Source organism: Stenotrophomonas sp. 71799_Sma (genome assembly GCF_056482505.1).
This window is the reverse complement of the sequence record NZ_CM151202.1, coordinates 4,725,730-4,781,373: the sequence shown is the minus strand read 5'-3', so window position 1 is coordinate 4,781,373 and position 55,644 is coordinate 4,725,730. Positions and strand designations below refer to the sequence as shown.

General features: G+C 67.6%; 55 protein-coding genes and 1 pseudogene (2 of these 56 cut by a window edge). 39 read left to right on the top strand and 17 right to left on the bottom strand.

Features of this window, described 5'->3' with window-relative positions; all coding sequences use genetic code 11:
- From ACZK4Z_RS22065 to xth, 4 genes are all read left to right on the top strand, one after another.
- A protein-coding gene (locus ACZK4Z_RS22065; protein WP_125893305.1) for a DcaP family trimeric outer membrane transporter crosses the window boundary here: on the top strand, positions 1-1,177 show its 3' portion. Its footprint begins 251 nt before the window's first position; only the last 1,177 of its 1,428 coding nucleotides appear in the window; its start codon lies beyond the left edge, outside the window; its stop codon occupies positions 1,175-1,177.
- Between the two features lie 131 nt (positions 1,178-1,308).
- Positions 1,309-2,973: an MFS transporter gene (locus ACZK4Z_RS22060; protein ID WP_049399160.1), complete on the top strand. Its 1,665-nt coding sequence runs from the start codon at positions 1,309-1,311 to the stop codon at positions 2,971-2,973.
- A 184-nt stretch (positions 2,974-3,157) separates the two neighbouring features.
- A complete protein-coding gene (locus tag ACZK4Z_RS22055; protein WP_125893307.1) occupies positions 3,158-4,567 on the top strand; it encodes a coniferyl aldehyde dehydrogenase in 1,410 nt (469 codons plus the stop codon).
- 118 nt (positions 4,568-4,685) lie between these two features.
- Complete coding sequence (xth, locus tag ACZK4Z_RS22050) at positions 4,686-5,453, top strand: exodeoxyribonuclease III (protein WP_125893309.1); 768 nt, start codon at positions 4,686-4,688, stop codon at positions 5,451-5,453.
- A 72-nt stretch (positions 5,454-5,525) separates the two neighbouring features.
- Here the strand turns inward: xth and ACZK4Z_RS22045 are convergent, their stop codons facing one another.
- Positions 5,526-5,777, bottom strand: coding sequence for a GlsB/YeaQ/YmgE family stress response membrane protein (locus tag ACZK4Z_RS22045; RefSeq protein ID WP_005411656.1), 252 nt, complete (start codon positions 5,775-5,777; stop codon positions 5,526-5,528).
- Positions 5,778-5,861: 84 nt separating this feature from the next.
- Here ACZK4Z_RS22045 and ACZK4Z_RS22040 point away from each other — a divergent pair, with 84 nt between their 5' ends.
- The 9 genes from ACZK4Z_RS22040 (at position 5,862) to ACZK4Z_RS22000 (ending at position 14,041) form a co-directional block, all read left to right on the top strand.
- On the top strand, positions 5,862-6,461 hold the full coding sequence (locus tag ACZK4Z_RS22040) for a 4'-phosphopantetheinyl transferase family protein (RefSeq protein WP_049399162.1): 600 nt from the start codon (positions 5,862-5,864) through the stop codon (positions 6,459-6,461).
- 39 nt (positions 6,462-6,500) lie between these two features.
- Positions 6,501-7,139, top strand: coding sequence for a 16S rRNA (guanine(527)-N(7))-methyltransferase RsmG (gene rsmG, locus ACZK4Z_RS22035; protein WP_012512505.1), 639 nt, complete (start codon positions 6,501-6,503; stop codon positions 7,137-7,139).
- Between the two features lie 112 nt (positions 7,140-7,251).
- Positions 7,252-8,049, top strand: coding sequence for a ParA family protein (locus ACZK4Z_RS22030; RefSeq protein WP_032128472.1), 798 nt, complete (start codon positions 7,252-7,254; stop codon positions 8,047-8,049).
- Positions 8,049-8,972, top strand: coding sequence for a ParB/RepB/Spo0J family partition protein (locus tag ACZK4Z_RS22025; RefSeq protein ID WP_008267278.1), 924 nt, complete (start codon positions 8,049-8,051; stop codon positions 8,970-8,972). Before ACZK4Z_RS22030 ends, ACZK4Z_RS22025 begins: the two co-directional genes overlap by 1 nt.
- Before the next feature lie 126 nt (positions 8,973-9,098).
- Positions 9,099-9,839 carry a suppressor of fused domain protein gene (locus ACZK4Z_RS22020; RefSeq protein WP_032128474.1) on the top strand — a complete coding sequence of 247 codons (741 nt, stop codon included), beginning with the start codon at positions 9,099-9,101 and terminating at the stop codon, positions 9,837-9,839.
- A gap of 46 nt (positions 9,840-9,885) precedes the next feature.
- Positions 9,886-10,851: an NAD-dependent epimerase/dehydratase family protein gene (locus ACZK4Z_RS22015; RefSeq protein WP_049424262.1), complete on the top strand. Its 966-nt coding sequence runs from the start codon at positions 9,886-9,888 to the stop codon at positions 10,849-10,851.
- 89 nt (positions 10,852-10,940) lie between these two features.
- Positions 10,941-11,663 (top strand): glycosyltransferase family 2 protein, encoded by a 723-nt coding sequence (locus ACZK4Z_RS22010; RefSeq protein ID WP_005420380.1) that lies wholly within the window; start codon positions 10,941-10,943, stop codon positions 11,661-11,663.
- Positions 11,663-12,010 (top strand): lipid-A-disaccharide synthase N-terminal domain-containing protein, encoded by a 348-nt coding sequence (locus ACZK4Z_RS22005; protein WP_005414908.1) that lies wholly within the window; start codon positions 11,663-11,665, stop codon positions 12,008-12,010. Before ACZK4Z_RS22010 ends, ACZK4Z_RS22005 begins: the two co-directional genes overlap by 1 nt.
- 258 nt (positions 12,011-12,268) lie before the next feature.
- A complete protein-coding gene (locus ACZK4Z_RS22000) occupies positions 12,269-14,041 on the top strand; it encodes a DUF885 domain-containing protein (protein ID WP_125893313.1) in 1,773 nt (590 codons plus the stop codon).
- A 133-nt stretch (positions 14,042-14,174) separates the two neighbouring features.
- Here ACZK4Z_RS22000 and ACZK4Z_RS21995 read toward each other — a convergent pair whose 3' ends face one another.
- From ACZK4Z_RS21995 to ACZK4Z_RS21970, 6 genes and pseudogenes are all read right to left on the bottom strand, one after another.
- Positions 14,175-17,384 carry an efflux RND transporter permease subunit gene (locus ACZK4Z_RS21995; protein ID WP_125893315.1) on the bottom strand — a complete coding sequence of 1,070 codons (3,210 nt, stop codon included), beginning with the start codon at positions 17,382-17,384 and terminating at the stop codon, positions 14,175-14,177.
- A 10-nt stretch (positions 17,385-17,394) separates the two neighbouring features.
- Positions 17,395-18,600: an efflux RND transporter periplasmic adaptor subunit gene (locus tag ACZK4Z_RS21990; protein ID WP_125893317.1), complete on the bottom strand. Its 1,206-nt coding sequence runs from the start codon at positions 18,598-18,600 to the stop codon at positions 17,395-17,397.
- On the bottom strand, positions 18,597-19,850 hold the full coding sequence (locus ACZK4Z_RS21985; RefSeq protein ID WP_125893319.1) for a TolC family protein: 1,254 nt from the start codon (positions 19,848-19,850) through the stop codon (positions 18,597-18,599). The genes ACZK4Z_RS21990 and ACZK4Z_RS21985 overlap by 4 nt, the downstream gene beginning before the upstream one ends.
- A gap of 56 nt (positions 19,851-19,906) precedes the next feature.
- A complete protein-coding gene (locus ACZK4Z_RS21980) occupies positions 19,907-20,242 on the bottom strand; it encodes a hypothetical protein (protein WP_006402574.1) in 336 nt (111 codons plus the stop codon).
- 332 nt (positions 20,243-20,574) lie between these two features.
- A pseudogene (locus tag ACZK4Z_RS21975) lies at positions 20,575-20,646 on the bottom strand (RidA family protein); the annotation flags it as partial.
- A 367-nt stretch (positions 20,647-21,013) separates the two neighbouring features.
- Entirely contained in the window at positions 21,014-21,403 is a 390-nt protein-coding gene (locus ACZK4Z_RS21970) for a RidA family protein (RefSeq protein WP_125893321.1), read from the bottom strand.
- A 107-nt stretch (positions 21,404-21,510) separates the two neighbouring features.
- Between ACZK4Z_RS21970 and ACZK4Z_RS21965 the strand changes: the two genes are divergently transcribed.
- Together ACZK4Z_RS21965 and dnaQ are read left to right on the top strand one after the other, a co-directional pair.
- Positions 21,511-22,404: a LysR family transcriptional regulator gene (locus tag ACZK4Z_RS21965; protein ID WP_125893323.1), complete on the top strand. Its 894-nt coding sequence runs from the start codon at positions 21,511-21,513 to the stop codon at positions 22,402-22,404.
- A 55-nt stretch (positions 22,405-22,459) separates the two neighbouring features.
- The gene (dnaQ, locus tag ACZK4Z_RS21960; RefSeq protein WP_049462269.1) at positions 22,460-22,969 is read left to right on the top strand and encodes a DNA polymerase III subunit epsilon; all 510 of its coding nucleotides are present in this window, start codon (positions 22,460-22,462) and stop codon (positions 22,967-22,969) included.
- Positions 22,970-22,982: 13 nt separating this feature from the next.
- Here the strand turns inward: dnaQ and ACZK4Z_RS21955 are convergent, their stop codons facing one another.
- Positions 22,983-24,197 (bottom strand): glycosyltransferase, encoded by a 1,215-nt coding sequence (locus ACZK4Z_RS21955; RefSeq protein ID WP_125893325.1) that lies wholly within the window; start codon positions 24,195-24,197, stop codon positions 22,983-22,985.
- Positions 24,198-24,475: 278 nt separating this feature from the next.
- On the opposite strand from ACZK4Z_RS21955, the gene rpmB reads away from it, so the two are divergent.
- The 7 genes from rpmB (at position 24,476) to ACZK4Z_RS21920 (ending at position 31,352) form a co-directional block, all read left to right on the top strand.
- Entirely contained in the window at positions 24,476-24,712 is a 237-nt protein-coding gene (gene rpmB / locus ACZK4Z_RS21950) for a 50S ribosomal protein L28 (RefSeq protein ID WP_005411638.1), read from the top strand.
- A 10-nt stretch (positions 24,713-24,722) separates the two neighbouring features.
- Entirely contained in the window at positions 24,723-24,890 is a 168-nt protein-coding gene (rpmG, locus tag ACZK4Z_RS21945) for a 50S ribosomal protein L33 (protein WP_170272460.1), read from the top strand.
- 221 nt (positions 24,891-25,111) lie between these two features.
- Positions 25,112-26,530, top strand: a complete 1,419-nt coding sequence (gene cls / locus ACZK4Z_RS21940; protein ID WP_478451570.1) for a cardiolipin synthase — start codon at positions 25,112-25,114, stop codon at positions 26,528-26,530.
- A gap of 45 nt (positions 26,531-26,575) precedes the next feature.
- A complete protein-coding gene (locus ACZK4Z_RS21935; protein ID WP_478451084.1) occupies positions 26,576-27,997 on the top strand; it encodes an FAD/NAD(P)-binding protein in 1,422 nt (473 codons plus the stop codon).
- A 9-nt stretch (positions 27,998-28,006) separates the two neighbouring features.
- Positions 28,007-30,199, top strand: a complete 2,193-nt coding sequence (uvrD, locus tag ACZK4Z_RS21930) for a DNA helicase II (RefSeq protein WP_459047215.1) — start codon at positions 28,007-28,009, stop codon at positions 30,197-30,199.
- A gap of 65 nt (positions 30,200-30,264) precedes the next feature.
- Positions 30,265-30,591, top strand: a complete 327-nt coding sequence (locus ACZK4Z_RS21925; RefSeq protein ID WP_164080031.1) for a low molecular weight protein tyrosine phosphatase family protein — start codon at positions 30,265-30,267, stop codon at positions 30,589-30,591.
- A 206-nt stretch (positions 30,592-30,797) separates the two neighbouring features.
- Entirely contained in the window at positions 30,798-31,352 is a 555-nt protein-coding gene (locus ACZK4Z_RS21920) for a hypothetical protein (RefSeq protein ID WP_478451083.1), read from the top strand.
- A gap of 84 nt (positions 31,353-31,436) precedes the next feature.
- On the opposite strand, the gene ACZK4Z_RS21915 is transcribed toward ACZK4Z_RS21920, so the two are convergent.
- Positions 31,437-31,583, bottom strand: a complete 147-nt coding sequence (locus ACZK4Z_RS21915) for a hypothetical protein (RefSeq protein ID WP_478451082.1) — start codon at positions 31,581-31,583, stop codon at positions 31,437-31,439.
- Between the two features lie 183 nt (positions 31,584-31,766).
- Here ACZK4Z_RS21915 and ACZK4Z_RS21910 point away from each other — a divergent pair, with 183 nt between their 5' ends.
- Complete coding sequence (locus ACZK4Z_RS21910) at positions 31,767-32,213, top strand: universal stress protein (protein WP_005411629.1); 447 nt, start codon at positions 31,767-31,769, stop codon at positions 32,211-32,213.
- 133 nt (positions 32,214-32,346) lie between these two features.
- On the opposite strand, the gene ACZK4Z_RS21905 is transcribed toward ACZK4Z_RS21910, so the two are convergent.
- Positions 32,347-32,631 carry a DUF2782 domain-containing protein gene (locus ACZK4Z_RS21905; RefSeq protein ID WP_125893331.1) on the bottom strand — a complete coding sequence of 95 codons (285 nt, stop codon included), beginning with the start codon at positions 32,629-32,631 and terminating at the stop codon, positions 32,347-32,349.
- A gap of 98 nt (positions 32,632-32,729) precedes the next feature.
- Between ACZK4Z_RS21905 and polA the strand changes: the two genes are divergently transcribed.
- Entirely contained in the window at positions 32,730-35,504 is a 2,775-nt protein-coding gene (gene polA, locus ACZK4Z_RS21900; protein ID WP_125893333.1) for a DNA polymerase I, read from the top strand.
- A gap of 330 nt (positions 35,505-35,834) precedes the next feature.
- Positions 35,835-36,314 carry a DUF421 domain-containing protein gene (locus ACZK4Z_RS21895; protein WP_125893335.1) on the top strand — a complete coding sequence of 160 codons (480 nt, stop codon included), beginning with the start codon at positions 35,835-35,837 and terminating at the stop codon, positions 36,312-36,314.
- Between the two features lie 49 nt (positions 36,315-36,363).
- Here the strand turns inward: ACZK4Z_RS21895 and ACZK4Z_RS21890 are convergent, their stop codons facing one another.
- From ACZK4Z_RS21890 to ACZK4Z_RS21860, 7 genes are all read right to left on the bottom strand, one after another.
- Positions 36,364-37,884 (bottom strand): hypothetical protein, encoded by a 1,521-nt coding sequence (locus ACZK4Z_RS21890; protein WP_125893337.1) that lies wholly within the window; start codon positions 37,882-37,884, stop codon positions 36,364-36,366.
- 96 nt (positions 37,885-37,980) lie between these two features.
- Positions 37,981-38,877: an oxygen-dependent coproporphyrinogen oxidase gene (gene hemF / locus ACZK4Z_RS21885; RefSeq protein WP_121504122.1), complete on the bottom strand. Its 897-nt coding sequence runs from the start codon at positions 38,875-38,877 to the stop codon at positions 37,981-37,983.
- A gap of 54 nt (positions 38,878-38,931) precedes the next feature.
- Positions 38,932-40,548 carry a hypothetical protein gene (locus ACZK4Z_RS21880; protein ID WP_125893339.1) on the bottom strand — a complete coding sequence of 539 codons (1,617 nt, stop codon included), beginning with the start codon at positions 40,546-40,548 and terminating at the stop codon, positions 38,932-38,934.
- 49 nt (positions 40,549-40,597) lie between these two features.
- A complete protein-coding gene (locus tag ACZK4Z_RS21875) occupies positions 40,598-41,707 on the bottom strand; it encodes a hypothetical protein (RefSeq protein WP_125893341.1) in 1,110 nt (369 codons plus the stop codon).
- Between the two features lie 35 nt (positions 41,708-41,742).
- On the bottom strand, positions 41,743-42,303 hold the full coding sequence (locus ACZK4Z_RS21870; protein ID WP_125893343.1) for a hypothetical protein: 561 nt from the start codon (positions 42,301-42,303) through the stop codon (positions 41,743-41,745).
- Between the two features lie 30 nt (positions 42,304-42,333).
- Positions 42,334-42,753 carry an NUDIX hydrolase gene (locus ACZK4Z_RS21865; RefSeq protein WP_125893345.1) on the bottom strand — a complete coding sequence of 140 codons (420 nt, stop codon included), beginning with the start codon at positions 42,751-42,753 and terminating at the stop codon, positions 42,334-42,336.
- Positions 42,750-45,119, bottom strand: coding sequence for a S9 family peptidase (locus ACZK4Z_RS21860; protein ID WP_125893347.1), 2,370 nt, complete (start codon positions 45,117-45,119; stop codon positions 42,750-42,752). Before ACZK4Z_RS21860 ends, ACZK4Z_RS21865 begins: the two co-directional genes overlap by 4 nt.
- A gap of 167 nt (positions 45,120-45,286) precedes the next feature.
- On the opposite strand from ACZK4Z_RS21860, the gene ACZK4Z_RS21855 reads away from it, so the two are divergent.
- The 14 genes from ACZK4Z_RS21855 to ACZK4Z_RS21790 all read left to right on the top strand — a co-directional run.
- Positions 45,287-45,616 (top strand): hypothetical protein, encoded by a 330-nt coding sequence (locus ACZK4Z_RS21855; protein WP_006402341.1) that lies wholly within the window; start codon positions 45,287-45,289, stop codon positions 45,614-45,616.
- Between the two features lie 37 nt (positions 45,617-45,653).
- Entirely contained in the window at positions 45,654-46,307 is a 654-nt protein-coding gene (locus ACZK4Z_RS21850) for an RNA polymerase sigma factor (RefSeq protein WP_100435462.1), read from the top strand.
- Complete coding sequence (locus tag ACZK4Z_RS21845) at positions 46,304-46,519, top strand: hypothetical protein (protein ID WP_125893349.1); 216 nt, start codon at positions 46,304-46,306, stop codon at positions 46,517-46,519. The genes ACZK4Z_RS21850 and ACZK4Z_RS21845 overlap by 4 nt, the downstream gene beginning before the upstream one ends.
- A gap of 213 nt (positions 46,520-46,732) precedes the next feature.
- Complete coding sequence (locus ACZK4Z_RS21840) at positions 46,733-48,130, top strand: cytochrome ubiquinol oxidase subunit I (RefSeq protein ID WP_121504130.1); 1,398 nt, start codon at positions 46,733-46,735, stop codon at positions 48,128-48,130.
- 1 nt (position 48,131) lies between these two features.
- On the top strand, positions 48,132-49,145 hold the full coding sequence (gene cydB / locus ACZK4Z_RS21835; protein WP_010482330.1) for a cytochrome d ubiquinol oxidase subunit II: 1,014 nt from the start codon (positions 48,132-48,134) through the stop codon (positions 49,143-49,145).
- Between the two features lie 217 nt (positions 49,146-49,362).
- Entirely contained in the window at positions 49,363-50,106 is a 744-nt protein-coding gene (locus ACZK4Z_RS21830; protein WP_478451080.1) for a beta-ketoacyl synthase chain length factor, read from the top strand.
- Complete coding sequence (locus ACZK4Z_RS21825) at positions 50,099-50,896, top strand: lysophospholipid acyltransferase family protein (protein WP_006402207.1); 798 nt, start codon at positions 50,099-50,101, stop codon at positions 50,894-50,896. Before ACZK4Z_RS21830 ends, ACZK4Z_RS21825 begins: the two co-directional genes overlap by 8 nt.
- On the top strand, positions 50,883-51,140 hold the full coding sequence (locus ACZK4Z_RS21820) for a phosphopantetheine-binding protein (RefSeq protein WP_005411610.1): 258 nt from the start codon (positions 50,883-50,885) through the stop codon (positions 51,138-51,140). The genes ACZK4Z_RS21825 and ACZK4Z_RS21820 overlap by 14 nt, the downstream gene beginning before the upstream one ends.
- A gap of 17 nt (positions 51,141-51,157) precedes the next feature.
- The gene (locus tag ACZK4Z_RS21815) at positions 51,158-51,415 is read left to right on the top strand and encodes an acyl carrier protein (RefSeq protein WP_006402206.1); all 258 of its coding nucleotides are present in this window, start codon (positions 51,158-51,160) and stop codon (positions 51,413-51,415) included.
- A gap of 22 nt (positions 51,416-51,437) precedes the next feature.
- Positions 51,438-51,989, top strand: coding sequence for a COG4648 family protein (locus tag ACZK4Z_RS21810; protein ID WP_012512473.1), 552 nt, complete (start codon positions 51,438-51,440; stop codon positions 51,987-51,989).
- Entirely contained in the window at positions 51,982-53,667 is a 1,686-nt protein-coding gene (locus ACZK4Z_RS21805; protein ID WP_478451079.1) for an ApeI family dehydratase, read from the top strand. The genes ACZK4Z_RS21810 and ACZK4Z_RS21805 overlap by 8 nt, the downstream gene beginning before the upstream one ends.
- A complete protein-coding gene (locus ACZK4Z_RS21800) occupies positions 53,657-54,427 on the top strand; it encodes a glycosyltransferase family 2 protein (protein WP_478445221.1) in 771 nt (256 codons plus the stop codon). The genes ACZK4Z_RS21805 and ACZK4Z_RS21800 overlap by 11 nt, the downstream gene beginning before the upstream one ends.
- Position 54,428: 1 nt before the next feature.
- Entirely contained in the window at positions 54,429-55,370 is a 942-nt protein-coding gene (locus ACZK4Z_RS21795) for an LpxL/LpxP family acyltransferase (RefSeq protein ID WP_049424200.1), read from the top strand.
- Positions 55,360-55,644: the beginning of an HAL/PAL/TAL family ammonia-lyase gene (locus ACZK4Z_RS21790; protein ID WP_478451078.1), read on the top strand. It continues 1,266 nt past the right edge of the window; 285 of the gene's 1,551 nt are visible here — the first part of the coding sequence; the start codon lies at positions 55,360-55,362; its stop codon lies off the right edge, out of view. Before ACZK4Z_RS21795 ends, ACZK4Z_RS21790 begins: the two co-directional genes overlap by 11 nt.

Genomic DNA, 55,644 nt, shown 5'->3' with positions numbered 1-55,644 from the left:
GGTGCCGGCCGGCAAGCAGCCGATCCAGGTCACCACCATCACCCCGGGCGCCGCACCGGGTACCACGGTCAAGATCGGCGGCTTCATCAAGGCCGATTTCCTCGCCACCCAGACCAGCGATGGCCAGCTGGCCGACGACGCCACCGGCCGCTCGCTGTACCTGCCGGGCCAGACCCCGGTGGAAGGCGCCGGCGGCAGCGGCAAGCGTTCGGGTACCGATTTCAACGCCCACGCCAAGTTCTCGCGCTTCAACCTGGGCATCGACAACGTGAGCGAATCGGGCAACAAGGCCGGTGCGTTCTTCGAGATGGACTTCTTCGGCAACTCGCTGGGCAACCAGACCGCGACCAATACCTACGGTGTGACCCTGCGCCACGCCTACATGTACTGGAACAACTGGATGGCCGGCCAGACCTGGTCCAACTTCATGGACGCGGCCGCACTGCCGGAAGCGGTCGACTTCGTCGGTCCCACCGACGGCGTGATCTTCGTGCGCCAGGCGCAGGTGCGCTACACCCAGGGTGGCTTCAGCGTCGCGCTGGAAAACCCGGAAACCACCACCCTCACCGGTACCCGCAACCCGGTCACCGGCGCCTGGACCAACGCCAGCGCCAACTCCGATCGTGGCAGCCTGCCTGATCTGACCATGCGCTATGGCTGGAAGGGCGACTGGGGCACCTTCGGTGTCGGCGGCATCATCCGCCAGCTGAAGGTCGACAACCAGGCCACCGGCGCCAAGGCCGACAAGGTGGCCGGCGGCCTGACCCTGGGCGGCAAGTGGGTGATGGGCGACAGCGATTCGCTGCACTACCAGCTGACCGGCGGCGAAGGCATCGCCCGCTACATCGGCCTGGGCATCACCGCCGATAGTGCCTACGACGTTGCCCGCGACGAGCTCAACCCGACCGGCGTGCTTGCCGGCTACGTGGGCTGGCGGCATGCGTTCTCGCCGAAGCTGCGCACCAACCTGATCTACGCGCGCAGCGACTACGACAACGACAGCATCCTCGGCCCGCTGGTGACCAAGAGCGTGCAGAGCATCCGCGGCAACATCTTCTATTCGCCGCTGCCCAAGGTCGATATCGGTGCAGAGCTGATGTATGGCCGTCGCGAAGTGGAGAACGGCAACAAGGGTGACATCACCCGATTGCAGTTCACCACGAAGTACAGCTTCTAAGAGCGTGCCGGCCAGCGGCCGGCACCTACCGAATTGTGTGCCGACCAACGGTCGGCACCTACCGAATTGTGTGCCGACCAACGGTCGGCACCCACCGATCCAGGTCGGCATCTACAGAGGGAAAACGTCCCATGTCCAGCACTGCATCAAGCCCGCACAATGCGGCGGGCACCCTGACCAAGGGCCACAAGAAAGTCATCTTCGCCTCGAGCCTCGGCACGGTCTTCGAGTGGTATGACTTCTTCCTGTACGGCTCACTCGCCGCCATCATCGCCAAGCAGTTCTTCAGTGGCGTCAATGAAACCACGGGCATGATCTTCGCCCTGCTGGCGTTCGCTGCCGGCTTCTTCGTGCGTCCGTTCGGTGCGGCCTTCTTTGGCAGCCTCGGCGACCGCATCGGCCGCAAGTACACCTTCCTGGTCACCATCCTGATCATGGGCATCTCGACCTTCCTGGTCGGTGTGTTGCCCAACTACGCCTCGATCGGTTTCGCCGCACCGGTGATCCTGATCATCCTGCGCCTGGCCCAGGGCCTGGCAATGGGCGGCGAGTACGGCGGTGCCGCCACCTACGTGGCCGAGCATGCGCCGGACGACAAGCGCGGCCTGTACACCAGCTTCATCCAGTGCACCGCCACGCTCGGCCTGTTCATGTCGCTGCTGATCATCCTGGCCTGCCGCTACTTCCTCGGCAACGAAGCCTTCGAAGCCTGGGGCTGGCGTATTCCGTTCCTGGTCTCGATCCTGCTGCTGGGCGTGTCCGTGTGGATCCGCCTGCAGCTGAGCGAATCGCCGCTGTTCCAGCAGATGAAGTCCGAGGGCAAGGGTTCCAAGACCCCGTTCCGTGACAGCCTGAAGGGCGGCAACCTGAAGCTGATGCTGCTGGTCCTGCTCGGCGCTGCGGCTGGCCAGGCGGTGGTCTGGTACGGCGGTCAGTTCTACGCGCTGTTCTTCCTCAGCAGCATGCTGAAGGTCGATGCCACCACCTCCTACCTGCTGATCGCGGCCGCGCTGGCACTGGGCGTGCCGTTCTTCATCTTCTTCGGCTGGCTGTCCGACCGTATCGGCCGCAAGAAGATCATCCTCGCGGGCTGCCTGCTGGCCGCCGTCACCTACATCCCGATCTTCAAGGGCCTGACCCACTTCGCCAACCCGGCCATCGAAGAAGCCCGCAGCAGCTCGCCGGCCCTGGTCGTGGCCGATCCGGCCACCTGCTCGTTCCAGTTCGATCCGGTCGGCCTGCGCAAGTTCACCAGCTCCTGCGACGTGGCTACCGCCGCGCTGACCAAGGCCGGTGTGCCGTACGACGTGCAGCCCGCCGCCGCCGGTTCGCTGGCGATGGTGAACGTGGGCAGCGCCAGCGTCACCTCGTATGAGGCCGCCGGCCTGACCAAGGAAGACGGCAAGGCCAAGGCCGATGCGTTCGGTGCGGAACTGAAGACCGCCCTGACCACCGCCGGCTACCCGGCCAAGGCCGATGGCGCACGCATCAACATCGCCGGCACGATCTTCATGCTGTGGCTGCTGGTGCTGTACGTGACCATGGTCTACGGCCCGATCGCCGCCTACCTGGTCGAACTGTTCCCGACCCGCATCCGCTACACCTCGATGTCGCTGCCGTACCACATCGGCAACGGCTGGTTCGGTGGCTTCCTGCCGGCGATCTCGTTCGCGCTGGTGGCCGGTACCGGCAACCTGTACTACGGCCTGTGGTACCCGATCATCATCGCGCTGATGTCGGTGGTGATCGGCGGCTTGTTCCTGCGCGAGACCAAGGACGTGGATATCACCAAGTAACCGGCGTGCCGACCAACGGTCGGCACCCACCGGGTTTCAGGGGCCGCGGTGCAGACCGCGGCCCTCTTTTTGGTAGTGCCGGCCGCTGGCCGGCAAATGCACGATGTCTGCCGGAGATCCATGGGGCTGCCGGCCAGCGGCCGGCACTACCTTTGCGTTGCACAGCACGCCGTATAGTCGGCCCATGACCACCACCGCCCCAGCCGACCTTCCCGCCGTCCTGCTCACCCTCCGCAGTGCGTGGCAGGCCCAGCGCCCCTCGCTCGACCAGCGCGAAGCCGACCTGCGCCGCCTGCGCGAGGCGCTGAAGCCGCGCCTGGACGAGATGGCCCAGGCCATCGCCGAGGACTTCGGCCATCGCGCCCACGTCGAATCGAAGCTGGCCGATGGCATGAGTGTGCTGTCGGCCATCGACCACCTGCGCCGTCACCTGCGCCGCTGGTCGAAGCCGCAGCGCGTCGGTGCCGGCTGGCGGCTGTGGCCGGCGCGCGCGCAGCTGCGGCCGACGCCGCTGGGCGTGGTCGGGGTGATCTCGCCCTGGAACTATCCGGTTACGCTGGCATTGGTGCCGCTGGTCACCGCCATTGCCGCCGGCAATCACGTGTTGCTCAAGCCCTCCGAACACACGCCGTGCACCAGCGCGTTCCTGGCCGATCTGCTGGCCAGCGTGTTCCCGCCCGATCGCGTGGCGGTGGTGCAGGGTGGGGCGGATGTGGCCGCGGCGGTGTCGTCGCTGCCGCTGGACCATCTGCTGTTCACCGGCTCGACGGCGGTTGGCCGCAAGGTGATGGCGGCCGCCGCCGAGCATCTGGTGCCGGTCACGCTGGAACTGGGCGGCAAGTCGCCGGCGATTGTCTGTCGCGATTTCCCGCTGGATAAAGCCGCAGCGCGGCTCGCCACCGGAAAATGGTTCAACGCCGGGCAGACCTGCATCGCGCCGGATTACGTGCTGATCGACACCGCGCGCCAGCGCGAGTTCGTGCAGGCGCTGCAGCAGCAGGTGCGCGAGCGCTACGGCGATTTCAGCAGCGCCGACGACTACACGCGCATCATCAACGAAGGCCAGTACCGGCGCCTGCAGGGTTATCTGGCGCAGGCGCGCGAACGCGGTGTGCCGGTGATTCCGCTGGCTCAGGTGGACGATGCGCGCGCTGATCGTGAGCGGCTGCTGGTGCCCACTGTGGTGCTGGACCCGCCGGACGACCTGGACCTGATGCGCGAGGAGATCTTCGGGCCGATCCTGCCGGTGCGGGCGTACCCGGATCTGGATGCGGCGCTGGCCGACGTGCTGTCGCGCGACCGGCCGCTGGCGCTGTATCCCTTCAGCCATGACACGGCGACGGTGGAGCGCATCCTCGGCCAGGTGGTGGCCGGTGGGGTGACGGTGAATGACACGCTGCTGCATTTCGCCGCCGATGGTCTGCCGTTTGGCGGGGTAGGGGCCAGCGGCATGGGCGCGTACCACGGCCGGGCCGGGTTCGATGCGATGAGCAAGCGGCTGCCGGTACTGTGGCAGTCGCGCTGGGCCGCCAGCGACCGGCTGCGGCCACCATATTCGAAGATTGCGGGGTTGTTGAAGTTCCTCTTGCGGTGATCGGGTTCCGGTAGTTGCCAACCTTGGTTGGCACACGGTGATTGCTGGCGCCAACCAAGGTTGGCGTCTACCGGGGTATAGGGGCGCCCATCAGGGCCCACCCGGGTAGAATGCCCCCATGAAGATCGCCTCGTGGAACGTCAATTCGCTCAATGTCCGCCTGCCGCACCTGGAGCAGTGGCTCAAGGAGTTCGGCCCGGACATCGTCGGTATCCAGGAAACCAAGCTGGAGGACCACAAGTTCCCCGATTCGGCGCTGATCGCCGCGGGCTACCGCAGCGTGTTCGCCGGCCAGAAGACCTACAACGGCGTGGCGCTGCTGTCGCGTGAGCCGGCGCAGGACGTGCAGATCGGCATTCCCGGCTTCGAGGACGAGCAGAAGCGCGTCATCGCCGGTACCTTCGGCGACCTGCGGGTGATCAACCTGTACGTGGTCAACGGCCAGGACATCGGCACCGACAAGTACGAGTACAAACTGCGCTGGCTGGAGGCGGTACATGCCTGGATCGCCGAAGAACTGCAGCGGCACCCGAAGCTGATCGTGATGGGCGATTTCAACATCGCCCCGGACGCGCGCGATGTGCACGACCCGGAGGTGTGGAACGAGAACCACATCCTGACCTCCACCTCCGAGCGCGGCGCGCTCAACAAGCTGCTGCAGCTGGGCCTGCACGATGGCTTCCGCCTGCACAACGACGAGACCGGTGTGTTCAGCTGGTGGGATTACCGTGCCGCGGGCTTCCGCCGCAACCTGGGCCTGCGCATCGACCTGACCCTGGTTTCCGACGCGCTGAAGGGCAGTGCGGTGGCCTCGGGCATCGACCGTGAGCCGCGTACCTGGGAGCGCCCGAGCGACCATGCGCCGGCGTGGGTGCAGTTGGGTTGAACGAACGGGGCCCGACGATTGCCGGGCCCGTTCTGAAACGTCTGCCGGCCAGCGGCCGGCACTACCCTCAGATCACCGTATGCTCTTGCGGGTGAACAGGTTGACGATTGCCAGCAGGATCACCGCACCGATCAGCGAGAACAGGAAGGTGCGGATGGTGATCGCTTCGTTGATGCCGCCGCCGAACAGCCAGCCGGAAATCAGCGCGCCGACGATGCCGACCACGATGTTGAGGATGATGCCCTGCTGGGCATCGCGCTTCATGATGATGCTGGCCAGCCAGCCTACGATGCCGCCGACGATCAGCCAGATGATGATGCCCATGATCGAACCTCCGGTGGGGAACTGTGACCAGTTGACGCGCACGGCCGTGAACCCGTCGTGGAATTGCGTGATGGGCGCGTGCGGATGAGCCTGCCAGCCACCCTCGACGGCCCGTGGCGCTTCGGTCCGGTGACGGTCTGGCGGCGCCCGCACGTGCCGGGCCACCGCGGCGAACCGCAGGCGCGGCAGGTGCTGGCGCAGGCGCTGGGCGCCGACCCGGACACGCTGCCGCTGGTCCGCGATGACAAGGGCCGGCCGGAGCTGAGCGGCGCGTTGGCCCACTACGGCACCGGCTGGAGCCACAGCGGCGAGGTGCTGCTGGTGGCGCTGGGCGAGGGCGTGCGGTTGGGCGTCGACCTGGAACTGCTGCGCCCGCGGCCGCGTCTTCTGGAAATCGTGCAGCGCTTCTTCCACCCCGAGGAAGTGGCCTGGCTGGAAAGCCTGGACGAGGCCGGGCGCGAGCACTGGTTCTTCCGCGTGTGGTGCGTCAAGGAGGCCATCCTGAAGGCGCACGGGCAGGGCATCTCGTTCGGCCTGCACCGCCTGCAGTTGGCACCGGGGGCCGATGGCGCCCTGCACCTGCGCTGGTGCGACCCGGAACTGGGCGAGGCCGCGCGCTGGCACCTGCACGAATGGCAGGCCACCGGCCAGTTCCGTGCGGCATTGGCCTGGTATCCACACTGAAGCGGGGAATCAGCGCGCAAAACCGGCGATAATGGCGGCATGAGCGAACACCCACTTCCCGCCAGCGTGGCTGCCACGCTGGAACAGGGCCTGGCCAGCATGGGCCTGGACGCCGCGCTGGCGCCGCCGCTGCTGCGTTACCTGGCCCTGCTGCACCGCTGGAACGGCACCTACAACCTCACCGCCATCCGCGATCCGCAGGAGATGGTCACCCGCCACCTGCTCGATTCACTGGCGATGCAGCCGTTCGTGGCCGATGGCAGCCTGGCCGACCTCGGCACCGGTCCCGGCTTGCCCGGCATCCCGCTGGCGATCGCCTGCCCGGGCCTGCAGGTCACCCTGGTGGAGAGCAACGGCAAGAAGGCGCGCTTCATGCGCGAGGCCGTGCGCCAGCTCGGTCTGGGCAATGCCCGCGTGGCCGAATCGCGCGCCGAGGCGCTGGACGAAGCTGGCCACTACGACCAGCTGACCGCGCGTGCGATGGACACCCTGGCCGGCATCGTCCGCGTCGGTGGCCATCTGTTGCGCCCCGGCGGCGTGCTGTTGGCCATGAAGGGCGTCTACCCGCATGAAGAGATCGCGGAGCTGCCGGCTGGCTGGCAGGTGCGCGAGGTGACCCCGTTGAGCGTGCCCGGCCTGGCCGGCGAACGCCACCTGGTCACTGTTACAGGTCCCTGATTCCCGTCGCCAGCCCCTTGTGGAACAAGAGGTTGGCGATCCACGATTTCCGCAAGGGCCCGGTTGTACGCATAATGACCGGTCCCAGCACACGTCGACGAGGCACACCCGCATGGCCCGCATCATCGCCATCGCCAACCAGAAGGGTGGCGTCGGCAAGACCACGACCGCCGTCAACCTGGCCGCTTCCCTGGCCAACGCACCCAAGCGCGTGCTGTTGGTCGACCTGGATTCGCAGGGCAACGCGACCATGGGCAGTGGCGTGGACAAGCGCGAGCTGGTCTCCTCCACCTACGATCTGCTGCTGGGCGAGTCCAGCGCCGCCGATGTGCGCGTGCAGACGGCCGAAGGCTACGACCTGCTGCCGGGCAACATCGACCTGACCGCGGCCGAGATCCAGCTGATGGCGCAGAGCGAGCGCGAGCAGCGCCTGAAGCGCGCGCTGGCACCGATCCGCGACGAGTACGACTACATCCTGATCGACTGCCCGCCAGCGCTGTCGCTGCTGACGCTCAACGCGCTGGCCGCCGCCGATTCGGTGATCGTACCGATGCAGTGCGAGTACTACGCACTGGAAGGCCTGAGCGCGCTGGTGGAAACCATCGAAGCGCTGCGTGCCAACCTCAACCCGGCGCTGGAGATCGAAGGCGTGCTGCGCACCATGTTCGACGTGCGCAACAACCTGGCCAACGCGGTCTCGGCCGAGCTCACCGAGCACTTCGGCGACCGCGTGTTCCGCACCATCGTGCCGCGCAACGTGCGCCTGGCCGAGGCGCCCAGCCATGGCCAGAGCATCGTCGGCTACGACCGCGCCTCGCGCGGTGGCGTGGCCTACCTGGGCCTGGCCGGCGAGATCATCCGCCGCAACAACGAACGCAACAAGGCCGCCAAGGCCGTGGAGACCGTCTGATGACCAGCAGCAAGCCGGCAGCCAAGAAGCGAGGCCTCGGCCGTGGCCTGGATGCCCTGCTCGGTCCCAAGGGGGCGGTCAGCCAGGTGCAGGCCACCACTGCGGTGATCGAGCCGCTGCCGGGTGAGGTGCTGCGCAAGCTGGCCGTCGGCCAGCTGCAGCCGGGCAAGTACCAGCCGCGCCGCGAGATGGACGAGGGCAAGCTCTCCGAGCTGGCTGATTCGATCAAGTCGCAGGGCGTGATCCAGCCGATCCTGGTGCGCCAGCTGCCGGCGGGCAACTACGAGATCGTCGCCGGTGAACGCCGCTGGCGCGCCTCGCAGCTGGCCGGCCTGGACGAAGTGCCGGTGGTGGTGCGCGAGCTGGAAGACCGCACCGTCATCGCGATGGCGCTGATCGAGAACATCCAGCGCGAAGACCTCAACCCGCTGGAAGAAGCCGAAGCGCTGCAGCGCCTGATCAGCGAATTCACCCTGACCCATGCCGAGGCCGCCGAGGCCGTCGGCCGCTCGCGCGCGGCGGTGTCCAACCTGCTGCGCCTGCTGGAGCTGCCGGTGGCGATCCGCCTGCTGCTGGAAACCCGTCGCCTGGAAATGGGCCACGCCCGCGCGCTGCTGACCCTGGCCCCCGAGCTGGCTGGCAAGCTGGCGCAGGAAGCGGCCGATGAAGGCTGGTCGGTGCGCGAGGTCGAGCGCCGTGCGCAGGCCTTCGCGGCCGGCAAGGTGCCGAGCAACCGCCCGGTGGCCACGCCGAAGGTGCAGCAGGCCGACATCGCCTCGCTGGAAACCGAGCTGTCCGAAGCCCTGGGGGCCAAGGTAGCGATCAACCATGGTCGCGGCGGCAAGGGCAAGCTGATCATCCACTACACCGACCTGGATACCCTGGACGGCGTGCTGGAAAAGCTGCGCACGCGCCAGGGCTGAGCCCGGCGCAGTGACAGCGGGCGCGGCCCGTTCCTGCCGTGTCCCGCGAATGACAGGGAACGTACCGCCGCGCGCGCCGTGGGATGTACTGCCTTCCGGCCCGTGGCCTCATCCAGGGAGCAGGACATGAGCAACGAATACGAGTACGAGGACGTCAGCCCGGACGGTACCCAGATACTGAGGCACCGGCGCGAAAAGGATTTTGTGCTCGCCATCGGCGAAGAGCAGCACATCGAAGCGATCAGCGGCCATATCGAGCGCCATCTCGGACCGATCGCCACGGTCCTGCACGAACTCATTTCCGACCTGGTGCACATTGACGTGCACGTGGTGCCGGCCAATGACCACTGCCCGTACCTGCGCCTGGTCACCTCCGGCATGAGCGACCTGCCGATGACCGTGCCCGCCGACGTGGACGCGGATGTGCCGCGCTACATGGAGCTGATGGTGACCCTGCCGGCCGACTGGCCGATGTCCCAGGACGCCTTCGAGGACGAGCGCAATTACTGGCCGGTGCGCCTGCTGAAGGGCATGGCGCGGCTGCCGCACGAGTACGACACGTGGCTGGGCTTCGGCCACACCATTCCCAACGGCCATCCCAGCGAGCCTTATGCGCCCGGAGCAGGCTTCGACGGTGCCATCGTGCTGATGCCGGTGACTGCTCCGGAGGACTTCGCCACGCTGGAGCTGGAGGATGGCAGGACCATCAGCTTCATGAGCCTGGTTCCGCTGTATCCGGAAGAGATGGACCTGAAGCTGAAGAAGGGCGCCGACGCCCTGCTCGACCGCTTCGATGCGAAGCAGATCAACGATGTGATCGAGCCGGGCCGGGTCAACGTCGCCAGGAAGCGTTTCGGTTTGTTCTGAGACCGGTAACATCAGGGGCCTGAATTTCTGCTTCCGGGCCCCTGCCATGACCATCCTGCTTACCGGCGCTGCCGGCTTCATCGGTGCCTACACCGCCCGCGCGCTGCTGGAGGCGGGCCAGCCGGTGGTCGGCCTGGACAACTTCAACGACTACTACGACCCGCAGATCAAGCGCGACCGCGTGGCCGCGCTGTGCCCGACGTTGGACCTGCGCACCCTGGACCTGACCGACCAGCAGGGCCTGGCTGCGCTGTTCGACGAGGTGAAGCCGACCGCGGTGATCCACCTGGCCGCACAGGCCGGCGTGCGCTATTCGCTGGAAAATCCGCAGGCCTACGTCGACAGCAACCTGGTCGGCTTCGTCAACATGCTCGAGCTGTGCCGCCACCGTGGCGTGCAGCATCTGGTGTATGCGTCGAGCAGCTCGGTCTACGGTGATTCGGCCACGCCGCCGTTCTCCGAGGACCAGCGCGTGGACCAGCCGCGCTCGCTGTATGCGGCCACCAAGGCGGCCAACGAGCTGATGGCCTACACCTACGCGCAGCTGTACGGCCTGCATGCCACCGGCCTGCGCTTCTTCACCGTGTATGGCCCGTGGGGCCGGCCGGACATGGCACCGTTGCTGTTCTCGCGCGCGGTGCTGGCCGGGCGGCCGATCGACGTGTTCAACGAAGGCCGCATGCAGCGCGACTTCACACATGTCTCCGACATCGTGTCCGGTATTCTCGGCGCGCTCGCGCATCCGGCCGATGGTCCGGTACCGCACCGGGTGTTCAACCTCGGCAACCATACGCCGGTCGAGCTGGAGCGCTTCATCAGCGTGATCGAGCAGGCCGCCGGTCGCCCCGCGCAGAAGGTCTACAAGCCGATGCAGCCGGGCGACATGGTGCGCACGATGGCCGATACCCGGCGCGCCCATGACGCATTCGGCTTCGACGCGGTGACCCCGATCGAAGCAGGGTTGCCCCCCGTCGTGCAGTGGTGCCGCGAGTATTTTGGCGACCGCGCCTGAGGAGGGATCCTCACACAGCCGGATTCATCTTCGGATAACCTCGGCTTCGGAGAATGCGCGGTCTTTGTCCCCCTTTGGCCGAGTGCCTTATGAGCCAACCCGAGCTTTCCGTTGTCGTCCCGGTGTTCAACGAACGCGACAATGTCGCCCCGCTGGTTGCCGAAATCACCGCCGCACTGCGTGGGCGGCTTCCGTTCGAGATCGTCTACATCGACGACCACTCGCGCGATGACACCCTGGCGGTGCTGCAGGGCCTGAAGGCGACCACCCCGGAACTGCGGGTGCTGCACCATGTGAACCAGAGCGGGCAGAGCACCGCCGTGCGCACCGGCGTCAAGCACGCACGTGCGCCGTGGATCGCGACCCTGGATGGCGACGGGCAGAATGATCCGGCCGACATTCCCAAGCTGCTGGCGGCGCGCGATGCCGCCGAGGCGCAGGTGAAGCTGTTCGCCGGCTGGCGCGTCAACCGCCAGGACAGCGGCAGCAAGCGCTGGGCCAGCAAGTGGGCCAATGCCATCCGTGCACGCATGCTGCGCGACGATACGCCCGATACCGGCTGCGGCATCAAGCTGTTCGAGCGCAGCGCGTTCCTCGACCTGCCGTATTTCGACCACATGCACCGCTACCTGCCGGCGCTGATGCAGCGCGCCGGCTGGAAGACCACCAGCGTGCCGGTCAACCACCGCCACCGTACCGCCGGTGTCTCCAAGTACAACAACCTCGGCCGCGCCCTGGTTGGCATCCGTGACCTGCGTGGCGTGGCCTGGCTGATCACCCGCAGCAAGCGCACCGCGGTGGAGGAGCGTTGATGGATCTGGAGCTGCACTGGCTCGACCAGCCGCTGACCTGGTTGTACTGGACCGGCCTGCATGTGACCGGCTGGAAGCTGATCGGCTATACCGGCGCGCTGATGTTCGGGGGCCGCTGGCTGGTCCAGTTCATCGCCTCCAAGCGTGCGGGCAAGCCGGTGATCCCACGCCTGTTCTGGTACATGAGCGTGGTCGGCAGCCTGATGACGCTGAGCTACTTCCTGTTCTCGGCCAAGCAGGACTCGGTAGGCGTGCTGCAGAACCTGTTCCCGGCATTCACCGCGCTGTACAGCCTGCAGCTGGACATCAAGCACCGGGGCTGGAAGCGGGACAAGGCCAGCCACTAAGGTCTTCGGGGCCTCATCCGGTAGCTGCCGACCTTGGTCGGCGCTGGGTTTGGGGGCCAACCAAGGTTGGCCGCTACCGGAGCCCCGGTCTGCCACGCTACGGTAGATGCCGACCTTGGTCGGCGCTGGGTTTGGGGCGCCAACCAAGGTTGGCCGCTACGGGGGCCCCGGCCTGCTGCGCAGGCAGGACCTTCGTCCCATGCCACGGGCCGTGGGCGGTGCCATCATCGGGGTCTGCCTTCCCGGGAACCTGTGCTCGTGAAAACCCGTCTTGCCGTTGCCCTGCTGATCGCCCTGTCCACCCCCGCCGTAGCCCTGGCCGCACCGCCCGCCGCCGCCGCGCCGGCCAGCGTGGCTACCGAATCGCCCGCCGATGCCGCCTTCCGCGCGCTGTACGAGAAGGAATGGAAGTGGCGCCAGGAGGGCGGCGGCGAGGCCAGCGAGGACGAGGACGCGCCAGCCAACGCCACCCGCATGCCCGACGTCGGCCCGGCCGCGCAGCAGGCGCGCCTGAAGGTATGGGATGAAACCCTCGCTGCGCTGAAGAAGATCGACCCGAAGACCCTGTCGCCCGACAACCAGATCAACTACGCGATCTACCGCGATCAGGTGTTCAACCTGGCCGAAGAAGTGCGCCTGCGTGGCTACGAGATGCCGTTCAACGCCGACTCCTCGTTCTGGTCCAACCTGTCCTTCATGGCCCGGCGCGAGATGAAGACCGTGCAGGACTACCAGAGCTACATCGCACGCCTGAACGATGTACCGCGTTACTTCGGCCAGCAGACCGAAAACATGCGCGCCGGCCTGAAGCGAGGTTTCAGCGTGCCGCGCGCGGTGCTCGATGGCCGCGAAGTGTCCATCGCCACCGTCGCCGAGCTGATGGATCCCACTGAGTCGCCGCTGTACGCGCCGTTCAAGAAGCTGCCCAACAGCATCCCGGCCGCCGAACAGGCCAGGCTGCAGGCGCAGGCGCGGGAAGCGATCAGTGGCAAGGTAGTGCCGGCGTTCCAGCAGCTGCGCACCTTCTTCGTCAGCGAGTACGTGCCGCAGGCGCGTACCACGCTGGCCGCCGAAGCGATGCCGGGCGGCAAGGCGTACTACAAGCAGCAGATCCACGAATACACCACGCTGGACCTGTCGCCGGACGAGATCCACCGCATCGGTCTGGATGAAGTCGCACGCATCCAGAAGGAAATGAACGACATCATCAAGCAGGTGAAGTTCAAGGGCAGCTTCGCCGAGTTCCTGACCTTCCTGCGCACCGATCCGCAGTTCTATGCGAAGACGCCGGAAGAGCTGCTGTCGCGCGCCGCATGGATCTCCAAGCGGGCCGACGGTCAGCTCGGCAAGTACATGACGCTGCCGCGCGCGCGCTTCACCATCGTGCCGGTGCCGCCGGACATCGCGCCGTTCTGGACCGCCGGCCGCGGTGGCATGGGCACCTACTGGCTCAACACCTACAACCTGCCGTCGCGCCCGCTGTACAACCTGCCGGCGCTGACCCTGCATGAATCCGATCCGGGCCACGCGCTGCAGGGTGCCATTGCCGCCGAGCAGAAGAACCTGCCCGAGTTCCGCCGCAACGCCTACATCTCCGCCTACGGCGAAGGCTGGGCGCTGTACTGCGAGAAGCTGGGCGTGGAAATGGGCATCTACGAAACCCCGTATGAGGACTTCGGCCGCCTGACCTACGAAATGTGGCGCGCCACGCGCCTGGTGATCGACACCGGTGTGCACAGCAAGGGCTGGAGCCGCGAGCAGGCCTTGGCCTACCTGCGTGACCACACCGCGCTGAGCGAGCATGAAGTGACCACCGAAGTGGACCGCTACATTTCCTGGCCGGGCCAGGCCCTGAGCTACAAGCTGGGGGAGATCGCCATCGTGCGCCTGCGTGCGCAGGCCGAGAAGGAGCTGGGCGACAAGTTCGACATCAAGGGCTTCCACGACACCCTGCTCAAGCAGGGCTCGGTGCCTCTGCCGGTGCTGGAACAGCAGATCCAGGCGTACATCGCCGAACGAAAGAAGGCCTGACCGTTCCAAGGTAGTGCCGGCCGCTGGCCGGCAACCCGCATGCACCGCAATTGTTCGACATTGCCGGCCAGCGGCCGGCACTACCCCTGATTGGAAAACGGGGTCGGATCGCAGGATCCGACCCCGTGGTCTTTCAGCCCACCGCCCTTGGCTTGGCCACCCGCGCTGCAAAGGTCGGCAGCACCAGCAGGGTCAGCACGGTGGCGGTGATCAGGCCACCGATCACCACTGTCGCCAGCGGCTTCTGCACTTCCGCACCGGAACCGCTGGCGATCGCCATCGGAATGAAGCCGACGATCGCCACCAGCGCCGTGGTCAGCACCGCGCGGATGCGGCTGGAGGCGCCGTTGATCGCCGCCTGCAGCGGCAGGTCACCGGCATCCAGGCGCTCGCGGATCGCCTGCATCAGCACCAGGCCGTTCAAGGTGGCCACGCCGGACACGGCGATGAAACCAACCGCCGCCGACACCGAAAACGGCATGCCACGCAGCAGCAGCGCGAGAATGCCGCCGACCAGCGCCAACGGCACGCAGCTGAACACCAGAATGGCTTCCTTGCCGCTGCGCAGCGCCATGAACAGCAGGCTGCCGATCAGCAGGAACACCACCGGCACCACCGTCGCCAGCCGCTTCTCGGCACGCTGCAGGTTCTCGAACTGGCCGCCCCAGGTCAGATACGCACCCGGCGGCAGTGCCACGTCGGCCACCGCTGCCTGCGCTTCGCCGACGAAGCCGCCCAGGTCGCGGCCACGCACGTTGGCCTGCACCACCACGCGGCGGCTGCCGTTGTTGCGGCTGATTTGGTTGGGCCCTTCGCTGACCGTGATGCGCGCGACCGACGACAGCGGAATCACCAGGCCTGCAGGCGTGGCGATCGGCAACGAGGCCAGCTGGTCCGGATCATTGCGCGAGGCATCGTCCAGGCGCACCACCACGTTGAAGCGGCGATCACCTTCGAAGATCTTGCCGGCGGCGGTACCACCGATGCCGGTGGACAGCGCGTCACTCACGTCCGCGGCAGTCAGGCCGTACTGCGCCGCCGCCACGTGGTCGATGGCCACATTGAGCGTGGGCAGGCCGGAGATCTGTTCCACCCGCACGTCGGCCGCACCGTTCACCGCACGCAGCTTCAACGCCACCTGGTCGGCCACCTTCTGCAGCTGGCTGAAGTCATCGCCGAAGATCATCACCGCCAGGTCGGTACGCACGCCGGAAATCAGCTCGTTGAAGCGCAGCTCGATCGGCTGGCTGAATTCGAAGCTGTTGCCCAGCTGCTGCCCGGCCAGCTTTTCGAAGCGTGCTACCAGTGCATCCTTGCCCAGTTTCGGATCCGGCCAGTCCTTGCGTGGCTTGAGCACGATCACGCTGTCGGAGATGTTGGTCGGCATCGGGTCGATCGCCGCCTCTGCGGTACCGGTGCGCGAGAACACGGTTTCCACTTCCGGCTGTTTGGCAATCGCCTTTTCCAGTGCCAGCTGCATCGCCAGCGACTGCTCCAGTGAGGTCGACGGCACGCGCAGGGCCTGCATCGCCACGTTGCCTTCGTCCAGCGTCGGCATGAACTCGCGGCCCAGCAGCGAGAACGAACCGATACCCACCACCACCATCATCACCGCACCGGCCAGCACCGTGCGCGGATGCGCCACGGCTTTGCGCACCACTGGTTCGATGCGCGCACGCAGCACGCGGATCAGCTTGGTTTCGTGCTCGCCATCGTCAGCATGTGCATCGCCGTCCTTCACCTTCGGCTCGCGTACCAGCAGTGCGGCCATCGCCGGCACGAAGGTGAAGGAGAAGATGAAGGCACCGATCAGGGCCAGCATGAACGTGGCCGCCATCGGGTGGAACGTCTTGCCCTCCACGCCTTCCAGGGTAAGGATCGGCGCGAACACCAGCAGGATGATCAGCTGCCCGAAGGCCGCCGGGCGTGCCATTTTGCGCGCCGAATCGGCGGCCACGCGCAGGCGTTCCATCGCGGTCAACGCACGGCCCAGTTCGGCGCGGCGCTGGCCCAGCATCAGCAGGGTCGACTCGACCACGATCACCGCACCGTCCACCAGGATGCCGAAGTCCAGCGCACCCAGGCTCATCAGGTTGCCGCTGATGCCGAAGCGGTTCATGCCGATCACTGCGAAGAGGAACGACAGCGGAATGACCAGCGCGGTGATCGTTGCCGCACGCAGGTTGCCCAGCAGCAGGAACAGCACCACCACCACCAGCAACGCGCCCTCGGTGAGGTTCTTGGCCACGGTCTTGATGGTGGAATTGACCAGCACGCTGCGGTCCAGCACCGGTGCCGCCACGATGTCGGCCGGCAGCGATTTGTTCACCTGTTCCAGGCGCGCCGCAGCTGCCTGCGCCACGGTGCGGCTGTTGCCGCCGGCGATCATCAGCGCGGTACCCAGCACGGCTTCATGGCCGTTGCGGCTGGCCGCACCCAGGCGCGGTGCGCGGCTCAGGTCGACGTCGGCCACATCGGCCACGCGTACCACCACGCCATTGCGGGTGGCTACCGGGGCCTGTGCGAGATCGTCGGTGGTCAGCGCCAGGCCGTCAGCACGTACCACCAGGCCCTCGCCGGCACGCTGCACGAAACCGGCACCGGCCTGTACGTTGGAACGCTGCAGGGCAGTGACCAGGTCGGCCAGGCCGAGGCCGTGCGCGGCCAGCTTGGCACTGTCCGGATGCACGCCGTATTCCTTGACGTAGCCGCCGACCGTATCGACGCCGGCCAGCCCCGGGCTGGAACGCATCTGCGGCGCGATGATCCAGTCCTGCACGGTGCGCAGGTAGGTGGCACGTTCTTCCGGCGTGCGAAGCAGGTTGCCTTCTGGCGTGCGGTAGACCTCGCCGGCCTGCCAACCCGCTTCACCGGGCTTGGCCAGCTTGGCCGGATCGAACGCCGTGAAGTCCACCGTCCACATCAGCACCTCGCCGAGGCCGGTGGTGACCGGCGACAGCATCGGCGACGCGCCATCGGGCAGGTCTTCCGATGCCTCGCGCATGCGTTCGGCCACCTGCTGGCGGGCGAAGTAGATGTCGGTCGCATCGGTGAAGATCGCGGTGACCTGCGAGAAGCCATTGCGCGACAGCGAACGCGTGGTGGTCAGGCCGGGAATGCCGGCCAGCGCGGTTTCCAGCGGATAGGTCACCTGCCGCTCGATCTGCTCCGGGGTCAGTGCCGGTGCCACCGTGTTGATCTGCACCTGGCGGTTGGTGATGTCCGGCACCGCGTCGATCGGCAGCTTGCCCAGCTGGAACAGGCCCACGGCAGCGATCAGCGCCGCCATGAACACCACCAGCCAGCGGTGGCGCACCGCTGTTTCAATGATCAGCTTGAACATGGTCGCCTCCTCAGTGGCCGTGCTCGGCTTCGCCCTTGGCCAGTTCGGCCTTGAGCAGGAAGGCGTTGGCACCGACGATGCGCTCGTTGCCGGTCAGCCCACCGAGGATCTCGATACGGTCACCAGCACGACGGCCAGCCAGCACCGGCTGCGCCTTGAAGCCGCCTTCGACGGCGACGAACACCGCACTGCTGCCATCGACGTTCTGCACCGCATCGGCGGGCACGCTGAGCGAGCCATCCTGGCCTTCGGTGACGACCACCGCCGATACCGGCGAACCGGCGGGCGGCAGCGCGGCATCCACCGGCGTGGCACGGATCACCGCGACGCCGCCCTGCTGGCGGACATCGGCGGCCGACCCGGTGACGGTGGCGGTGAAGCTGCCACCCGGCACGCTCACTTCCAGCTTCATGCCCGGCGTGACCTGCGCGGCCAGCGCCGGCGGTGCGGTGAACACCAGCTCGTTCATCGTCGGGTCGGCGACGTCGGCCACCGCGCTGCCGGCGGCGACCACGCCACCCGGGGTGACCTGCACGTTGCCGACGATGCCGGCTACCGGGCTGGTGATGCGCACGCGACCGCTGCTGTCCGGCGAACCGTTGGCGGCGGCCTGGGCCTGCGCGGCGGCCGCCTGGGCCTGTGCCGCCAGCGAACGCGCGCGCGAGGTTTCCAGCTCCTGGCGGGCGACTACGCCCTGGTCGACCAGCGCCTTGTCGCGGCCATAGGCCAGGCGCGCGGCTTCTGCTTCGGCCGAGGCGGCCAGCGCATTGGCGCGGAACACCGCGGCCTCGCCACTGACCACGATGGCCAGTGCCTGGTTCTGCTTCACCGCCGTGCCCGGCGCGACCAGCACGCGCTCGACGCGGCCGGTCACCGTGGAGGCAACCGAAGCGCGGGCGCCCACGGTGGGCTCGACCCTGCCGGACAGCCGGGTCGAGCCACCGCCACCGCGACTGATCGCGACCACTTCGATACCGGAGGCCTTGATCTGTTCCTGGGTCAGCTGCACCACGCCTTCATCGGCGTCGGCGGGGGCTTTGGCGGTTTCCGCCTTGGCCTCCTTGCTGTCGGCGGCATGGCCGTGGCCATCGTCGGTGCCGGCCTTGGCCGCAGCGGGGTCTTCATTGGCAGGCGTCTGTGCGTTGCCAGCGCAGCCGGCCAGCAGCATGGTCAGCAGCACGCCGCCGATCAGCGGGAAAGTACGGGAGAGAGTCATTTGGCCTCCACAAAAGGTGCGCGCCCCTCAAGGCGGGCAAGATCGATTTCCGCGCCGACGCGCGACAGGCGCGCATCCACGGCGGTGCCGCGGGCGGCGATGAGGGCGCTGCGCGTGCTGCGCAGTTCCAGCTGCGAGATACGTCCGGCGTCGAAGCCGACGCGGGCCAGGCGATACGCCTCTTCGGCGGCGACCACGCTTTCATCGGCGGCGCGGGTCCGGCTTCCGGCGGCTTTCAGTCCGGCTACGGCGGAGAGACGTGCCGCCTCGCTGTCGCGGCGCTGCTGGTCCAGGCGGGCCTCGGCCGCGCGCTGGTCGGCATTGGCGGCGCGGATGCCCCCGCGGTTGCGGTCGAACAGCGGGATGCTGAGGCTGACCCCGAGGTTGTAGGCACGCTCGCCGCCTTCGCGGAAGCGGGTCTGTGCGGCGGTGACACTGAGGTCGGGCAGGGCGCGCTTGCGCTCCACGTCGACCAGCTTGCCGGCCGCATCGGCTTCGGCTTCGGCGATGCGCACCGCCAGTGCCACGTCGGTGGCGCCACGCGGCAGCGGCGGGGCCCGGTCGAGCAGGCTGTCGTCAATCGAATGCACCGGCGCATCCAGCAGCGCGGCACCGGCCAGGCGGGCCAGCGCGGCGTCGCGGAAGGCCTGTGCCTCATCCAGCGCAGCGCTGGCGTTGGCCACTTCGCTCTGCGCCTGCACCGCACGCAGCTGCGGCTCGCGGCCCTGCTTGACCATCGCGTTGACGGCGTTGGCGTCGTCGCGGGTGAGGGTCAGTGCCTCTTCGGCCAGGCTGTAGCGGCGCAGTGCACTTTCCGCCTGTGCATAGACCACCGCCAACTGGCTGGCCACATCGCTGCGGCTTTGGGCGCCACGCAGGTTGGCCGCCTGTGCCTCGGCGCGGGCGGCACGGACACGCGCGCCACGCTGGCCCCAGACCTCCAGCGGCTGGGACAAGGTGAGCACGGTATCGGCCTTGCCCATGCCGCCATAGGAGCCGGTGCCCCAGGCGTTTTCGGCGGAGTAGGAGAGGGAAGGATTGGGCAACGCACGGGCCTGGTCGGCACGCGCATCGGCGGCCTCGGCCAGTGCCGTACCCACACGGGTACCGGGCAGCTGGTCCAGGCGTTCAAGCAGGGTGTCGTAGGAGGGGGCGGCTTGCGCCATCACCGATGCCGCCGGGGCCAGGCCCAGCAACACGGCGACGACCAGCCCGGCCGCGCGCGGCGACCGAGGTGTCAGGATCGACATAGGGGGATTCCGGTTGTGAGTGAAACGGGAGCCCGCGATTGCGGGACGCGCTCAACTCACGCCCGGGGGGGACGCGTCAATTCATCCTGGGCGACCGCATAGGTCGCCACGTCGCCGGCATTCATCCAGCGCGCCGGCAGCGGCGTACCGAAAGCGGCGAAATCGTTCGCCGGCAGGCTCAGCGTGGAGTGGTGGCAGTGGTTATGCGTGCAGGCACCCGTGTGCTTGCTGTCGCTGTCACCGCCTGCGTCGTCCGCGAGGGATTCGACATGGGCGCTGCTGGCATGCGGTTCCACCGCACACACCAGTGCGTCGGCCACCGGCACGACCACGAATGCCGCCATCAGCAGCATCATCAGGTACGTACGCAGTTGGCGGGTGATCCGGCGCATGGAGGGGAGGCTAGCAAGCGGTTTTCGCCGGATACAATATCAATGGCCACCTCGGGAATTCGTCGGAACCTCCCGTTCAGGTGGGCCGGGCACGCCAGCTCTGGCAGGTGCCGACCTCCTGCCCTGGTGGGTGTCGACCTTGGTCGACACGCTTTTCGACCTCCGACACATTGCCGGCCAGCGGCCGGCACTACCGGTCTGCAGGCAGCTTCGCGATCAACTTGATCTCGAACTGGAACCATACAGCCAGGTCACGCCGACTGCCCTGGTAGGTGTCGACCTTGGTCGACACGCTTTTCGACCCCCGACACATTGCCGGCCAGCGGCCGGCATTACCGGTCTGCAGGCAGCTTCGCGATCACCTTGATCTCGAACTGGAACCCATACAGCCAGGTCACGCTGACTGCCCTGGTAGGTGTCGACCTTGGTCGACACGCTTTTCGAACCCGACACGTTGTTGCCGGCCAGCGGCCGGCACTACCGGTCTGCAGGCAGCTTCGCGATCACCTTGATCTCGAACTGGAACCCGTACAGCCAGGTCACGCCGACTGCCCTGGTAGGTGTCGACCTTGGTCGACACGCTTTTCGGCCCCCGACACGTTGCCGGCCAGCGGCCGGCACTACCGGTCTGCAGGCAGCTTCGCGATCAACTTGATCTCGAACTGGAACCATACAGCCAGGTCACGCCGACTGCCCTGGTAGGTGTCGACCTTGGTCGACACGCTTTTCGACCTCCGACACATTGCCGGCCAGCGGCCGGCACTACCCGTATCACGGCAGCTTCGCGATCACCTTGATCTCGAACTGGAATCCGTACAGCCAGGTCACGCCGATGCCGGTCAGGGTCGGGTGCGGCGCCTCGCCCCAGTACTCGGGCACGATCGCCCAGGCCTTCTCGAAGTTCTTCTCGGGGTCGACCAGGAACACGGTCACGTCGACCACGTCATCGAAGCTGCAGCCGGCGGCAGCCAGCACCGCGTTGAGATTCTCGAAGGCGCGGCGCACCTGGGCTTCGAAATCCGGCTCGGGTGAGCCGTCCTCGCGGCTGCCGACCTGGCCGGAAACGAACAGGAAGCCGTTGGATCGGATCGCTGGCGAGTAGCGGTTGCGCTCGTACAGGGTCTGGCGGCAGGCGGGGAAAACGACATCACGCTGTGACATGGGAAGATCCCGTGGGAGAGAACGCCATCCTCCGCGCCAGCGCTGTCTGGATAAACCGCGATGATCGGCCTAGATTGATTGCTAATTCCAAACAATCATGACCTGCCATGGACCGTTTCGAGGCGATGCGGGCCTTTGCCCGGGTAGTGGAGACCGGCAGCTTTACCCGCGCTGCGCACACCCTGCAGGTCAGCCGCACCACGGTCACCCAGCTGGTGCAGCAGCTGGAGGCGCACCTGCGGCTGCGGTTGCTCAACCGCACCACGCGCCGGGTCAGCGTCACCGCCGATGGCGCGGCCTATTACCCGCGCATCGCCCGCCTGCTGGCCGAGCTGGAAGAGGTGGAGGGCGGGCTGGGCGATGCGGCCACCCAGCCGCGCGGGCGCCTGCGGGTGGACGTGCCCGGACCCTACGCGCGGCTGCGGCTGGTGCCGGCGCTGCCGGATTTCCAGGCGCGCTACCCGGAGATCCAGCTGGACATCGGCGTGAGTGACCGCGAGGTGGACGTCATCGCCGACAACGTCGATTGCGTGATCCGTGGTGGCACTCCAGCCGACCCGGCGCTGGTGGCGCGGCCGCTTGCTGCGCTGCCGATCGGCTTCCATGCCAGCCCCGGCTATGTGCAGCGCTTCGGCGTGCCGACCGACCCGCGCGCGCTGGAAGGGCCCGATCACCACATGGTCGGTTTCCTCAGCCCGCGCAGTGGCCGCGCCCGCGTGTTCCGCGCCCATCGCGGCGATGAGCGCGTCGAGGTGCAGGGCCGCTACACGGTCGGCTTCGACGACGGCAACGCCTATCTGGCCGCTGCGTTGGCGGGGCTGGGCGTGGTCGCGCTGCCCAGCTACATGGCCGAGCCGCATCTGGCGCGCGGCGAGCTGCTGCCGGTGCTGCAGGACTGGCAGCTGCCGCCCATGCCGATGCATGTGATGTTCCCGCCGAACCGGCACATGAGCCAGCGGCTGCGGGTGTTCATTGATTGGGTGGTGGAAGCGTTGGGGTGAGTGCATCGGTCGCGTGCGAAAATCCGGCTGCACGTACTGGAGAACGCACACCCTGATGAGCCGCATCGTCGCACTGGATACCGAAACCACCGGCATCTCCCACCGCCTGGGGCACCGGGTGATCGAAATCGGTGCCGTCGAACTGATCGATGGCCAGCTCACCGGCCGCCAGTTCCACACCTACCTGCAGCCGCAGCGCAAGGTGGACTGGGGCGCGCAGCGCGTGCACGGCATCAGCGACGCGATGCTGGTGGGCAAGCCACTGTTCTCCAGCAAGGCCGCCGAGCTGCTGGAGTTCCTGCGTGGCAGCGAGATGGTCGCGCACAACGCCACCTTCGACGTGGGTTTCCTGGACAACGAGCTGCGCCTGGCTGGCATCCCCGGCACGCTGGCCCAGCATTGCCGCATTACCTGCAGCTTGAAGCTGGCGCGCGGGCGCTGGCCGGGTCAGGGCAACAAGCTGGATGATGTGCTGCAGCGCCTGCGCATTCCCAGCCAGCGCGGCCTGCACGGCGCGTTGAAGGATGCCCATCTACTGGCCCAGGTGATTCCGCATCTGCGCTGAGGCCTGGTCGCCGTTACATCGGCCGCAACCAGCGCTCGATCATTGCCACGCCACATGCCACCCCGTCCTCACTGCTCATCGCCACGCCCAAGGCCGCCGCGCGTGCGCGTGTTGCTTCGGTTGCAGCGAAGGTGATGGCTGCTGCCAGCGCTGCTGCATCCAGTCGCTTCGGTGACAACGGTGCCGGTGCTACGCCCAACCGATACAGGCGATCGGCCCAGAAGAACTGATCTGCGGCGAACGGCATCACCAGTGAAGGAATGCCGGCGCGGCAGGCCGAATGCGTGGTGCCGCTGCCACCGTGGTGGATGGCGAATGCGCAACGCGGGAACAGCGCTTCGTGTGGGGTCGGGCCCAGGACGAAGACAGAATCGGGCAAGCGCATCGCTGGCAGTCCCACCCAGCCGGGAAACAGCAGGACACGGCGCGGTGCCAACGCCTGCAGCAGGGCCGGCAACACGCGTTCGCGATCAAAGCCGGTCATGCTGCCGAAGCCCAGATAGACCGGCGGCGGTCCGGCGTCGAGGAAGGCCTGCAGATCGGCCGGCGGCGTCCAGGGCGCATCAGGAAACCGCCATTGGCCACAGACGATGTGGTCGGCCGGCCAGTCCGTCGGTGGCGGCAGCAGCTGCGGCGAGATGCCATAGAGCATCGGCAGGCCGGACCACAGCGAGCGGCGCGGCGATTGCCCCAGCTGCTTGCGGACCTCGTTGATCGGCTGGCGGAACTGGCGCCAGATCAGGCCGTTGACCAGCCCATAGCTGGCCCGGTTCAACCAGCCCGGCGAGCGTCCCGGCGGCAGGAACGGGGAGCGGAAGGCACGCGTCGGGGTCAGCGGAATCATGCCGGTCCCGATCACCGGCAGACCCCGGCGTTCGCCCACATTCATGCCGACAAAGGCCGCCAGCCCACCTGTCAGAATCGCGTCGCAACCCTCGGCCGCCGCGTCCGCCTGCCGCATCCAGCCAGTGACATGCTGCAGCGCCATCCGTGCCAGTCCGCTACTGGCGGCGGCAACACCGTTGCCACGCGAGACCAGCGCGACCACTTCGTCATGGATGTCACCTTCCAGGGACGCATGGGGGACATTCAGCGCCTGCGCGCTGCCCAGCGTGCCGCCATCGGCCAGCAGTGTCACCTCGTGGCCTGCGCCAATCAGCCCATGGCAGAGCATGGCCAGCGGACGCGTATCGCCTTCGGTTCCGTAGGTCAGGGCCAGCAGCCGCATGGAAAGCTCCGCAGTGAACCGGGCCAGTATGCCGGTTGGTGGGCTCCCGGCCCTCCCGGTTCAGTCCCGGCCTGTGGGTAACTTGCGCAAGTGCTTGAACCCGTGCATAATGCGCGGCTCGCTGTGTCCGGTTTTCTACCGGGCGGCGCCTCCGGGAGCACGTCCCCGGCCGCCCAACGCCAGCGTAACCCTTTGATTCTCTTGACGTGTGGTGGGCAACCATCGAGGCCGCCGTCTCCCGGGCTACGGGCTGACACAACTTACTATCGAGGTGCGCAATGTCCCGCGTATGCCAGGTTTCCGGCAAGCGAGTGCAGACGGGTAACAACGTCTCGCACGCCAACAACAAGACCCGTCGTCGTTTCCTGCCGAATCTGCACGAGCGCCGCTTCTGGGTTGCCAGCGAAAACCGCTGGGTGAAGCTTCGTGTTTCCGCGCATGCACTGCGCACCATCGACAAGAACGGCATCGATTCCGTTCTGGCTGAGCTGCGTGCGCGCGGCGAAAAGGTCTGAGGAGTAGACGATCATGGCAGGCAAGCGCGATAAGGTCCGTATGATTTCGACCGCTGGTACCGGTCACTTCTACACGACCGACAAGAACAAGAAGAACACCCCGGGGAAGATGGAATTCTCCAAGTACGATCCGGTCGTGCGCAAGCACGTCCCGTACAAGGAAGGCAAGATCAAGTAATCCGCAAGGATTGCTGATCCCCGCGAAGAAACCCGCCCTTGTGGCGGGTTTTTTCATGCCTGGCATCCAGAGGGTGGGTGCCGACCGTTGGTCGGCACATTCCCTCCACCCCCGGTAGGTGCCAACCTTGGTTGGCACACGGCTTCAAAGCAGTCGAGCGCGGCTCGACTCTACACACCCCGCTGGGCAGAATGGCCCATCACCTCCCGACGGGCGACGCGATGCTGTTCGAGTGGTTGCTGGGTTCCTACCTGCTGCTGATCGACTGGCTGATCCGGCTGGTCGCGCTGTGCTGGATCCCCACCCGCACCACGCCGGGGGCGGCGCGCAGCTGGCTGCTGCTGGTCGGCTTCGTGCCGCTGCTGGGCCTGCCGCTGTACCTGCTGTTCGGCCACCCGTGGCTGTCGCGCGAGCGCATCCGCCGCCAGGCCGAGGCCTCGCAGGTCATCCGCGAGGAACAGGCGCTGCAGCATCGCCTGCGCTGGACCCCGCAGCCAGACACCGCCTGCGCCGAGATCGTGCCGCTGGTGCAGCGCCAGGGCGACTTCATGCCGGTGCACGGCAACGCGGTGGACCTGTTGACCGACTACGACGAATCGCTGCACACGCTGATCGCCGACATCGACCAGGCTGAAGACCGTGTGCACCTGCTGTACTACCTGATGTTCGATGACGCGGTGGGCGAGGCGGTGGTCGAGGCACTGCAGCGAGCAGCGGCGCGTGGCGTGCAATGCCGCGTGCTGCTCGACGCGGTGGGCGCCAAGCGCGGCCTGCGCGCCTATCGCAAGCGCCTGCAGGCGCGCGACATCGAAGTGCGCGCGATGCTGCCCGGTGGCCTGCGCTGGCGCCGCAGCGGGCGCATGGACCTGCGCAACCACCGCAAGATCGCGGTGATCGACAACGAAGTGGCCTATGTCGGTTCGCAGAACCTGGCGGGCCCGCAGTTCGTGCCGGGCCACCCGAACCGCGAGCTGGTGGCGCGCGTGCGCGGCCCGGCGGTGGCGCATCTGGAAGCCGTATTCGCCAGCGACTGGTACATGGAGACCGGCCAGCGCCTGGATGTGATCACCGATGTGCCCGAATGCGGCGACGACATCGCCACCCAGCTGCTGCCCAGCGGCCCGGCCTACCCGTACAGCAACGCGCGCGACGCGGTTGCGGCGCTGATCCACCTCGCACGGCGCCGGCTGGTGATGGTCACCCCGTACTTCGTGCCTGACGAAGCCACGCTCAGCGCCTTGCGCATTGCGGCGTTGTCCGGCGTGCAGGTGCAGCTGATCCTGTCTGCCAGCAACAACCAGCGGCTGACGTCGTGGGCGCAGGAGGCCTACTACGATGAGCTGCTGCGCTGTGGCGTGCGCATCGCGCTGTACGAGCCGCAGTTCCTGCACGCCAAGCACATGAGCGTGGATGAGGACATCGCCGTGCTCGGCTCGATCAACATGGATATCCGCTCGTTCGCGCTGAATGCCGAGATCGGCCTGATCTGCTACGACCGTGCGCTGGTGCAGCAGCTGTGTGCGATCGAGGACGGCTACCTGCGTCAAGCGCGGCAGCTGGACCTGCAGCAATGGCGCAGCCGCCCCACGTGGCGGCGCAGCCGCGAAGGCATCGCACGGCTGGCCGATGCGTTGATGTAAGGCAATGCCGGCCGCCCGCTTCGGCAATCCGGCCTGTCATCGCCGATGGCCTACAATCGGCACATGACTGATTCACCGCGTAATGGCGAACTGGACCTGGCAATCATCGGTGGTGGTGCGGCCGGGGTGCTGGTGGCGATCCAGGTACTGCGCCAGGCCAAGGCGCCGCTGGCGCTGGCCATTTTCGAACCCGCCTCGCAGCTGGCGCAGGGCATCGCCTATGCCACGCCGTGGCCGGAGCATCTGCTGAACGTGCCGGCGGCGAAGATGAGTGCGTTTGCCGACCAGCCCGGCGATTTCCTCGACTACCTGATGGCCGCCAACGCCTACCCGGGCGAGGCGCGCGAGGTGCTGGGCGAGCGTTACGTGTGCCGCCACTACTTCGCGGCCTACCTGCAGCAGCGCCTGCAGGACGCTGCCGCAGCCAGCCCGGCGCAGCTGCAGGTGATCGCGCAGCCGGTACTGGGCCTGCAGCCGGATGACCACGGCTACCAGCTGACGCTCGGCGATGGCCACACGCTGCACGCCGCGCAGGCGGTGCTCGCCACCGGCAACAGCATGCGCCCGCTGCCGGTGGCCGGTGCCGAGGCGCTGCCTGCCGATGATGTGATCGAGGCCTGGGACTACGACGGCGTACGCACCCTGGCCGGCGAACAGGCTGTAGCCATTGTCGGCTCCGGCCTGAGCATGGCCGACACCGTGCTGGCGCTGGTCGCCGCCGGCCACACCGGACCGCTGCACGTGATCTCGCGCCATGGCCTGCTGCCGTTGCCGCACGCGCATGGTGGCCTGCCCACGTTCGATCCGGCCACGCTGCTGCCGATGAACCTGCGCCAGCGCCTGCGCGCGTTGCGCGGGTTCGCACGCCAGTCACAGGCCGACGGCCTGCCGTGGCAGGGCGTGATGGACCGCATCCGTCCGCACGGGCAGGCGCTGTGGTGCAGCCTCGAAGAGGCCGACCAGCGCCGCTTCCTGCGCCATGTGGTGCGCTACTGGGACGTGCATCGCCACCGCATCGCCGAAGAAGTGGATGCGCAGTTGCAGGCGCTGCAGGACAGCGGCCAGCTGCGTATCCACCGGTCCCGCCTGCAACGCGTCTGGCGCGACGGCAATGCGCTGCAGCTGTCCGGCCGCGATGCCTCGGGCAATGAACAGCAGTGGATGATCGGCGGGGTGATCAACGCCACCGGCGTGGAGACCCGCGCCAGCGCACTGCGCAATCCGTTGCTGCAGCAGCTGCAGGCTGATGGGCTGGCACGCCCCGGCCCGCATGGACTGGGGTTGGACAGCACGGTGCCGGGCGATCGCCTGTGTGCCGCCGGTGGTCAGCCGCAGGCACGGCTGGGCGTGCTCGGCAGCCTGCGCATCGGCAGCCTGTGGGAAAGCCTGGCGGTGCCTGAACTGCGTCAGCAGGCGCAGGCACTGGCAACCCAGGTGGTCGCAGGAGCCGCGACGGCGATGCCGTAAAATGGGGGCATGGATGTCTCCCACCTGCTTGATGGCCTGAACCCGGCCCAGCGCGAAGCCGTCTCCGCTCCCCCCGGCCACCACTTGGTGCTGGCCGGTGCCGGTTCCGGCAAGACCCGCGTACTCACCCACCGCATCGCCTGGCTGCATGAAGTCGATGGCGTGCCGACCCACGGCATTTTCGCGGTGACCTTCACCAACAAGGCGGCCGGCGAAATGCGCCACCGCATCGACGCACAGCTGCCCAATGGCAGCCGTGGCATGTGGATCGGCACCTTCCACGGCCTGGCCAACCGCCTGCTGCGCCTGCACTGGCAGGACGCGAAGCTGCCCGAAGGCTTCCAGGTCATGGATTCGGACGACCAGCTGCGGCTGGTCAAGCGCGTGGTGCAGGCGCTGGAACTGGATGACGGCAAGTACCCGGCCAAACAGATCGCGTGGTGGATCAACGCGCAGAAGGACGAAGGCCGCCGCCCGCAGCACATCCAGCCCGAACCGCACGACGCGTGGCTGGAAACCATGCGCCAGGCCTACATCGAGTACCAGGCGCGTTGCGACCGCGCTGGCCTGGTCGACTTCGCCGAGCTGCTGCTGCGCGCGCATGAGCTGCTGCGCGACAACCCGGCGCTGCTGTCGCACTACCGCGCGCGCTTCCGCGAGATCCTGGTAGACGAGTTCCAGGACACCAATGCCATCCAGTACGCCTTCGTGCGCGTGCTGGCCGGCGATTCCGGCCACGTGTTCGTGGTCGGTGACGATGACCAGGCCATCTACGGCTGGCGCGGTGCCAAGGTCGAGAACGTGCAGGGCTTCCTGCGCGATTTCCCGGGCGCGCAGACCATCCGCCTGGAACAGAACTACCGCTCCACCGCCAACATCCTCGGTGCCGCCAACGCGGTGATCGCGCACAACCCCGACCGCATCGGCAAGCAGCTGTGGACCGACAGCGGCGACGGCGAGCCGATCGACCTGTACGCGGCGTACAACGAGATGGACGAAGCGCGCTACATCGTCGAGCGTGCCCGCCAGTGGGTGCGCGATGGTGGCAGCTACACCGAAGTGGCCGTGCTCTACCGCAGCAACGCGCAGTCGCGCGCGCTGGAAGAAGCACTGCTGAGCGAACAGGTGCCGTACCGCGTGTATGGCGGCATGCGCTTCTTCGAGCGCGCCGAAATCAAGGACGCGCTGGCCTACCTGCGCCTGCTGTCCAACCGCAACGATGACGCCGCCTTCGAGCGCGCGGTCAACACGCCGACGCGTGGCATCGGCGACCGCACGCTGGACGAAGTGCGCCGCGAGGCGCGCGCACAGGGTATTTCGCTGTGGGAAGCGACCATGCTGGTCACCCAGGGCAGCGCGCTGGCTGCACGTGCGCGCAATGCGCTGGCCGGCTTCCTGGTGCTGGTCAACGAGCTGCAGGCGCAGACCCTGCACATGACCCTGGCCGAGCGCGTGGACCACGTGCTGGCCCGCTCGCAGCTGCGCGAGCACTGGAGCAAGGAAAGCCGCAATGCGCTGGACTCGGAATCGCGCACCGACAACCTCGACGAACTGGTCTCGGTGGCCTCTCGTTTCGTGCGCCGCGCCGACGACATCGAGGAAGTGGGCGAGGACATGGACGAGCTGGTCGCATTCCTGGCCTATGCCGCGCTGGAGGCCGGTGAGGGCCAGGCGCAGGCGGGCGAGGACGGCGTGCAGCTGATGACCCTGCACTCGGCCAAGGGCCTGGAGTTCCCGCTGGTGTTCCTGGCCGGCCTGGAAGAAGGCCTGTTCCCCAGCGCACGTTCGCTGGAGGAAAGCGGGCGGCTGGAGGAAGAGCGTCGCCTGGCCTACGTCGGCATCACCCGCGCGCGCCAGAAGCTGGTGCTGAGCTACGCCGAATCTCGCCGCATCCATGGCCAGGACAACTACAGCCTGCCGTCGCGCTTCCTGCGCGAGATTCCGCGCGAGCTGCTGCACGAAGTGCGCCCGAAGGTGCAGGTCTCGCGGCCGGCCTCGATGGGCGCCAGCCGGGTGATGGGCCATGCCTCGATCGAGGCACCGCCAGTCAAGCTCGGCGCGCTGGTCACCCATCCCAAGTTCGGCGAAGGCATGGTGACCGACTACGAAGGCAGCGGCGCCCACGCCCGCGTGCAGGTCGAGTTTGCCGATGCCGGCAGCAAGTGGCTGGTGATGGCGTATGCCAACCTGACGGTGATCTGATCACTGTCGAGGGGTCGGATCCCTTTTCCGTTGGAAAAGGAGTCCGACCCCGATACGCTGCGGGCATGACCCGCAACGTGCTCTTCCTCTGCAGCCAGAACCGCCTGCGCAGCCCCACCGCCGAGCAGGTATTTGCCGATTGGCCGGGCATCGAGACCGCCTCAGCCGGGTTGCTGGCCGACGCCGAGGAAGTGCTCAGCCCAGAGCTGCTGCAGTGGGCGGACCTGGTGTTCGTGATGGAGAAGGCGCACCGCAACCGGTTGTCCAGCCGCTACAAGGCATGGCTGGACGGCAAGCGGGTGATCTGTCTGGATATCCCCGACGACTACGACTACATGGACCCGGTGCTGGTGGAGCTGCTCAAGCGCAAGGTGGCGCCGTTCCTGCGTTGACGGGCTGTTGTAGAGCCGAGCCCATGCTCGGCTGCTTCTGGTGGGAAAGGCAGTCGAGCACGGCTCGACTCTACAAAGGCAGTCGAGCAAGCTATGCCGGTCGTCCTGACCGGCACCCTTCGGGCCGTCGCAAGCGACGTTGGCAGCGGCTCCTGCCGCTACCTTCGACTCTACAATGGGGCCTGACATCTTCCAGGAACGCCCCGATGACCGAACCCACGCTGCACGTCACCGTGAAGTTGAACGCCAAGCTGCAGCCCGAGCATCGCCACGAACTGTTCGAGGATCCGCTCGATGCGCTGCTGCAGGCGGCCCAGGTGGGCGAGCTGACCGGCGGCGGCACCGCGATGTCCGACCTCGGCGAGGTCGAATACGGCGATATCGAAGTGGCGCTGGTCGATGCGGCCGGCGTGCCGAAGCTGATCGACCTGCTGGAGCAGCTGGGCGCGCCGAAGGGTTCGCAACTGCAGGGTGCGGGCGACGCTGATCGAGGCTTCGGCGTGACCGAGGGCCTGGGCATCTACCTGGATGGCCTGACCCTGCCGGACGAGGTCTACGAGCAGTGCGATTCCAACCACGTGTTCGAGCAGTTGTCCGAGCGCATCGATGGCCTGGGCGAGATCTGCAGCTGGTGGCAGGGCCCGACCGAGACCGCGCTGTACATGTACGGCGAATCGTTCGAAGCGATGCGTGATGCGATTGCCGAATTCGTGGCCAGTTATCCGCTGTGCCAGAACGCACGCGTGGTGCAGATCGCCTGAGGGCAGAAAATGTAGAGCCGAGCCATGCTCGGCTGCTTCTGGCGGGAAAAACAGCCGAGCATGGCTCGGCTCTACAGAAGAGCGTTATCGGCCGGCTGACTGCCGGGCGTTGTCACGCAGCGCCATGTCCTTGCCCAGATGATAGTCGCCGCAGAACAGCACGAAGGCGGCGCTGAGGCTCCACAGGATGATCCTGAGGGGGCTTCGTGATGTCGGCTTGCTGTCCTGCATGCGGGTTCTCCCAAGGCGGCGGCGCGCCGCCCACCCAGCTTGCGCTGCAGTGTCCGGGTACGCAAGCCGGCGGTGCGCACACGCCGCTGCGCCGCGCCGGATTGATCCTGCTCAAGGCGCGCCCTGCACATCCGGTGTGCAATGGTGTTGTTCCCATCTGGCAGACCGCCACGGAGCCCCACCATGTACAAGCGCATCCTGATTGCCACCGACGGATCCGAGCTAGCCGACAAGGGCCTGGCCAAGGGTCTGGAGCTGGCCAAGGACCTCAATGCCGAGGTCGATATCGTCACTGTTTCCGAGCCGTGGGCCGTCGGCATGTACGACGCCATGGGCTGGAGCGTGGGCTACATGAACAGCCCTGAATACAAGGCCGACCGCGAGGAAGGTGCGCAGAAGGTGCTGCAGCCGGCGCTGGCCAAGGCCGCCGAGCAGGGCATTACCGCCAACCCGGTGCACGTGCTGGACCGCTATGCGGCTGACGGCATCATCGAGACCGCCGGCGAGCGCAACAGCGACCTGATCGTGATGACCTCGCATGGCCGCCGTGGCGTGACCCGTGTGCTGCTGGGCAGCCAGACCGCCGAAGTGCTGGCACGCAGCACGCTGCCGGTGCTGGTCATCCGCTGATACAAGCGTTCCCGGGGAGGGGACCCGACGCCGGCCGCAGGATGCGCGCCGGCGTCATCTTTTGTGGGCCGGCAGGGGCCCATCCACGCATGGCGTGGATCTACTGAAGCGCAGGGATCCGACCCCGGTCACATCACCAGCTGTACAGCTTCCAGTACACCGGCGACACGCCGTCCTTGTCGTTGTCGAAACGGCCATCGCCGTTCTTGTCGTACATATAGAACGGGGCACCGCGCGACGGGGTCACCTTGACCATGCGCAGCTGGCCGGACACGCGGTATTCCTCGATGACATCGCCGTTGTCCATGGTGCGCTTGGACACATCCGCGCCCTTGACGTCCACCGGGGGAGCGCCGGCACCACCCATGCTGGCGCAGCCAGCAAGCAGGAGCACGGAAGCCAGCATCAGGGTCTTCATCGGCGGGGGCCTTTGCCTGGAAAGAGCCTTGATTATGCCCCATCGCCGCGGCTGTGCCGTGTCGTCGCAGTGCAGGCACGGGCGCGTAGAATCGACCCATGAGCAGATTAGTCCTGATCGACGGGTCCAGTTACCTGTACCGCGCGTTCCACGCGCTGCCGCCCCTGTCCAATGCACAGGGCGAACCCACCGGCGCGCTGTTCGGCGTGGTCAACATGCTGCGCTCGACGCTGAAGGAGCGCCCGGCCTACGTGGCGTTCGTGGTCGATGCGCCCGGCAAGACCTTCCGCGATGACCTGTACGAGCAGTACAAGGCCAACCGCCCGCCGATGCCCGACGAGCTGCGCAGCCAGGTTGAACCGATGTGCCGCATCGTTGAAGCGCTGGGCATCAGCATCCTGCGCATTCCCGGCGTGGAAGCCGACGATGTGATCGGCACGCTGGCCCTGCAGGGCGTGGCGCAGGACCTGAAGGTGACCATCTCCACCGGCGACAAGGACTTTGCCCAGCTGGTGCGCCCGGGCATCGAGCTGGTCAACACCATGACCGGCAGCCGCATGGATTCCGATGCCGCAGTGATGGAGAAGTTCGGCGTGCGCGCCGATCAGATCATCGACCTGCTGGCGTTGATGGGCGACACCGTCGACAACGTGCCGGGCGTGGAGAAATGCGGGCCGAAGACCGCCGCCAAGTGGCTGGCCGAGTACCAGCACCTGGACGGGGTGATGGCCGCCGCGCCGACCATGAAGGGCAAGATCGGCGAGAACCTGCGCGCCGCGCTGGAGCGCCTGCCGCTGAACCGCGAGCTGGTGACCATCCGCACCGACGTAGAGCTGGACGCCAGCCCGACCACGCTGGCCCTGCGCGAGCAGGACGTGCCGGAGCTGACCGAGCTGTATGCGCGCTACGGCTTCACCCAGGCGCTGAAGGAGCTGGGTGCACCGCTGCCGGCGCCGACGGCCGCCAGCGAAGCAACGCCGAGCCTGCGTGGCACCGCCGCCGGCTTCGCCCGTGGCAGCGCCGAGGCACCGGCCGCCGGCACGCTGGATCCGGCGCTGGCCGCACCGGGTGAATACGAGACCGTGCTGACCGCCGAGCAGCTGCAGGCCTGGGTCGAGCGCCTGCAGCAGGCGGACCTGATCAGTTTCGATACCGAAACCGATGCGCTGGACGCGATGCGTGCGCGCCTGGTGGGCATCAGCCTGGCGGTCGAGCCGGGCAAGGCCGCCTATATTCCGGTCGGCCACGATTACCCGGGCGCGCCGGCGCAGCTGCCGATGCAGCAGGTGCTGGACGCACTGCGCCCGGTGCTGCAGGACCCGGCGAAGAAGAAGCTGGGCCAGCATGGCAAGTACGACCTGCATGTGCTGCGCCGCCACGGCGTGGAGGTGCAGGGCTACCACGACGACACCATGCTCGAGAGCTTCGTGCTCAACTCCACCGCCACCCGCCACGACATGGATTCGCTGGCCCTGCGTTACCTGGGCTACAGCACAATCAAGTTCGAGGACGTGGCCGGCAAGGGCGCCAAGCAGATTCCGTTCTCGCAGGTGGGCATCGACGAAGCCAGCCGCTATGCGGCCGAGGACGCCGACATCACCCTGCGCCTGCACCGCGCGCTGCAGCCGCAGCTGCTGGCCGAGCCGGCGCTGGACAGCGTGTACCGCGACATCGAGATGCCACTGGTACCGGTGCTGACCACGATCGAAGCCAATGGCGTGCGGATCGACACCGATGAACTGCGCCGGCAGAGCCAGGACCTGTCCTCGCGCATGCTGGCCGCGCAGCAGAAGGCCACCGAGCTGGCCGGCCGTAGCTTCAACCTGGATTCGCCCAAGCAGCTGCAGGCGGTGCTGTTCGATGAGCTGAAGCTGCCGGCGGTGGTGAAGACCCCGAAGGGCCAGCCCAGCACCAATGAAGAGGCGCTGGAGGCGATCGCCGACCAGCACGAACTGCCGCGAGTGATCCTGGACTACCGGGGCCTGGCCAAGCTGCGCAGCACCTACACCGACAAGCTGCCGGAGATGGTCAACCCGGACACCGGCCGGGTGCATACCAGCTACCACCAGTCCGGTGCCGCCACCGGCCGCCTGTCCTCGTCAGACCCGAACCTGCAGAACATCCCGATCCGCACCGAGGATGGCCGCCGCATCCGCCGTGCGTTCATCGCCCCGGAGGGCTTCCAGCTGCTGGCGGCCGACTATTCGCAGATCGAGCTGCGGATCATGGCCCACCTGTCCGAGGACCCGGGCCTGGTGCGTGCCTTCGAGCAGGGCGCCGACGTGCACCGCGCCACCGCCGCCGAGGTGTTCGGGCGCACGCTGGAGGAAGTGACCCCGAACGAACGCCGCGCGGCCAAGGCGATCAACTTCGGCCTGATGTACGGCATGAGCGCCTTCGGCCTGGCGCGCAACCTGGGCATCGACCGTGGCCAGGCGCAGGACTACGTGGCGCTGTACTTCAGCCGCTACCCGGGCGTGCGTGATTTCATGGAGCGGATGCGCCAGCAGGCCCGCGACCAGGGCTATGTGGAAACCCTGTTCGGCCGCCGCCTGTACCTGAACGACATTCATGCACGTAACCAGGGCCTGCGCGCCGGTGCCGAGCGCGCCGCGATCAACGCGCCGATGCAGGGCACCGCCGCCGACATCATCAAGCGCGCGATGGTGGACGTGGACCAGTGGCTGCGTGACAGCGGCGCACCGGCACGGATGATCCTGCAGGTGCACGATGAACTGGTGTTCGAAACCGAAAGCAGTTTCGTCGAGGAGTTGCGTTTGCAGGTGGTCGAGCGCATGTCGCAAGCGGCCAAACTGCGGGTGCCGCTGGTGGTCGATACCGGCATCGGCAACAACTGGGACGAAGCACACTGAGGGTGTTTCAGGCCGAAAACGACGTGAATTCGTTCATTCGTCAGAGGTTTCTGACTCGATCATGAATGTTGCCCTGATGGAGGTTCATTAAATTGGGCCCCTTCACGAACCGTTAGTGTTCGGAGTGCTTCTATAACTCTCGACAGGCGCAACGCCTGTTGTGGATCTCTCCCATCCCCTGGAGCAGATCTCGGAACGGGGACTCCTCCCCAAGTGCCCGTTCCCCGGCCCCGTTGACCTCCCCCTGGTCAGCGGGGCTTTTTATTTGTGCCGTTGCCAGATGACGTGGCCTGCGCCACGCTGGGCCACCGCTCCGCAGGGGAACCCGCAATGCCCGATCTGTTCTCACTGGCGATGCCGTGGTGGGAGTTCATCCTGCGCGCGGTGGTGGTCTACGTCGTGGTGCTGGGCATGGTCCGGCTGAGCGGCAAGCGCCCGCTGGGGCAGATCACCCCGTTCGACGTACTGCTGGTGGTGCTGCTGGGCAATGCGGTGCAGAACGCGCTGCTCGGCACCGACACCTCGCTGGGCGGTGGCTTGTTGCTGGCCGCAACCCTGATCCTGCTCAACTACGGGGTGGGCTGGGTCAGTACCCGCAGCCGTCGCATCGAGCGCCTGGTGGAAGGAGAACCGGTAGTGATCGCGCGTGATGGGCGCCTGTTCGACGCCGTTCTGCGCCGTGAGCAGGTCACCCGTGCCGATTTCGAGGCCGCGATGCGCCAGCAGGGCTGCCTGGGCGTGGAGGATGTCGAGCTGGCCCTGCTGGAGATCAACGGGCACATCACCATCATCCCCAGGAAGAGCACCTGACGTGTAGCGTCGAGCAAGCTCGACGCTACGGGTACCCCTTCCCGCGCCCTCAGAGCGCGGCTTCGGCCTTCAGTGACGGCCAGTTGCGGGTGGCGTCCACATCGCAGGCCACATGCGTGCCCTCGCCATCCTTCGCGCAGAGCGCCGCCATGGCCTGCGGGATCTTCGGGTCGGCGGTATGCGAATACACCGCTGCCAATGCCAGGCACCCTTCGCGGACACCGGCGCCGCACAGCGTCTCGAAATAGGGCAGCGACGCGGCCCATTTCTCGGCCTCGAACAGGGCTTCGCCGGCAACCTTGCAGCCCAGCAGCTTGCCCTCGGTGCAGCAGGCCTTGGCGCCGTCCTTGCGTGCCAGGGTGGGGCAATCCAGTGGCAGCGGGATCTCCACGAACGCCACCGGCGGCGTGCAGCTGGCATTGCCTGCGGCGGGCTTGCGCTCGTAGTAGGCGAAGCGGTTGCCGCCGTCGACGCTGGCGAGGTTTCCGTTCTTCAGCGGTTGCAGCACGAAGTCGCTGCCGACATCGGGACGGATGAGGATGCGGCCGTCCTGCAGGCGCGCGCGCAGGCGCTGGTCGCGGCCCTCGGCCTCAACCAGGCCGCCATCGAGGAAGCGCAGCTGCGAGAGCACACCGTACTCGGCTTCATAGCTCCCACACGGCAGCGCAGTGGCCGGCACCGGAGCCAGTGAAGCGACCGGCGCAGCGGCCAGGCTGGCAAGCGCCTTGGCGCGGCCGCAGGCCACGCCGTCCGCGCGCTGCGCGCACGACAGCTGCAGCGCTTCGTGGGCCTGCAACAGGCGCCCGCCACTCCACAGCACCTCGGCAACGTCGGCGCAGAAGGTCTCGCCGTGCTGCTGCCGGCACAATGTGGCCAGCTCATCGAGCTGCGCGGACGGCAACACGGGATCAACCGAATGCTGCAGCCCGAGCAGGGACTTGCCGATCATCTCCAGCCCGACCACCTCGGCGATCGCCCTGCAACCCTCGGCGTTGAAGGACGCGGAATCCTCCTTGCAGATCTCCGGCTTCGGCGGCTCGGCCCGTGCAGGCGCCGGGGCAGCGTCCTTGGCCTGCTGCTGGTAGGTCTCCAACAGCTGGGAGCAGGCCGCGCCCACGCCCTCGGCACACCAGGCGTGCAGCTTCACCGGTGCGGCCTCGGGCAGCGCCTCCAGGCACTCGGAGGTGTTCATCACGCAACCATCTTCGATGGGCTCGGGCATCGTCCTGCAGGCGGCGGCGTGCTCACGGGTGAACTCGCGATAGGGCGTGTTGATCGTGCGGTCGTTGTCCGAGAAGAACCAGTTTTCCAGGCGTCCCGTGGACAGGTTGCCGGTGCCGAGCACGTCTTCCTGGCGGGCGATGCGCAGCTCCTCGGTGGCCTGGTAGGGGCCGGACAGGAAGGCGTGGCCTTCGCTCTCGATGGTCAGCGTGATAGTGCCGCCGCTGTCCTTGTAGGTGCCGCAGGCCATCGACTGCGCGGCAGCCGGCAGACTTGCCGAGGCCAGCGCGAGCAACAGCAGGGAGCGCCAGCCCGCAGCGCCGGGGCGGAGGGAAACAGCAGCAGGCATGACGTCATCCTTGAAGAAGAAAAAAGACGACCTGTCCGGTGCAGGACGCACCGCAGGCAGGAGAAGACGCCACGCGTCAGGCGTGGCGCCGGAAGGTCAGAGCCAGTCGCGCGGCACCAGGTAATCGGCCAGGCGTGCCTCGGCGCTACCCGCTTCCGGGGTGAAGCCGTACTCCCAGCGCACCCGCGGCGGCAGGCTCATCAGGATGCTTTCGCTGCGGCCACCACTCTGCAGGCCAAACAGCGTGCCGCGGTCGTAGACCAGGTTGAATTCCACATAGCGGCCGCGTCGGTACAGCTGGAACTCTCGCTCGCGCTCGCCGTAGGCGGTGTCCTTGCGCTGCTGCACGATCGGCAGGTAGGCATCCAGGAAGCCATCGCCGACCGCACGCAGATAGTCGAAATCGCGCTCGAAGTCACCGTGCAGGTCGTCGAAGAACAGGCCGCCGACGCCGCGCGTTTCATTGCGGTGGCGCAGGAAGAAGTACTCGTCGCACCAGCGCTTGTGCGCGGCATAGCGTTCTTCGCCGAACGGGGCGCACAGGTCGCGCGCGACCCGGTGCCAGTGCTGCACGTCCTCGTCGAACGGATAGAACGGGGTCAGGTCGAAGCCACCGCCGAACCAGCTGGCCACCACTTCGCCGTCGCGCTGCGCCTGGAAGAAGCGCACGTTGGCATGCGTGGTCGGCACGTAGGGGTTGAGCGGGTGGAACACCAGCGACACGCCAGTGGCACGCCAGGAGGCGCCAGCCAGTTCCGGACGGTTGGCCGAGGCCGATGGCGGCAGGCGGCTGCCGGCCACGTCGGAGAAGCCGATGCCGGCCTGCTCGAACACCGCACCGTCGCGCAGCACGCGGGTACGCCCGCCACCGCCCTCGGCACGCTGCCACAGGTCTTCCTGGAAGCGGGCCTGGCCATCGGCGGCCTCGATCGCCGCACAGATGCGGTCCTGCAGGTCGGTGAGATAGGCGCGCACGCGCTCGAATTCGTTCATGGCGCGTACTTTACCGCAGGGCCCGCCCGAAGCTGCGGGCAGGCCCTGGCCGGCTCAGCGCTTGCGGTTGGAGTTGCGCGGCGCCGGAGCGTCGTCCACGGCTGCCTCATCAACCGCCTTCTGCAGGGCACCACCCAGCGTGATCAGCTCCCAGTTCTGGGTGCCGAGCACGTCGCAGGCCACATGCAGGCCACTACGGTCGGCCTTGCACAGCTGCTCCAGGGTTGCCCGTGCGTCCAGTTCCGCGCCGTTGCCCTGCGCGGTCACCAGGTTCTCGCACCCTTCGCGCACGCCGGCGCGGCAGACCGTGGTGTAGTGCTCGGCAGCCTGCAGCCAGTCGCCGGACAGCGCAAGGCGGTTGCCGAGAATGTTGCAGCCCTGCAGCTTGCCCTGCGCGCAGCAGGCTTCGGCACCGCCCTCGTTGGCCAGCGCCAGCGGGCAATCCTGCGGCAGTGGCAGCACCTTGAACTGCTTCGGTGCACTGCACCGGGTCGGGCCCTCGCCGGTGGGGACGAACACCTGGAAGCGGGTCCAGTTATCCAGGCCCAGCAACTGGCCGCCGGGCAGCGGGCGCAGCACGAAGTCGCCGTCCCGGTCGTGGTGGATGCGGATGTCGCCCGCTTCGACGCGTGCGCGAAGATGGCTGCTCCAGCCAACGCCAACCAGGCCGGCGTCACCGAAATCCAGCGTGTCCATCAGGCCGCCGTCGGACCGGTAGTTGCCGCAGGGCAATGCAGTTGCGGGCTGCAGTCGCAGCGATGCGCCCACCGCCTGCAACGCCGGCAGGCGCTCGCAGGTGGCGGTGTCATTGCCGGATGTGCAGGCCGCAGCCAGGGCCTGCACCGCCTGCTGGGGATCTCCCGCGTCCCAGGACAGCTCAGCCACGCGGGTGCAGAAGCCGCCGTGCGATACCTCGCGGCACAACCGCAACAACTGTTGCCGCCGCTCAGCTGGAATGATCACCGGCACGGTCGGTGCCGTCATCGTCACCATGGCTTCGGTCATGGCGGCCGTCATCGCGGCCTTGACCAGCTGCTCCTGCACTGCCGGGTCGGCCTCGAGTGCGGCGGCACACGCCGGGGTTCCCTGTTCGAAGCCACCGTTGTCACAGGCGGCGGGGAGTTTGATACCGGACAAGGCGGCGTCGAGCGCTGCCTTTGCCAGGGCGGGATCGGCCTCGACCGTGGGTTTGGCTTCCTCGTGCCAACGATCGGCCAGTTGCAGGCACATGCCGGGCACGCCTTCCCGGCACCCTGCTTCCAGCGCGGTCGGGGTCGCTTCGCGACGGTTGTCCAGGCACGCCGCCGCATCAGCCAGGCAGCTGCCTGCAGCCGGCGTGGCGGCTGCGGCGCACTGTGCGGGCGCCTGCAGGAGGTAGACCGTGCCATCCACCTCGACCGTGCGGCCACGATCGCGCACCTGCAGCGCGCTGGGCAGGCCGTACTCCAGGTTCACCAGTTGCAGCTTTCCGTCGATCTGCTGGAACGCGACCGGAGACGGCGCACTGCCGAAGTGCTTCTGCTCGCCGCGGTTCGGTGAGCTGATGCGCAGCGTGCCGCTGCCTTCGTCGGCCTTGAACAGGCCGCATTGTGGCGACTGTGCGGCGGCCATCGGCGCGGCCAGCAGCAGGGCCCAGGCCAGCCAGCGGCGGCGCGGTGCGGGTGAATGCATGTCGTCTCCTTGACGATCGAACGGGAAGCTCCTGGCGCTACGGCGAACCCTAGCCCTCGCGCGGGGGCGTGCATTGTGCCGTGCCGGGCACGAGCTGGTAACGCTGGTAGGCCGTCTGGTTGTCCATGCCGAGCAGGTCGCCGTTGCCGAGCTGGCGCAGCACAAGGGTTTCGCCGTTCTGCTGCAGCTGGACGGCGCCTTCGTGCAGGCGGGCACGCGCGCCATCACCGAAGTCGAGCATGTCGATCACGCCACCGTCGGCCTGGTAACGGCCGCACGGCACCTGCTGCAGCGGAACCAGGCGCAGGTCGGTGCCGAGGCCACGCAGTGGCGCGATACGCTCACAGGCACTGACGCGGCCTGCATCGCAGACCACCTGCAGGGCCTGCACTGCCAACGCAGGTTCCAGCGCGTTCAATTGCTGCGCGGCCACTTCCACGCAGAAGCGGCCACTGCGGTGCTGCAGGCACCGCTGCTGCAGCTGATCGCGTGCAGCGGCCGGAAGCGGCGAATCCAGTGTGTCTTCGTCTTCCTGCTGCAGGCGTTGATTCACCCGCTGCATGGCGGCAGCCAATGCATCATTCGTCAGCGCCTCGCAGGCCTGCGGGTCATGCCCGGGCGTGTATTCGCGGCAGGCAGGCGGGCGTTCAAAGCCCGTGGCACCAACGTCGTCGGTGGCCTTTGCTGGGCTGCCATCCCGCAGTTGTCGCAGCAGCGCCGAGCAGCCTGCGCCAACGCCTTCGTCGCACGCGCGCTGGGTCTGGCCGGGCGAAGCCGCAGGCAGCTGCGCAATGCAGTGGCTGCCGGCGGCGCGGCAGCTGCCGGCAATCGCGGCGGGTTCGCTGGCGCAGTCCCGGGACTGGCGCAACGTGTAGACCACCAAAACCTCGTCTTCGATGCGCTGCCCATCGGCGCTGATCCGGACCGGCAGTGCCACGCCATCGTCGAGCATGACCAGTCGGGCCTGCGCCGCACTGCGATCGACCCACAGCGGCTCCGGCTCGCTGCCGTCGTCGCGGCGGTAGCCGGTGCTGGGTGATGTGAATATCAGCGCCATGCCACCGTCGGTGCTGCGGTATTCGCCACAGCGCAGCGCATCGGCGGCGGCAGGCAGCGCGGCGAACAGCAGCAGCGCGGGGAGAAGGGTCAGCAAGCGCATGCGACGGTCCTTGTCGTACGGGAAAGGGGTGTGGCTCAGTGGAAGCGCGAGCGGATGTCTGGTCGCAGCAGGCGCCAGGCCAGCCAGCCCTGCAGGCCGAGGAGTACGAACGACATGGCCACCATGGTCAGCGTGATCAACCAGCGTTTCAGATGGAGTTCCTGTTGCAGGACGGCGTCGTCGGAGAGAAACGGGATGACGTCGCGCATGAACACGTCCAGCCACCCGGCGATCGCAAAGTTGGTCAATGCACTCATCAGCAGGATCGCCACAAAGCTCCACAGGCCCCAGCTGCGCTCGCGCAGCAGTCCCCAGCTGGCCAGCGTCGAGGCAAGGCACAGCAGTGCGACGATCATCGACGCGGCCACCGGATGCGCCAGAAGCCAGATCAGGCTGTGCAGGTGCTGGAGTTGCACTTCCCTCTCAATCAGGTGCCAGATCGGAAGGTTGTGCAGCGGCCACAGCAGCAGTCCCTGCATCACGAAGTAGACCGTGAGCAGCAGTGACAGCCAGAACGAGGCGTGTGCGATCGGGCGCACCCAGGCGTGATAGGTCGGTTGGACCAGCGAAGGAATCGGCGGGATCGACATTGACATCCGGTGTCCTTGCAATCGGTGCCCGCGCGCTCAGCGGGCCGTCACCCGGGTGGCGACGGCCGGCAGGATATGGTGTTCGCTCAGCGGTGCCAAGGGCAGGCCGTGCGGTGGCTGCAGCGGCACCCAGGCCAGTTCGGCGATCTCCGCGCGTGCCTGTGGCATGCCGTCCACCTGCACCCACCAGGCCTGGGCCTGCACGCGGTGGCCAGGCTCGTTCACCGCCCAGTCCTGGAACGTGCCCAGCGCGATGGAGGCATCGGTGCACAGCTGCACGCCGAGTTCCTCGTCCAGCTCACGGGCCAGCGCCTGCAGTGGCGCTTCGCCGGGTTCGGGCTTGCCGCCGGGCTGGATGAAGCGGCTGGCGCCGTGTTTGCGCACCACCAGCGCCCGGCCGCGGTCATCCAGGATGACCGCGGCCACGATATGGATCGTGGCCGCGGCGTTGCTCACTTCAGGTTCTGCTCGAACAGCTTGAGGATGCGCTTGTACTGGTCCAGCCAGGAATCGGCGCGGACGTAGCCGTGGCGCTCCAGCGGGTACGGAGCGATCGACCAGTTGTCCTTGTGCAGTTCGATCAGGCGCTGGGTCAGGTTCACCGAGTCCTGGAAGAACACGTTGTCATCCATCATGCCGTGGGCAATCAGCAGGTTGTCCTGCAGGTTCTGCGCGTACTCGATCGGCGAGGACACGCGGTACGCCTCCGGATCGATGTCCGGGGTGTTGAGGATGTTGCTGGTGTAGCCATGGTTGTACTGGTGCCAGTCGACCACCGGGCGCAGCGCGGCGCCGGCCTTGAACGTGCCCGGCGAGCGGAACAGCGCCATGAAGGTCATGAAGCCGCCGTAGGAACCGCCGTAGATGCCGGCGTGGTCGCGGTCACCCTGCTGGGTGTCGACCAGCCAGTCCAGCCCGTCCTTGTAGTCTTCCAGTTCCGGGTGGCCCATGTTGCGGTAGATCGCCGTACGCCAGTCGCGGCCGTAGCCCTCGCTGCCGCGGTAATCCATGTCCAGCACGATGTAGCCCTTCTGCACCAGCAGGTTGTGGAACATCTGCTCGCGGAAGTAGGCCGGGTAGCGCTGGTGCACGTTCTGCAGGTAGCCGGCGCCGTGCACGAACATCACGATCGGGTACTTCTTCCCCGGTTCCTTGTTTTCCGGTTCGTAGTACTTGGCCCAGACCACGCCGGCGCCATGCTTGGACGGCACTGCCACCAGCTTCGGCTGGATCCACTGGCGCGCCTTGTAGTCGGCGGTGCGGGTGTCGGTCAGCACGCGGGCCTGGCCACCGGTGCTCGGCAGCACGGCCAACTGCGGCGGCAGGTAGGCGCCGGAGTAGCGCACCAGCAGCTGCTGGCCGTCCGGCGACAGCGAGAAGTCTTCCACGCCGTTGAGGCTGGTCAGCTCGCGCACCTGGCGGCTGCCGGTGTCGACCGCGCAGACTTCGTAGTCATGCGGGGCCTGCTGGTTGCACAGGAAGTAGAAGCCCTTGCCATCGGCCGACGGCACCGGCGCCGAGGTTTCCCACTTGCCACTGGTCAGCGCCTGCGGCTTGGCGGTGCCGGCCTGGGTGTACAGGTGCGAGAAGCCCGATTCCTCGGACAGCAGCCACAGCGTGCGGCCATCGGCCATCCAGCCGAAATCGTTGAAGCCCCAGTTGATCCAGCCGTTGTCGGTCAGGCGATGGCGGTTCTGCACGCGGCCATCGGCAGCGTTGACGCTGATGATCCAGCGGTCCTTGTTGTCGTTGGCACGCAGCATCACTGCGGCCTGCTGGCCATCGGGGCTCCAGCGGATGCCACCGCCCATGAAGTCGCTCATCACCTGCAGGCTGCGCTCGCCCTTCAGCGCGTCCTTGCCGGCCTTGCGGCGCAGCTCGGCCAGCGGATCGGTGCTGATGCCAGGCAGGCCGGCCAGCGAGACCTTCTCGGCCTTGCCGGTGCGCACATCCACGTACCACAGGGTGTGCGGCTCGAAGCCGTTACGGCCGACGCGGGTGCGGGTGTCTTCGGTTTCCTCGTAGCCCGACTCGGTCACGTACAGCGGCATCTTGCCGCCGCGGCCGTCATCGAAGTCCTTCGGCTTGGTCACCACGATCAGGTGGGTCAGGTCCGGCGACAGCACGCTGTCGGCGATCTCCACGTCGGTGCCCAGGTACACCGGGCCCGGCGCGCGGGTCGGGTCGGCCTGGCGCCAACGCTGGTCCTGGTCCTTCAGTGCTTCGCGCTGGTCACGGTCGCGGCGCAGGGTTTCCAGCGTGCGCAGCTGCTGGTCACGCAGCACGTCGGCCTTCGGCGGCGTGCGCGGATCCTTCTCGGCCTTCAGGCTGGCCACCTGCTGCACGCCGCTGGCGGCGGTCCAGTGGAACCAGTTCTGGCCAACGCGCCAGATCACGCCATTGTCGGCAGCAAAGTTCACGTTGCCCGCGCGCTCGTTGCTGCGGGTCAGCTGGGTCAGCGCGCCGCTGCGCAGGTCGCGCACGAACACGTCGCCGTTGCGGACGAAGGCGCTGCGGCTGCGGCTGCGGTCGTAGACCGGCTCGGCCACGTCCAGGGTGCCGCGCTGGTCATCGGCCACCTGTGCGGCCACGCCACCCGCTACCGGCTGGCGGAACGTATCGCGCACCGGGCTGCCGTTGCGCTTGAGCTGGTATTCCACCTGCTGGCTGTTCCACGACCACCAGGCCTTCTCGACCGGCGGACCGATCCAGTCCGGGTCGGCCATGGCCTGTTCGATGGTGATCGGCGTCGGCGCGGCATGCGCAGCCGGTGCGGCCAGCACGGCCGACAGCAGGAGGGACAGGGGCAGCACTCGGGACATGGGCGGACGGCACCAGAAGAGGAAACCGGCCAAGCGTAGCAGCCGCAAGGGCCCGGGGCAGGGGCCACAGGTCATGGCGGCGGGATTGGCAAAGTGGTGCAACCGGTGGCCGGGGTTGCGCATCCATTCTTCTGAACCCGCATCATCCACCGAACAGGAGCCCGACCATGCAGGAACTGATCCCGATTACCCTCTTCATCTGCATCGCCTACGCGATCCACGCCATTGCCGATGCCCGCGCCCGCAGCAAACTGGTCGCTCCGCACGTGCCCGAGGAAGTGATCCGCTCGCTGGCCATGCTGGAGGAAGAGCGCCGCCGCCAAGGCGCATTGCGCTGGGGCATCAGCCTGGTCTGCCTGGCGCTGGCCATGGCGCTGCTGGAAGTCATCGGTGCCCGTGACCTGACCTTCGGTGCCGCTGCCGCAATGGTGGGCAGTGCCGGCCTCGGCCAGCTGCTGGCCTGGCACTTCACCCGTCCCGTCGCGCGCAAGGGCTGAGCCGGCCCATGTCACGGGCACAGGGGGCGCCCCGCAGATGAGCCTGCTCGGCGAAGCATTGTCGGCACTGCGGGGCCGTCGCCGCCACGATGCAGCGGAGACGGCGGCACCCGCCGCACCGCTGGATGCGGACCAGGCCCTGGTGCGGGCCATCATCGATGGCTCGCAGGCGGCGTTTTCGCAGCTGGTCGAGACCCACCAGCGCACCTGCGCACATGTGATCGGGCGCATGGTGGGCGACCGCGATCAGGTGGCCGACCTGCTGCAGGAGACCTTCCTGGCCGTGTTCCGCCAGCTGCACCGCTTTCGTTTTGAATCCTCGCTGCGCACCTGGGTTTCCCGGGTGGCCTACACCACCGCGCTGCAGCACCTGCGCCGGCGGCGGCTGGAGGCGCAATGGATGGTGGCGGTGGAGGTGCCGGAGGAACTGGGAATCGGCGATGAAGGACCGGGGCCGGCTGAACTGAGCGAGGCGCTGCAGGCGGGGCGCCATCTGGGCGTGGCGCTGGAGCGGTTGAGTGCACCGCAGCGCCTGATCGTCGGCCTGCACTACCTGGAGGACTTCGACCTGGTCGAGATCGAGCAGGTGACCGGGCTGGCACGCGGTACCATCAAGAGCCACCTGCACCGCGCGCGCCAGGTCCTGAAGCAGGAACTGACGCGGCATGCCGCCGCCGGAGAACTGCTGTGAGCCCATCGACCGACCCTCGCGATGCGGAAGAACGCGCGCTGGCGCAGGCGTTGCGTGAGCAGACACAGCAGGAAGAAACGCCGGATGTGAGCGAGGCGCTGCAGAAGCGCATTGCCGCTGAATCGCGCGATAGTGGCGTGGGCTATGTGGTGGTGCAGGTGGTGTTGTTGGGGGCGTTGGTGGCGGCGGCTGTCTGGTATTTCTGGCACTGAGGCACCCTCCGGGCGGTGGGCCGCTCCAGTCGCTGTTGGTAGATGCCGACCTTGGTCGGCGTCTGGGCGTGTGTGCCAACCAAGGTTGGCAGCTACCAGAACGGTTGACCCCTGCGACAAAGTGAAGCAGCGCGTCACCCGGTCGCATCCCACCTTAACGAAATCCTCCTAAAGTGGTCCGGTATCCCACCGGTCACAGGCAGGAGGCGTCCCTTGGACGCGTTGTTGTTGTCCCGGATCCAGTTCGGATTCGTCATCAGTTTCCACGTGCTGTTCCCCGCCTTCACCATCGGTACGGCCAGCTGGCTGGCCTTCATCGAATGGCGGTGGCTGCGCACGAAGTTGCCCGTGTGGCGCGAGCTGTATTTCTTCTGGCAGAAGATCTTCGCCGTGTCGTTCGGCATGGGCGTGGTCAGCGGCATCGTCATGGCCTTCCAGTTCGGCACCAACTGGCCACGGCTGAGCGAGGTGGCCGGCACGGTCATCGGACCGCTGCTGACCTACGAGGTGCTGACCGCGTTCTTCCTGGAAGCCAGCTTCCTCGGCGTGATGATGTTCGGCTGGGGCCGGGTCTCGCCGCGCCTGCATTTCCTGTCCACCTGCATGGTGGCGCTGGGCACGCTGTTCTCCACGTTCTGGATCCTGTCGTCCAACAGCTGGCTGCATACACCGGCCGGCTACGAGATGGTCAACGGCATCGTGCATCCGGTGGACTGGTGGCAGGTGGTGTTCAACCCCTCGTTCCCCTATCGCCTGGCGCACATGGCGCTGGGCTCGTTCATCACCACCTGTTTCGTGATCGGTGGCGTGGGCGCGTGGTACCTGCGCAAGGGCACACATGTCGAGGCCGGACGGCGCATGCTGATCGCGGCGGTGGCGTTCGCGGCGCTGACGGTGCCGGTACAGATCTTCGTCGGCGACATGCATGGCCTGAACACGCTCAAGCATCAGCCGATGAAGATCGCGGCGATGGAAGCGCACTGGCATGAAACCCAGGAAGGCGAGGGCGTGCCGCTGGTGGTGTTCGCGCTGCCGAACGAAAAGGAAGAGCGCAACGACTTCGAAGTGGCGATTCCGAAGCTGGGCAGCGTGATCCTCACCCACAGCCTGGACGGCACCTTCGATCCGCTCACCTCGGTGCCGGCCAGCGAGCGGCCGCCGGTGACGCCGGTGTTCTTCGCCTTCCGCATCATGGTTGGGCTGGGCACGCTGATGCTGCTGCTGGCCTGGGTGTCGGCTTTTCAGCTGTGGCGCAGGAAGCTGCTGGATTCGCCGTGGCTGCTGCGCGGCTGGAACTGGATGCTGCCGAGCGGCTTCATCGCGCTGCTGTCGGGCTGGTTCGTCACCGAAATGGGGCGCCAGCCGTGGGTGGTCTATGGCGTTCTGCGCACCGCTGATGCGGTCGGCCCACAGAGCGCGTGGATGACCGCGCTGTCGCTGGGTGTCTACGTGGTCGGCTACGCATTCGTATTTGGTTGGGGCATCTGGTACCTGGTGAAGATCCTGCGCCATGGGCCGCAGCCGTATGCCGAGGGGCCATCGCTGGACCACGGCAGCCATACCCCGGCACGTCCGTTGTCGGCCGCCGACGAACCGCTGGAGGAGCGCTGACATGGACCTGATGACCTGGCTGCCGGTGGCGTGGTTCGCGGTGATCGGCTTCGGCGTGCTGATGTACGTGGTGCTGGACGGCTTCGTGCTGGGCATCGGCATCCTCGCACCGTTCGCCGAGGACGAGGAACAGCTGGACCTGATGATGAACACTGCCGCGCCGATCTGGGACGGCAACGAGACTTGGCTGGTGCTGGGCGGCGCCGGCCTGCTGGCGGCCTTCCCCAAGGCGTATGCGGTGCTGTTGTCGGCGCTGTACCTGCCGGTGCTGCTGCTGGTGGTGGCGCTGGTGTTCCGCGGCGTGGCGTTCGAATTCCGTTTCAAGGCGCATCGTTCGCGCCGGCTGTGGAGCGTGGCGTTCGGCCTCGGTTCGCTGCTGGCCACGTTTGCCCAGGGCGTGATCCTCGGCACCCTGGTGCAGGGCATCCCGCTGGTGGACGGTGTCTATCAGGGCGGGCCGTTTGCCTGGTTCAGCCCGTTCGCGATGCTGACCGGTGCCGCACTGGTGGCCGGCTATGCGCTGCTGGGCAGCACCTGGCTGATCCTGAAGACCGAGGGGCGCGTGCAGGCGCTGGCGCGGCAGATGACCCGGCCACTGGTGGTGGCGGTGATCGCGGCGATGGGCCTTGTGAGCAGCTGGCTGCCGTTCCTCGATTCGCGGTTGATGGATCGCTGGTTCAGCGACGGCAACTTCTGGTGGCTGTCGCCGGTGCCGCTGCTGACCCTGGCGGTAGCCGCCGCGCTGTGGCGCAGTGCCACCCACCCGCGCCGCGACCTGCCGCCATTCCTGCTCAGCCTGGCCCTGTTCGTGCTCGGCTTCCTCGGCCTGGTGCTGGGCATGTGGCCCTATCTGCTGCCACCGTCGATGACCTTGTGGCAGGCCGCCGCGCCGGCGTCGTCACTGGGCTTCACGCTGGTCGGGCTGGTCATATTGCTGCCGGTCATCCTCGGCTATACGGCGTGGTCCTACCGGGTATTCCGTGGCAAGGTGCACGCCGACACCGGTTACCACTGATCGATTGAAGACGGGGCCTGCCGGCGCCGGGCCCCGTGTTGGGGAATGTGAAACCTGCACACCCTGCGCGGGACGTGCTAGCGTGCGCTCCTTTCCGGCGGCCAGGGGGGCAGCCGGCGACGTCCTGGACGGACGCACGGCTGCAGGAACGGGGGGCCGCCGCGCGTCGCCGTAATGGCTCGTGCCTATCGTTCTCCCGTTGAAGCACCATCGCTAAATGATCGAATTCTCCATCGTCGACTGGGCTGCCTGGGCGCCCGGCCTGAGTGAGCGTAGCCAGTGGCTGGGCTGGGCCGATGCGCCGTACCTGCCGCACGGCGCGGACACGCCGGCGCTGGCCGAAGTGCCGGCGATGCAGCGCCGCCGCATCGAGCGGCTTGGCCGGATGGCGATCCAGGCCGCGTGCTGGTGCGAGGACGGGCAGGGCGCCGACAGTGACGTGCCGCTGGTGTTCGCCAGCCGCCACGGCGACGTGGCCCGTTCGATGGACCTGCTGGGCGCGCTGGTCGGCGACCAGCCGTTGTCGCCGACCGGATTCGGCCTGTCCGTGCACAACGCGATTGCCGCGCTGTATTCCATCGCCCGCGGCCACCGCGGCAACTACCTGGCGCTGGCGGCGGGCCAGGCCACGGTGGAGACGGCTTGCCTGGAGGCCGTCGGCCTGCTGGCCGACGGTGCCCGCGAGGTGCGGGTGGTGGTCTATGAGTCGCCACTTCCGGACATTTACGCGACGTTCGCCGACGAACCCGATCCGTTCTTTGCCTGGTGCTGGCGCCTGACCGCCCCGACAGAGGGCCGACCGACGCTGTCGCTGCAGTGGCAGCCGGCCGACGCCCAGGCCAGCACTGCGCCCGGCCTGCTGCCGCATGCGCTGGACCTGCACCGGTTCCTGTTGTCCGGCGCGCCGGCGCTGGAACACGTGGCCCACGGCCAGCGCTGGCGCTGGAGCCGCCGTGGCTGAGCTGCTGCGCCGCCTCGACCATGCCTGGCGGGTGTTTGGCACCGGCCTGAGCTTTGTCGCATTTGGCCTGGGCGGCCTGCTGTTGGGCGTGCTGGTGATGCCGGTGCTGCTGCTGATGCGCGACCCGGTGGTCCGCCGCCGCCGGGCCCGCCGCGTGGTCCAGGCCGCCTTCGCCAGCCATCTGCGGTTGATGCGCGGGCTGGGGGTGATGACCTACGAGATCGAGGGCGGTGAACGCCTGCAGCGCGACGGCCTGCTGGTACTGGCCAATCACCCGACCCTGATCGACGTGGTCTGCCTGATCTCGCTGCTGCCCAACGCCGACTGCGTGGTGAAGCGGGCCGTGGCCTGCAACCCGTTCATGCGTGGCCCGGTACGGGCCGCCGGCTACATCTCCAATGACGATGGCGCCGGCCTGGTCGATGACTGCGTGGCGGCGGTACATGCCGGCGGCACCCTGGTGATCTTCCCGGAGGGCACCCGCAGCGTGCCGGGCCAGCCGCCGCGGCTGCAGCGCGGGGCCGCCAACATCGCCGTACGGGGTCGCCTGGACGTCACCCCGGTGCGGATCACCTGCAGCCCGCCCACGTTGACCAAGGGGCAGAAGTGGTATCGTGTCCCCTCACGTCGCTTTCACGTTCGGCTGCAGATCGGCGAAGATATCCCGATCGCGCCATTTCTGGCCGAAGACGACTCGCCAAGGGGGGATGCCCTGGCAGCCCGTCGCGTCACCGAGCACCTTTCTCGTTATTTCGACCTGTCTGGAGATCCGAACCGTGCAAGCACTTGAGCACGAGATCAAGGAATTGATCATTTCCTCCCTTTCGCTGGAGGACATCACGCCGGAGGACATCGATCCGACCGCCCCACTGTTCGTCGAGGGCCTCGGCCTGGATTCGATCGACGCGCTGGAGCTGGGCCTGGCGCTGCAGAAGAAGTACGGTGTGAGCCTCTCGGCCGATTCGGAAGAAACCCGTCGCCATTTCTCCAGCGTGCGCGCGCTCGGCGAGTTCGTCGCCGCCCGCCAGTCGTAACGGTGCCAGGACCTGCCATGACCAAGAATGAACTGTTCGAACGCATCGTCAGCATCCTGACCGACAGCTTCGAGATCGAAACCGCCCGGATCACCCCCGAGGCCCGCCTGTACGACGACCTGGACATCGACAGCATCGACGCGGTCGACCTGATCGTTCAGCTGAAGCCGTTGCTCGGCCGCAACCTGCAGCCGGAAGCGTTCAAGGCTGTGCGTACCGTGCAGGACATCGTCGATGTGGTGCACAGGCTGCTGCCGGACCAGGCAGCCGCCTGACCGCAGCGTCGGCGGCTCCACCATGGCACGCGCACGCACGGTCGTGGTGGCTGCGATCTCGCTGGCCTACCCGGTGCTGGTGTACCTGGCGATGGGCCGCTTCGAGCCACGCTGGCTGTCGCTGCTGCTGTTCACCCTGGCCCTGCTGCGCGCGCTGAGTACGCGCCAGCCGCTGTGGTGGGCTGCGGCCGCCGGCACCGGCCTGCTGGCGGTGCTGGCCACTGTGCTCAACCAGGCCCTGCCGCTGAAGCTGTACCCGGCGCTGGTCAACGCAGTGATGCTGGCGGTATTCGGCACCAGCCTGCGTTTCGGCCCGCCGCTGGTGGAACGCCTGGCACGGCTGCAGGAACCGGACCTGCCCCCGTTCGCGGTGGCCTATACCCGCCGCGTCACCCAGGTGTGGTGCGGCTTCTTCGTTCTCAACGGCAGCCTGGCCCTGCTGACCGCGCTGTACGCGTCGGACCGGGTCTGGATGCTCTACAACGGATTGTTGGCGTACGTGATGATGGGCGTGTTGTTCGCAGGTGAGTGGCTGGTGCGGCGGCGGGTGAAGGCGGCGCACGCGCATGGCTGAGTGGATTGCCCTGGACCGGCTGCTGCTGGAGGCGCGGCCGCATCGAAGCGTTGGCGTCTGCGATGGCGAGGTGATCGACCACGCCCGCTTCCGCCAGCGCGTACTGGCCTGGCGCGCCGCGTTTGCGGCGGCCGCAGGCCGTGACTGGGCCCTGTATTTCGATGATGCGGTGGCCTTTGCCGCTGCGTTGTTCGGTGCCTGGCATGCCGGCAAGCGGGTGTTCCTGGCTGCCGACAACCTGCCGGCCACGCTGCAGGCGCTGCAGCCGCAGGTGAGTGGTTTCGCAGGCGACGTGTCCGCCGATTATCGTCCGCTGGCGGCGCTGGACGCCGCACCGGACGAGGGTCTTCAGGCGCTGGACGAGCGCGCCTGCGAGCTGTGCGTGTTCACCTCCGGCAGCACCGGACAGCCCAGTGCGATCAACAAGCGCATGGACCAGCTGACGCGCGAGGTGGACGCACTGCAGGCTGCGTTCGGCACGCAGCTGGAAGGCGTGCAGGTGCATGGCACGGTGTCGCACCAGCACATCTATGGCCTGCTGTTCCGCGTGCTGTGGCCGCTGGCTGCCGGCCGCCTGATCCATCCACGCCGGTTCTTCCACGAAGATCTGGTGGGTGCGCTGGCCGGTACCGATACGGTGCTGGTCGCGACCCCGGCCCACCTCAAGCGCCTGCCCGAGCAGCTCGACTGGGCCAGCCTGCATGGCCGCCTGCGCGCGGTATTCTCCTCTGGCGGCCCGCTGCCGGAAGAAGCCGCACGCCACGTGCGGCAGTGGCTCGGCGTGGCACCGACCGAGGTCTATGGCAGCAGCGAGACCGGCGGCATCGCCTGGCGCCGCTGGGACACCGACCTGCCGCCGTGGCAGCCGCTGCCCGGCGTGCAGTGGCGCATCGAGGAGGGCTGCCTGGCGGTGGCCTCCGCACATCTGGAAACCCCGGATTGGTGGCGTACCCAGGACCGCGTTGAAGCGTTGGCCGATGGCCGCTTCCGCCTGCTGGGCCGCGCCGACCGCATCGTCAAGATTGAAGAGCGCCGCGTTTCGCTGGATGCACTGGAACGTGCGTTGCGCGAAGACGCCGAAGTGGATGACGTGCGCGTGCTGGTGCTGCCCGGGCAGCGCGAGCAGCTGGCCGCGGTGGTGGTACCGGCCGACCCGACGCTGCTGGAGGGCGGTGAGGCCGCGCGCCGCGCGCTGGGCCAGCGCCTTGGCACACGCCTGGCACAGGCTCATGACGCGGTCACCCGGCCGCGCCGCTGGCGGCTGGTGCCGGCGCTGCCGATCAACGCACAGGGCAAGGTCACCCAGGCGGCACTGGCAGCGCTGTTCCAGCCGCTGATGCCGGTGCCGGTCTGGGATCACCGCGATGCGGCCAGCGCCACGTTGCGGATGACCCTGGACCCGGCGCTGCGGCCGTTCCAGGGCCACTTCCCGCAGGCGGCGATCCTGCCCGGCGTGGCGCAGCTGGACTGGGCGGTGCGGTTTGGCCGCCAGGTGTTCGCCATGCCGGCAGTGTTCCTGCGCATGGATGCGGTGAAGTTCCAGCACGTGGCCCGCCCGGGCGATGAGCTGACCCTGCAGCTGGACTGGGATGCCGCACGCAACGTGATGGCCTTCCGTTACACCTCCAGCCACGGTGTGCATGCCAGCGGCAAAGTGGTCTTCGCCGATGCGGACTGATCCGGCCGTTGCCGGTGCCGCGTTCGCGCCACTGGTGGTGATTCCCGTCTACGACCACGAGCACGCCATCGCGGCGGTGGTCGACGGCGTGCAGGCCGCCGGCCTGCCATGCCTGCTGATCGACGATGGCTCGCATGAGGCGTGCGCGGCAGCATTGCGTTCGCTGGCACAGCGCCAGGGCGTCGACCTGCTGCGCCTGGACGTCAACCAGGGCAAGGGCGGGGCGATGCTGGCCGGTTTCGCCGAAGCCGGCGCGCGAGGCTACAGCCACGTGCTGCAGATCGATGCCGACGGCCAGCACGATGCCCGCGATCTGCCACGCTTCATCGAAGCGGCGCGCGCCCATCCCGAGGCGGTGATCTGTGGCATTCCGGCCTACGACGCCAGCGTTCCCAAGGCGCGCCTGTATGGCCGCTACGCGACCCACATCTGGGTCTGGATCAACACGCTGTCGCTGCATCTGCGCGACACCATGTGCGGCTTCCGCGTGTATCCGCTGCCGCCGGTGCTGCGCCTGATCGGTGAAGAAACCATCGGCCGGCGCATGGATTTCGATACCGAAGTGATGGTGCGCCTGTACTGGCGGCACCTGCCGGTCGAGCACCTGGCCACGCGCGTGACCTATCCATCCGATGGCGTCTCGCACTTCGATGTGTGGCGCGACAACGTGCGCATCAGCCGCATGCACACCCGCTTGTTCTTCGGCATGCTCTGGCGCGCACCGCGCCTGCTGTGGCGCCGCCTGCGGGGGCAGCGCTGAGATGGCGGCCGCACAGGGTGCCCCGCACTGGGCCGACATCGGCGAATCCACCTCGGTGGCCGGCGTGCTGTTCCTGTGCTGGGTGCACCGCTGGTTCGGGCGCTGGCCGTTCCGCCTGTGCGTGTGGCCGGTGGTGGCCTGCCATTGGCTGGGCAACCGCGTCGGCCGCCAGGCCTCGATGCAGTACCTGCAGCGGCTGCAGGCATACAGCGGCGTGCTCGGCCGCACGCCGACCCGGGGTGACAGCCTGCGCCACTTCTTCGCCTTCGCCGATACGATGCTGGACAAGATCCTCGGCCTGGGCGGGCGCTATCCGGCCGAACGCATCCACCTGCATCGCGACCTGGTGCTGGAGAAGATCGCGCGCCGCGAAGGCGGGCTGATCCTCACCGCGCACATCGGCTGCCTGGAGCTGTGCCAGGTACTGGCCGAACAGGTGCCGGGGTTCCGCATCACCGTGCTGGTGCACACCGCGCATGCGCAGCGCTTCAACCGCCTGCTGCAGCGGCTGGACCCGCTGGCGGCGGTGGAGCTGGTGCAGGTAACCGAAATGGGCCCGGCCACGGCAGTGATGCTGGCAGAGCGCGTGGCGGCCGGTGGCTTCGTCGCCATCGTCGGCGACCGCACGCCGGTGCAGGGCGGCCGCAGCGTCACCGCCGATTTCCTTGGCCACCGCGCGCCGTTCCCGATCGGTGCCTACGTGCTCGCCGCCGCGCTGGGCTGCCCGGTCTACACGATGGCCTGCCTGCACCAGGGCGAGGGTTATCGCGTGGCGTTTGAACAGTTCGCCGAACGCATCGTGCTGCCGCGTGGCTCGCGCGATGCCGCACTGGCCGAACAGGCACAGCGCTTCGCGCGCTGGCTGGAACTCCAGGTCATCCAGTCCCCGTTGGACTGGTTCAACTTCTTCCCCTTCTGGGATCAGGCTCCGCATGACGACTGACGCCGTACCCGTGTGCCGCTTTGGCGATGCACCGTTGACCATTGAAGACGTGGTTGCTCTGGCCCAGCGCCAGTGCGAGGCCGCACTGAGCGACGCGCCGGCGTTCCGCGCGCATATCCAGCGCGGTGCCGACTTCCTCGACCGCCTGCTGCGCGAGGACGGCGTGATCTACGGCGTGACCACCGGCTACGGCGACTCGTGCACGGTGAACATCCCGCCGGCGCTGGTGGCTGAGCTGCCGCACCACCTGTACACCTACCACGGCTGTGGCCTG

Excerpts from the sequence above, each read along its gene's own strand:
- ACZK4Z_RS22060 (WP_049399160.1), top strand. The coding sequence starts at position 1,309 with ATGTCCAGCACTGCATCAAGCCCGCACAATGCGGCGGGCACCCTGACC.
- ACZK4Z_RS22055 (WP_125893307.1), top strand. The coding sequence starts at position 3,158 with ATGACCACCACCGCCCCAGCCGACCTTCCCGCCGTCCTGCTCACCCTC.
- xth (WP_125893309.1), top strand. The coding sequence starts at position 4,686 with ATGAAGATCGCCTCGTGGAACGTCAATTCGCTCAATGTCCGCCTGCCG.
- ACZK4Z_RS22045 (WP_005411656.1), bottom strand. The coding sequence starts at position 5,777 with ATGGGCATCATCATCTGGCTGATCGTCGGCGGCATCGTAGGCTGGCTG.
- ACZK4Z_RS22040 (WP_049399162.1), top strand. The coding sequence starts at position 5,862 with ATGAGCCTGCCAGCCACCCTCGACGGCCCGTGGCGCTTCGGTCCGGTG.
- rsmG (WP_012512505.1), top strand. The coding sequence starts at position 6,501 with ATGAGCGAACACCCACTTCCCGCCAGCGTGGCTGCCACGCTGGAACAG.
- ACZK4Z_RS22030 (WP_032128472.1), top strand. The coding sequence starts at position 7,252 with ATGGCCCGCATCATCGCCATCGCCAACCAGAAGGGTGGCGTCGGCAAG.
- ACZK4Z_RS22025 (WP_008267278.1), top strand. The coding sequence starts at position 8,049 with ATGACCAGCAGCAAGCCGGCAGCCAAGAAGCGAGGCCTCGGCCGTGGC.
- ACZK4Z_RS22020 (WP_032128474.1), top strand. The coding sequence starts at position 9,099 with ATGAGCAACGAATACGAGTACGAGGACGTCAGCCCGGACGGTACCCAG.
- ACZK4Z_RS22015 (WP_049424262.1), top strand. The coding sequence starts at position 9,886 with ATGACCATCCTGCTTACCGGCGCTGCCGGCTTCATCGGTGCCTACACC.
- ACZK4Z_RS22010 (WP_005420380.1), top strand. The coding sequence starts at position 10,941 with ATGAGCCAACCCGAGCTTTCCGTTGTCGTCCCGGTGTTCAACGAACGC.
- ACZK4Z_RS22005 (WP_005414908.1), top strand. The coding sequence starts at position 11,663 with ATGGATCTGGAGCTGCACTGGCTCGACCAGCCGCTGACCTGGTTGTAC.
- ACZK4Z_RS21995 (WP_125893315.1), bottom strand. The coding sequence starts at position 17,384 with ATGTTCAAGCTGATCATTGAAACAGCGGTGCGCCACCGCTGGCTGGTG.
- ACZK4Z_RS21990 (WP_125893317.1), bottom strand. The coding sequence starts at position 18,600 with ATGACTCTCTCCCGTACTTTCCCGCTGATCGGCGGCGTGCTGCTGACC.
- ACZK4Z_RS21985 (WP_125893319.1), bottom strand. The coding sequence starts at position 19,850 with ATGTCGATCCTGACACCTCGGTCGCCGCGCGCGGCCGGGCTGGTCGTC.
- ACZK4Z_RS21980 (WP_006402574.1), bottom strand. The coding sequence starts at position 20,242 with ATGCGCCGGATCACCCGCCAACTGCGTACGTACCTGATGATGCTGCTG.
- ACZK4Z_RS21970 (WP_125893321.1), bottom strand. The coding sequence starts at position 21,403 with ATGTCACAGCGTGATGTCGTTTTCCCCGCCTGCCGCCAGACCCTGTAC.
- ACZK4Z_RS21965 (WP_125893323.1), top strand. The coding sequence starts at position 21,511 with ATGGACCGTTTCGAGGCGATGCGGGCCTTTGCCCGGGTAGTGGAGACC.
- dnaQ (WP_049462269.1), top strand. The coding sequence starts at position 22,460 with ATGAGCCGCATCGTCGCACTGGATACCGAAACCACCGGCATCTCCCAC.
- ACZK4Z_RS21955 (WP_125893325.1), bottom strand. The coding sequence starts at position 24,197 with ATGCGGCTGCTGGCCCTGACCTACGGAACCGAAGGCGATACGCGTCCG.
- rpmB (WP_005411638.1), top strand. The coding sequence starts at position 24,476 with ATGTCCCGCGTATGCCAGGTTTCCGGCAAGCGAGTGCAGACGGGTAAC.
- cls (WP_478451570.1), top strand. The coding sequence starts at position 25,112 with ATGCTGTTCGAGTGGTTGCTGGGTTCCTACCTGCTGCTGATCGACTGG.
- ACZK4Z_RS21935 (WP_478451084.1), top strand. The coding sequence starts at position 26,576 with ATGGCCTACAATCGGCACATGACTGATTCACCGCGTAATGGCGAACTG.
- uvrD (WP_459047215.1), top strand. The coding sequence starts at position 28,007 with ATGGATGTCTCCCACCTGCTTGATGGCCTGAACCCGGCCCAGCGCGAA.
- ACZK4Z_RS21925 (WP_164080031.1), top strand. The coding sequence starts at position 30,265 with ATGACCCGCAACGTGCTCTTCCTCTGCAGCCAGAACCGCCTGCGCAGC.
- ACZK4Z_RS21920 (WP_478451083.1), top strand. The coding sequence starts at position 30,798 with ATGACCGAACCCACGCTGCACGTCACCGTGAAGTTGAACGCCAAGCTG.
- ACZK4Z_RS21915 (WP_478451082.1), bottom strand. The coding sequence starts at position 31,583 with ATGCAGGACAGCAAGCCGACATCACGAAGCCCCCTCAGGATCATCCTG.
- ACZK4Z_RS21910 (WP_005411629.1), top strand. The coding sequence starts at position 31,767 with ATGTACAAGCGCATCCTGATTGCCACCGACGGATCCGAGCTAGCCGAC.
- ACZK4Z_RS21905 (WP_125893331.1), bottom strand. The coding sequence starts at position 32,631 with ATGAAGACCCTGATGCTGGCTTCCGTGCTCCTGCTTGCTGGCTGCGCC.
- polA (WP_125893333.1), top strand. The coding sequence starts at position 32,730 with ATGAGCAGATTAGTCCTGATCGACGGGTCCAGTTACCTGTACCGCGCG.
- ACZK4Z_RS21895 (WP_125893335.1), top strand. The coding sequence starts at position 35,835 with ATGCCCGATCTGTTCTCACTGGCGATGCCGTGGTGGGAGTTCATCCTG.
- ACZK4Z_RS21890 (WP_125893337.1), bottom strand. The coding sequence starts at position 37,884 with ATGCCTGCTGCTGTTTCCCTCCGCCCCGGCGCTGCGGGCTGGCGCTCC.
- hemF (WP_121504122.1), bottom strand. The coding sequence starts at position 38,877 with ATGAACGAATTCGAGCGCGTGCGCGCCTATCTCACCGACCTGCAGGAC.
- ACZK4Z_RS21880 (WP_125893339.1), bottom strand. The coding sequence starts at position 40,548 with ATGCATTCACCCGCACCGCGCCGCCGCTGGCTGGCCTGGGCCCTGCTG.
- ACZK4Z_RS21875 (WP_125893341.1), bottom strand. The coding sequence starts at position 41,707 with ATGCGCTTGCTGACCCTTCTCCCCGCGCTGCTGCTGTTCGCCGCGCTG.
- ACZK4Z_RS21870 (WP_125893343.1), bottom strand. The coding sequence starts at position 42,303 with ATGTCAATGTCGATCCCGCCGATTCCTTCGCTGGTCCAACCGACCTAT.
- ACZK4Z_RS21860 (WP_125893347.1), bottom strand. The coding sequence starts at position 45,119 with ATGTCCCGAGTGCTGCCCCTGTCCCTCCTGCTGTCGGCCGTGCTGGCC.
- ACZK4Z_RS21855 (WP_006402341.1), top strand. The coding sequence starts at position 45,287 with ATGCAGGAACTGATCCCGATTACCCTCTTCATCTGCATCGCCTACGCG.
- ACZK4Z_RS21850 (WP_100435462.1), top strand. The coding sequence starts at position 45,654 with ATGAGCCTGCTCGGCGAAGCATTGTCGGCACTGCGGGGCCGTCGCCGC.
- cydB (WP_010482330.1), top strand. The coding sequence starts at position 48,132 with ATGGACCTGATGACCTGGCTGCCGGTGGCGTGGTTCGCGGTGATCGGC.
- ACZK4Z_RS21830 (WP_478451080.1), top strand. The coding sequence starts at position 49,363 with ATGATCGAATTCTCCATCGTCGACTGGGCTGCCTGGGCGCCCGGCCTG.
- ACZK4Z_RS21815 (WP_006402206.1), top strand. The coding sequence starts at position 51,158 with ATGACCAAGAATGAACTGTTCGAACGCATCGTCAGCATCCTGACCGAC.
- ACZK4Z_RS21810 (WP_012512473.1), top strand. The coding sequence starts at position 51,438 with ATGGCACGCGCACGCACGGTCGTGGTGGCTGCGATCTCGCTGGCCTAC.
- ACZK4Z_RS21805 (WP_478451079.1), top strand. The coding sequence starts at position 51,982 with ATGGCTGAGTGGATTGCCCTGGACCGGCTGCTGCTGGAGGCGCGGCCG.
- ACZK4Z_RS21800 (WP_478445221.1), top strand. The coding sequence starts at position 53,657 with ATGCGGACTGATCCGGCCGTTGCCGGTGCCGCGTTCGCGCCACTGGTG.
- ACZK4Z_RS21795 (WP_049424200.1), top strand. The coding sequence starts at position 54,429 with ATGGCGGCCGCACAGGGTGCCCCGCACTGGGCCGACATCGGCGAATCC.